Origin of the sequence: Metapseudomonas cellulosilytica, assembly GCF_049334135.1 — a bacterium.
Lineage (GTDB): Bacteria > Pseudomonadota > Gammaproteobacteria > Pseudomonadales > Pseudomonadaceae > Metapseudomonas.
The window spans coordinates 115,344-158,624 of the sequence record NZ_JBHZGN010000014.1; the positions used below are offsets into that span (position 1 = coordinate 115,344).

General features: G+C 66.8%; 42 protein-coding genes (1 of these 42 cut by a window edge). 14 read left to right on the forward strand and 28 right to left on the reverse strand.

All coding sequences use genetic code 11. The features are described 5' to 3' along the window. The 3 genes from radA to ACFW0H_RS18595 all read right to left on the reverse strand — a co-directional run. A protein-coding gene (radA, locus tag ACFW0H_RS18585; protein ID WP_422915339.1) for a DNA repair protein RadA crosses the window boundary here: on the reverse strand, positions 1-679 show its 5' end (the start). It extends 686 nt beyond the left edge of the window; the window shows 679 of its 1,365 coding nt (coding positions 1-679); the start codon lies at positions 677-679; its stop codon lies off the left edge, out of view. Between the two features lie 43 nt (positions 680-722). Further along, the gene (locus tag ACFW0H_RS18590; RefSeq protein ID WP_422915340.1) at positions 723-1,001 is read right to left on the reverse strand and encodes a hypothetical protein; all 279 of its coding nucleotides are present in this window, start codon (positions 999-1,001) and stop codon (positions 723-725) included. A gap of 78 nt (positions 1,002-1,079) precedes the next feature. Continuing rightward, positions 1,080-1,325, reverse strand: a complete 246-nt coding sequence (locus ACFW0H_RS18595) for a YdcH family protein (protein WP_422915341.1) — start codon at positions 1,323-1,325, stop codon at positions 1,080-1,082. 210 nt (positions 1,326-1,535) lie between these two features. On the opposite strand from ACFW0H_RS18595, the gene mscL reads away from it, so the two are divergent. After that, positions 1,536-1,946 (forward strand): large-conductance mechanosensitive channel protein MscL, encoded by a 411-nt coding sequence (gene mscL, locus ACFW0H_RS18600; RefSeq protein ID WP_422915342.1) that lies wholly within the window; start codon positions 1,536-1,538, stop codon positions 1,944-1,946. Positions 1,947-2,116: 170 nt separating this feature from the next. Here the strand turns inward: mscL and ACFW0H_RS18605 are convergent, their stop codons facing one another. From ACFW0H_RS18605 to ACFW0H_RS18615, 3 genes are all read right to left on the reverse strand, one after another. After that, a complete protein-coding gene (locus ACFW0H_RS18605; protein ID WP_422915343.1) occupies positions 2,117-3,670 on the reverse strand; it encodes a TerC family protein in 1,554 nt (517 codons plus the stop codon). Between the two features lie 275 nt (positions 3,671-3,945). Next, entirely contained in the window at positions 3,946-4,422 is a 477-nt protein-coding gene (locus tag ACFW0H_RS18610; RefSeq protein ID WP_422915344.1) for a DUF934 domain-containing protein, read from the reverse strand. Further along, on the reverse strand, positions 4,419-6,089 hold the full coding sequence (locus ACFW0H_RS18615; protein ID WP_422915345.1) for a nitrite/sulfite reductase: 1,671 nt from the start codon (positions 6,087-6,089) through the stop codon (positions 4,419-4,421). Before ACFW0H_RS18615 ends, ACFW0H_RS18610 begins: the two co-directional genes overlap by 4 nt. A 279-nt stretch (positions 6,090-6,368) precedes the next feature. Between ACFW0H_RS18615 and ccoN the strand changes: the two genes are divergently transcribed. Together ccoN and ACFW0H_RS18625 are read left to right on the forward strand one after the other, a co-directional pair. Continuing rightward, positions 6,369-7,805: a cytochrome-c oxidase, cbb3-type subunit I gene (gene ccoN, locus ACFW0H_RS18620; protein WP_422915346.1), complete on the forward strand. Its 1,437-nt coding sequence runs from the start codon at positions 6,369-6,371 to the stop codon at positions 7,803-7,805. Then, positions 7,798-8,043: a cbb3-type cytochrome c oxidase subunit 3 gene (locus ACFW0H_RS18625; RefSeq protein ID WP_422915347.1), complete on the forward strand. Its 246-nt coding sequence runs from the start codon at positions 7,798-7,800 to the stop codon at positions 8,041-8,043. Before ccoN ends, ACFW0H_RS18625 begins: the two co-directional genes overlap by 8 nt. A gap of 124 nt (positions 8,044-8,167) precedes the next feature. Here ACFW0H_RS18625 and ACFW0H_RS18630 read toward each other — a convergent pair whose 3' ends face one another. After that, on the reverse strand, positions 8,168-8,944 hold the full coding sequence (locus tag ACFW0H_RS18630) for a ferredoxin--NADP reductase (RefSeq protein WP_422915348.1): 777 nt from the start codon (positions 8,942-8,944) through the stop codon (positions 8,168-8,170). 83 nt (positions 8,945-9,027) lie between these two features. On the opposite strand from ACFW0H_RS18630, the gene ACFW0H_RS18635 reads away from it, so the two are divergent. Next, entirely contained in the window at positions 9,028-10,152 is a 1,125-nt protein-coding gene (locus ACFW0H_RS18635) for a methyltransferase (RefSeq protein WP_422915349.1), read from the forward strand. A 91-nt stretch (positions 10,153-10,243) separates the two neighbouring features. Here the strand turns inward: ACFW0H_RS18635 and ACFW0H_RS18640 are convergent, their stop codons facing one another. The 8 genes from ACFW0H_RS18640 to ACFW0H_RS18675 form a co-directional block, all read right to left on the reverse strand. Then, entirely contained in the window at positions 10,244-10,384 is a 141-nt protein-coding gene (locus ACFW0H_RS18640; protein WP_422915350.1) for a DUF2474 domain-containing protein, read from the reverse strand. A gap of 10 nt (positions 10,385-10,394) precedes the next feature. Further along, the gene (cydB, locus tag ACFW0H_RS18645; protein WP_422915351.1) at positions 10,395-11,402 is read right to left on the reverse strand and encodes a cytochrome d ubiquinol oxidase subunit II; all 1,008 of its coding nucleotides are present in this window, start codon (positions 11,400-11,402) and stop codon (positions 10,395-10,397) included. Between the two features lie 3 nt (positions 11,403-11,405). Next, positions 11,406-12,845 (reverse strand): cytochrome ubiquinol oxidase subunit I, encoded by a 1,440-nt coding sequence (locus tag ACFW0H_RS18650; protein ID WP_422915352.1) that lies wholly within the window; start codon positions 12,843-12,845, stop codon positions 11,406-11,408. A gap of 372 nt (positions 12,846-13,217) precedes the next feature. Beyond that, entirely contained in the window at positions 13,218-13,799 is a 582-nt protein-coding gene (locus ACFW0H_RS18655; protein WP_422915353.1) for a nucleotidyltransferase family protein, read from the reverse strand. 135 nt (positions 13,800-13,934) lie between these two features. After that, complete coding sequence (locus tag ACFW0H_RS18660; RefSeq protein WP_422915354.1) at positions 13,935-14,906, reverse strand: XdhC family protein; 972 nt, start codon at positions 14,904-14,906, stop codon at positions 13,935-13,937. A 13-nt stretch (positions 14,907-14,919) separates the two neighbouring features. Continuing rightward, complete coding sequence (locus ACFW0H_RS18665; protein WP_422915381.1) at positions 14,920-16,128, reverse strand: cytochrome c; 1,209 nt, start codon at positions 16,126-16,128, stop codon at positions 14,920-14,922. 2 nt (positions 16,129-16,130) lie between these two features. Then, the gene (locus ACFW0H_RS18670; protein WP_422915355.1) at positions 16,131-16,670 is read right to left on the reverse strand and encodes a (2Fe-2S)-binding protein; all 540 of its coding nucleotides are present in this window, start codon (positions 16,668-16,670) and stop codon (positions 16,131-16,133) included. After that, a complete protein-coding gene (locus tag ACFW0H_RS18675; protein ID WP_422915356.1) occupies positions 16,663-19,491 on the reverse strand; it encodes a xanthine dehydrogenase family protein molybdopterin-binding subunit in 2,829 nt (942 codons plus the stop codon). Before ACFW0H_RS18675 ends, ACFW0H_RS18670 begins: the two co-directional genes overlap by 8 nt. 289 nt (positions 19,492-19,780) lie before the next feature. Here ACFW0H_RS18675 and ACFW0H_RS18680 point away from each other — a divergent pair, with 289 nt between their 5' ends. Beyond that, positions 19,781-20,989 carry an MFS transporter gene (locus tag ACFW0H_RS18680; protein WP_422915357.1) on the forward strand — a complete coding sequence of 403 codons (1,209 nt, stop codon included), beginning with the start codon at positions 19,781-19,783 and terminating at the stop codon, positions 20,987-20,989. 137 nt (positions 20,990-21,126) lie between these two features. Here the strand turns inward: ACFW0H_RS18680 and ACFW0H_RS18685 are convergent, their stop codons facing one another. Continuing rightward, a complete protein-coding gene (locus ACFW0H_RS18685; RefSeq protein WP_422915358.1) occupies positions 21,127-21,693 on the reverse strand; it encodes a DJ-1 family glyoxalase III in 567 nt (188 codons plus the stop codon). Between the two features lie 195 nt (positions 21,694-21,888). Between ACFW0H_RS18685 and ACFW0H_RS18690 the strand changes: the two genes are divergently transcribed. Beyond that, entirely contained in the window at positions 21,889-23,181 is a 1,293-nt protein-coding gene (locus ACFW0H_RS18690) for an NCS2 family permease (RefSeq protein WP_422915359.1), read from the forward strand. After that, complete coding sequence (gene trmA / locus ACFW0H_RS18695; protein WP_422915360.1) at positions 23,181-24,275, forward strand: tRNA (uridine(54)-C5)-methyltransferase TrmA; 1,095 nt, start codon at positions 23,181-23,183, stop codon at positions 24,273-24,275. Before ACFW0H_RS18690 ends, trmA begins: the two co-directional genes overlap by 1 nt. 103 nt (positions 24,276-24,378) lie before the next feature. Here the strand turns inward: trmA and ACFW0H_RS18700 are convergent, their stop codons facing one another. Further along, positions 24,379-24,765 carry a DUF4345 domain-containing protein gene (locus tag ACFW0H_RS18700; RefSeq protein ID WP_422915361.1) on the reverse strand — a complete coding sequence of 129 codons (387 nt, stop codon included), beginning with the start codon at positions 24,763-24,765 and terminating at the stop codon, positions 24,379-24,381. A gap of 138 nt (positions 24,766-24,903) precedes the next feature. Here ACFW0H_RS18700 and ACFW0H_RS18705 point away from each other — a divergent pair, with 138 nt between their 5' ends. From ACFW0H_RS18705 to ypfJ, 3 genes are all read left to right on the forward strand, one after another. Beyond that, positions 24,904-25,338 carry a DUF411 domain-containing protein gene (locus ACFW0H_RS18705; RefSeq protein ID WP_422915362.1) on the forward strand — a complete coding sequence of 145 codons (435 nt, stop codon included), beginning with the start codon at positions 24,904-24,906 and terminating at the stop codon, positions 25,336-25,338. 58 nt (positions 25,339-25,396) lie between these two features. After that, positions 25,397-26,251, forward strand: coding sequence for a PhzF family phenazine biosynthesis protein (locus ACFW0H_RS18710; RefSeq protein ID WP_422915363.1), 855 nt, complete (start codon positions 25,397-25,399; stop codon positions 26,249-26,251). Between the two features lie 71 nt (positions 26,252-26,322). Further along, the gene (ypfJ, locus tag ACFW0H_RS18715; protein ID WP_422915364.1) at positions 26,323-27,186 is read left to right on the forward strand and encodes a KPN_02809 family neutral zinc metallopeptidase; all 864 of its coding nucleotides are present in this window, start codon (positions 26,323-26,325) and stop codon (positions 27,184-27,186) included. A 136-nt stretch (positions 27,187-27,322) separates the two neighbouring features. Here the strand turns inward: ypfJ and ACFW0H_RS18720 are convergent, their stop codons facing one another. The 5 genes from ACFW0H_RS18720 to ACFW0H_RS18740 form a co-directional block, all read right to left on the reverse strand. Further along, entirely contained in the window at positions 27,323-27,679 is a 357-nt protein-coding gene (locus tag ACFW0H_RS18720) for an endonuclease domain-containing protein (RefSeq protein ID WP_422915365.1), read from the reverse strand. Between the two features lie 112 nt (positions 27,680-27,791). Then, positions 27,792-28,394 carry an HAD family hydrolase gene (locus ACFW0H_RS18725; RefSeq protein WP_422915366.1) on the reverse strand — a complete coding sequence of 201 codons (603 nt, stop codon included), beginning with the start codon at positions 28,392-28,394 and terminating at the stop codon, positions 27,792-27,794. 2 nt (positions 28,395-28,396) lie between these two features. Next, positions 28,397-29,266 carry an acyl-CoA thioesterase II gene (gene tesB, locus ACFW0H_RS18730; protein WP_422915367.1) on the reverse strand — a complete coding sequence of 290 codons (870 nt, stop codon included), beginning with the start codon at positions 29,264-29,266 and terminating at the stop codon, positions 28,397-28,399. A 31-nt stretch (positions 29,267-29,297) separates the two neighbouring features. Beyond that, positions 29,298-30,902, reverse strand: coding sequence for a nitroreductase family protein (locus ACFW0H_RS18735; RefSeq protein WP_422915368.1), 1,605 nt, complete (start codon positions 30,900-30,902; stop codon positions 29,298-29,300). Further along, positions 30,899-31,453 (reverse strand): GNAT family N-acetyltransferase, encoded by a 555-nt coding sequence (locus ACFW0H_RS18740; RefSeq protein WP_422915369.1) that lies wholly within the window; start codon positions 31,451-31,453, stop codon positions 30,899-30,901. The genes ACFW0H_RS18735 and ACFW0H_RS18740 overlap by 4 nt, the downstream gene beginning before the upstream one ends. Positions 31,454-31,522: 69 nt before the next feature. Between ACFW0H_RS18740 and ACFW0H_RS18745 the strand changes: the two genes are divergently transcribed. The 4 genes from ACFW0H_RS18745 (at position 31,523) to ACFW0H_RS18760 (ending at position 35,625) form a co-directional block, all read left to right on the forward strand. Then, entirely contained in the window at positions 31,523-32,452 is a 930-nt protein-coding gene (locus ACFW0H_RS18745; RefSeq protein WP_422915370.1) for a histone deacetylase family protein, read from the forward strand. A gap of 337 nt (positions 32,453-32,789) precedes the next feature. Then, the gene (locus tag ACFW0H_RS18750; protein WP_422915371.1) at positions 32,790-34,043 is read left to right on the forward strand and encodes a TIGR03862 family flavoprotein; all 1,254 of its coding nucleotides are present in this window, start codon (positions 32,790-32,792) and stop codon (positions 34,041-34,043) included. A 142-nt stretch (positions 34,044-34,185) separates the two neighbouring features. Then, the gene (locus ACFW0H_RS18755) at positions 34,186-35,160 is read left to right on the forward strand and encodes a response regulator (protein ID WP_422915382.1); all 975 of its coding nucleotides are present in this window, start codon (positions 34,186-34,188) and stop codon (positions 35,158-35,160) included. Positions 35,161-35,163: 3 nt separating this feature from the next. Further along, positions 35,164-35,625, forward strand: coding sequence for a PAS domain-containing protein (locus ACFW0H_RS18760; RefSeq protein WP_422915372.1), 462 nt, complete (start codon positions 35,164-35,166; stop codon positions 35,623-35,625). Between the two features lie 105 nt (positions 35,626-35,730). On the opposite strand, the gene ACFW0H_RS18765 is transcribed toward ACFW0H_RS18760, so the two are convergent. The 6 genes from ACFW0H_RS18765 to ACFW0H_RS18790 all read right to left on the reverse strand — a co-directional run bounded on the left by ACFW0H_RS18765 (position 35,731) and on the right by ACFW0H_RS18790 (position 42,794). Further along, positions 35,731-37,200 carry an aldehyde dehydrogenase family protein gene (locus ACFW0H_RS18765; RefSeq protein ID WP_422915373.1) on the reverse strand — a complete coding sequence of 490 codons (1,470 nt, stop codon included), beginning with the start codon at positions 37,198-37,200 and terminating at the stop codon, positions 35,731-35,733. Between the two features lie 19 nt (positions 37,201-37,219). After that, positions 37,220-38,032 carry an ABC transporter permease gene (locus ACFW0H_RS18770; RefSeq protein ID WP_422915374.1) on the reverse strand — a complete coding sequence of 271 codons (813 nt, stop codon included), beginning with the start codon at positions 38,030-38,032 and terminating at the stop codon, positions 37,220-37,222. After that, the gene (locus ACFW0H_RS18775; RefSeq protein WP_422915375.1) at positions 38,032-38,943 is read right to left on the reverse strand and encodes an ABC transporter permease; all 912 of its coding nucleotides are present in this window, start codon (positions 38,941-38,943) and stop codon (positions 38,032-38,034) included. The genes ACFW0H_RS18770 and ACFW0H_RS18775 overlap by 1 nt, the downstream gene beginning before the upstream one ends. 88 nt (positions 38,944-39,031) lie before the next feature. Then, entirely contained in the window at positions 39,032-40,177 is a 1,146-nt protein-coding gene (locus tag ACFW0H_RS18780; RefSeq protein WP_422915376.1) for an ABC transporter substrate-binding protein, read from the reverse strand. A gap of 53 nt (positions 40,178-40,230) precedes the next feature. Continuing rightward, a complete protein-coding gene (locus tag ACFW0H_RS18785; RefSeq protein ID WP_422915377.1) occupies positions 40,231-41,349 on the reverse strand; it encodes an ABC transporter ATP-binding protein in 1,119 nt (372 codons plus the stop codon). Positions 41,350-41,969: 620 nt separating this feature from the next. Continuing rightward, positions 41,970-42,794 (reverse strand): response regulator transcription factor, encoded by an 825-nt coding sequence (locus ACFW0H_RS18790; RefSeq protein ID WP_422915378.1) that lies wholly within the window; start codon positions 42,792-42,794, stop codon positions 41,970-41,972. Positions 42,795-43,281: the final 487 nt, after the last annotated feature.

A 43,281-nucleotide genomic window follows, 5' to 3' on the forward strand; every position in this document is an offset into this window, starting at 1 on the left:
CGCGCGGGCCCGCCAGGGCGCCTTCCTTGGTCACGTGGCCGACGAGGAAGATCGCCGTGCCGCTCTGCTTGGCGAAGCGCACCAGCAGGGCCGCGCTCTCGCGCACCTGGGCGACGCCACCCGGGGCGGACTGCAGTTGCTCGGTGAAGATGGTCTGGATGGAGTCGATCACCATCACCTTGGGCTGCTCGACCCGGGCGGTGGCGATGATGCTTTCGATGCAGGTCTCGGTCATCACCTTGAGCTTGTCTTCCGGCAGGCCCAGGCGGCGGGCGCGCATGGCCACCTGCTGCTGGGACTCCTCACCGGTGACATAGAGCGCGGGGAAACGCGCGGCGATGTTGCAGAGGGTCTGCAGGAGGATGGTGGACTTGCCGATGCCGGGGTCACCGCCGATCAGCACCACCGAGCCGTCCACCAGGCCACCGCCTAGGACGCGGTCAAGTTCGGTGGACGCGGTGGAGAACCGCGGCATCTCCTCGACACTGACTTCGGCCAGGGTCTTGATCTGCGCCTGCTGGCCAGCCCAGCCGCCGCGCCCGCCGGACGACGCGGCGGCGCCCTCCAGCACGGTTTCCACCAGGGTGTTCCAGGCCCCGCAGTCGGCGCACTGGCCGGCCCATTTGGGGAAGGTGGCGCCGCACTCGGTGCAGCCGTACATGCGCTTGGCCTTGGCCATCAGCGGACTCCGTCGAGAAAACGAAAGCCCGCATGATAGCGGATCAGCCGCCGCAGCCGCCCCCGCAGTTGCAGCACTGACCGCTGGCGCGCCGGCGCTGGCGTTCCAGGTCCTGGCGCAGAGCATCCAGGCGCATCTGCAGGACGGTCAGGCTCGAGCCGTCTTCCGGCTCGCTGCCCTCCTCGACACGCGCAACGCGATCTTTCAGCAGGTCGTACTGCTGTTGCAGGCGCTCAAGGCGCTCGATGGCTTCCCGACGCTCAGGGATGGACGGCGACGCGGACGAAATGTCCGCGCCGGGCAACTGGGTGGTGGCAGGCATGGGGCGGTCTCCGGCTATTGGATGCCCCAGCCTATCGGGCCACCTCCCCGGCCCCGTTGATCCCGGTCAATGCCGAGCTCAGCCCCTGGCTTTCTTGAGCATTCGGGCGATTTCGTCCTTGAGGGCGACCCTCTGCACCTTCCAGTCGTGCAGGGTGTTGTCGTCGAGGGCCTGGTTGCCGTCCTCGACTTCGTAGATGCGCGAATCCAGATCCTGGTACTCCCCCGCCAACCGGGCAAAGTGCGCGTCGCTCTGCAGCAGCGAACGCATGGTGTCCTTGAACTCCGGGAATTCACGGTTGAGCGGGTGATGTTCTAATGGCATGGCAGCGACCCTCCTCTTGCAGCCTCCCTCTCAGGCTAGACCAGGCCCCGGGGCCGGGAAGCGCCGCCTGACGGAAACCTGGCCCGGGCTTGGCACTGTCCATGCAGGCCCCTAGCATGTGCACCCCGCACAAGGAGGTGGCCAGCGCTGGCAGCCTCTGTTCGCTGAATTACACTTCAGCCTTAAAACCAGAACCTCAGGGAGTGAAACATGAGCCTGCTCAGTGAATTCAAAGCCTTCGCCGTCAAGGGCAATGTGGTCGACATGGCCGTGGGCATCATCATCGGTGCCGCCTTCGGCAAGATCGTCTCGTCCTTCGTGGGCGATGTGATCATGCCGCCCATTGGCCTGCTGATCGGCGGGGTGGACTTCTCCGACCTGGCCATCACCCTCAAGGCCGCCGAGGGCGACATCCCCGCGGTTGTCCTGGCCTACGGCAAGTTCATTCAGACAGTGCTCGATTTCGTCATCGTCGCGTTCGCCATCTTCATGGGGGTCAAGGCGATAAACCAGCTCAAGCGCGAAGAGGCCGCCGCCCCCGAGGCTCCGCCGGCCCCGAGCAAGGAGCAGGAACTGCTGACCGAGATCCGCGACCTGTTGAAGGCGCAGCAGAACAAGTAGTCCTGCGGCGCATCGCGGAAAAGATGACGGCGCCTTATCGGCGCCGTTGTTGCTTTTACCTGTAGGGGCGAATTCATTCGCCATGGGTCGCGAAGCGGCCCCCTTGGATTTGCAGGGCGGACCTGCGGTCCGCTTGGCGAATGAATTCGCCCCTACAAGACCTTCCCGACCTACACCATCGGCGTCAGGAACAACCGATTCACCCGCCTTTCCTTCACCTCGATCACCTTGAGCCGCCAGCCCTCGACCTCCAGGGAGTCGCCGGTCGCCGGCAGGCGGTCCAGCAGGCTCATGGCCAGGCCCGCCAGGGTCTGGTAGTCCTCGCCAGGCTTGGCGGCAAAGCCGACGCGCTCGCCCAGCAGGCTCAGGTTCACCGCGCCGCTGACCTTCCAGCCGCCCTCGCAGGGCTCGATATCCATACCGTCCACTTCGCTGGCGTCAGGCAGCTCGCCGGCGATGGATTCGAGGATGTCGGTCATGGTCAGCAGGCCCTCGAAGCCGCCGAACTCGTTGACCACGAAGGCCACGTGGGTCGAGGCCTTGCGCATCCCTTCCAGGGCGCCCAGCACCGACGCGCTTTCCGGCAGGTTCGGCGGGACGCGCCGCAGTTGCTCGATATCCGGATCCTCGCCCTGCAGCAGCTCGCGCAGCAGCTCCTTCTTGTGCAGGTAGCCCAGGGGCTCATCGACGTTGCCGCCACGGATCACCACCAGGCGCGAGTGGGGCGAGCGCAACAGGGCGTCGCGGATGGCCTCGCGCGGTTCCTCCAGGTCGATGCGCTCCACCTCGCCGCGGTGGGTCATCAGCGTGCGGATCGGGCGCTCGGCCAGGCCCAGCACGCCACTGATCATGATCCGCTCGCGGCGGTCGAAGGGCACTTTGCCAACGTCGTTGCCGTCGAACAGATCGGCGATTTCCTCGCCCACCTCCTCGGCCTCCACGCCGCGCCCGCCCAGCAGGCGCAGCACGGCATGGGCGGTGCGCTCACGCACGCTACGGTCGCCCTGGAGCTGGCGTTTGCGGCGCCAGCGCACCAGCTGGTTGGCGGCCTCGATCAGCAGGGAGAAGCCGATGGCGGCGTACAGGTAGCCTTTCGGGATATGGAAGCCCAGGCCCTCGGCGGTCAGGCTGAAGCCGATCATCATCAGAAAGCCCAGGCACAGCATGATCACCGTCGGGTGGGCGTTGACGAAGGCGGTCAGCGGCTTGCTGGCGATGATCATCAGGCCGATTGAGACGACCACGGCGATCATCATCACTTCCAGGTGCTCGACCATCCCCACGGCGGTGATCACCGCGTCCAGGGAGAACACCGCGTCCAGCACCACGATCTGCGCCACCACCGGCCAGAACAGGGCGTAGGTACGACTGCCGGCCTGGCTGTGCACACGGCCCTCCAGGCGCTCGTGCAGCTCCATGGTGGCCTTGAACAGCAGGAACACACCACCGAACAGCATGATCAGGTCACGGCCGGAGAAGCTCTTGCCGAGCACCTCGAACAAGGGCGTGGTCAGGGTCACCAGCCAGGAGATGCTGGCCAGCAGGCCCAGTCGCATCACCAGCGCCAGGGACAGGCCGATCAATCGCGCGCGGTCGCGCTGATGGGGCGGCAACTTGTCAGCCAGGATGGCGATGAACACCAGGTTGTCGATACCCAGGACGATCTCGAGGACGATCAGGGTCAGCAGGCCCAGCCAGGCCGTGGGGTCAAGTATCCATTCCATGGCGGTCAGGCTCTCGGAGAAATATTACGGGCAGGCGCGGACCACGCCTGCTGGCGTTGCGTCGACATGCACGAAGAGTGGGCAGCAGGGCGCTGCGATTCGAATTGGCGCGCGGGGACGCCGTTGGGAAGGGGGGCCGCACCCTGGCGTGCAGGGGGCGGCTTACAACTGTCGCTGTCCATTGGTTTCCGGTTCGGATAAACGGACTGCGAATGCTAGGTCAGAAAATCGCCAGCTTTAAGCCGGAAATCTTTACCAATGATGTATGAAATCTCTTAACGCCTACGGAACAACGGTCTGGGCTCTATCACCGAACGTCCATAGAGCACGCTCACGCCTGCCAATCCCTTGAGCGCATCCTCGGCGGATTTGTCCTCGCGCACGGCAAAGGCATCGAAGCCGCATTGGCGCATATGGCTGAGCTGGTCGCGCAGCACGTCGCCCACCGCCCGCAGCTCGCCGCGCCAGCCCAGGCGGGTGCGCAGCAGGTAGGCCTGGCTGTAACCACGGCCGTCGCGGAAGCTGGGGAAATCGACAGCGATCAGGGGCACGCCGTCGAACAGGGGGGCCAGTGGCTCGACTTCGTCATCCGGAAGAAGCAACAGGCCGTCGCCGCCATCGCGCTCCTGCCAGAGCGACAGCGGCAGGATCAGCGGCCCGGCAGGCAAGGGCTCCTGCGCCTCGCGCACCAGGGTCCAGGGGTCGTCCACCAGGCGCGCCTGGCCGTCCAGCAACTTGATCAGGTTGTTCATGCCGGCACCTCCGCCTTGGCGTAGACCCGTTCCTTGAAGGGCTCCAGGCCGATGCGCCGCACCGTGTCGATGAAACGCTCCTCCGGCTCGCGGTAGGCGCGGAAGGTCTCCACCACCTTCTCGATCACATCCGGCACTTCCTCGGCACTGAAAGATGGGCCGATCACCTTGCCCAACTCGCTGTCCATGCCCTGGGCGCCGCCGAGGGTGATCTGGTACCACTCGCTGCCGCCCTTATCCACGCCGAGGATGCCGATATTGCCGATATGGTGGTGGCCGCAGGCGTTCATGCAGCCGGAGATGTTCAGGCTCAGCTCGCCCAGTTCCTGCAGCGCGGCTCCGTCAGGGAAACGCGCCTGGATCGCCTGGGCGATGGGGATGGACTTGGCATTGGCCAGGGAGCAGTAGTCCCCACCCGGACAGGCGATGATGTCGGTGAGCAGGCCGATATTGGCGGCCGCCAGGCCCTGCTCGCGGGCCAGCAGCCAGAGCGCGTGCAGGTCCGCCTTGCGCACATCGGGCAGCACCAGGTTCTGTTCGTGGGCGATGCGGATCTCGCCGAAGCCGAAGCGCTCGGCCCAGTCCGCCACCGCCTCCATCTGCACGGCGGTCACGTCGCCGGGCGGCACATCGGGCCCCGGCTTGGTGGACAGCACCACGGCGGCATAGCCCGGCACCTTGTGCGGCTGCAGGTTGCGCGCGCACCAGTGGGCGAACCCGGGGTCCTGCGCCAGGTGGCTGCCGAAGCCCAGGTCGGCATCGTCGAGACGCGCGTAGGACGGTGCGTCGAAGTTGGCGGCGACCCGCTGGTACTCGGCTTCTGTCAGTTCGGCGGGGCCGTCCTTCAGGTGCTGCCACTCGGCCTCCACCTCGCGGGCGAAGGCCTCGATGCCGAGCGCCTTGACCAGGATCTTGATCCGCGCCTTGTACTTGTTGTCGCGCCGACCGTGACGGTTGTAGACCCGCAGGATGGCCTCGACATAGGACAGCAGGTGGCGCCAGTGCAGGCCGTCGCGAATCTGCTGGCTGAGGATCGGTGTACGCCCGAGGCCGCCGCCCACCATCACCCGCAGGCGCATTTCGCCGGCATCGTCGCGGTAGAGGTAAAGGCCGATGTCGTGCATCTGCACGGCGGCGCGGTCTTGCTCGGCGGCGCACAGGGCGATCTTGAACTTGCGCGGCAGGAAGAGGAATTCGGGGTTGATGGTCGACCACTGGCGCAGGATCTCGGCCAGCGGGCGCGGGTCCAGCAGTTCGTCGGCGGCCACCCCGGCGAAGGCTTCGGTGGTGATGTTGCGCACGCAGTTGCCGGAGGTCTGGATGGCATGCATCTCCACCTCGGCCAGTTGCTGGAGGATGTCCGGCACTTCGGCCAGTTCGATCCAGTTGAACTGGATGTTCTGCCGGGTGGTGAAGTGGCCGTAGCCGCGGTCGTGCTCGCGGGCGATCCACGCCAGGCAGCGCAGCTGGTTCGACGACAGGGTGCCGTAGGGAATGGCGACCCGCAGCATGTAGGCGTGCTTCTGCATATAGAGGCCGTTCTGCAGGCGCAGCGGCAGGAACTCCTCTTCCGACAGCTCACCGTTGATGCGCCGCGCCACCTGGTCGCGGAATTGCGCCACGCGCTCCTGCACCAGGGCGCGGTCGTAGTCGTCGTAGTGGTACATCGAGGGCTCCAGCAAGGCGGGCGGAGGCGTCACTATCGCCAGCGGGGCCGTGAATAAACAGCGCCAGATCTGACGCAAAAAACCGTATCAGATCAGATTGCCGGGTAGCAGCGAGCTCTGCTCGCGAAGCAGCGTCATTCGCGAGCAGAGCTCGTTCCTACATGGGTGACATCCCGACCAATCTGAGCTCTAAAAAGCCCTACGATCTGAGTCTGTTTCCTTTGCAGCGACCTTTCTAGAGTGGCAACCGCTCAGTCTTCCCAACCGAAAGGCCCGCACATGAACACCGCACTCCCGGAACCGACCTACGACTACAAGGTGGTTCGCCAATTCGCCCTGATGACCATCGTCTGGGGCATCGTCGGCATGGGCATGGGCGTGTTCATCGCCGCCCAGCTCGTCTGGCCGGCGCTGAACCTCGACCTGCCCTGGACCAGCTTCGGCCGCCTGCGCCCGCTGCACACCAACCTGGTGATCTTCGCCTTCGGCGGCAGCGCGCTGTTCGCCACCAGCTACTACACGGTGCAGCGCACCTGCCAGGCGCGGCTCTATGGCGGCGGGCTTGCGGCCTTCACCTTCTGGGGCTGGCAGGCGCTGGTGGTGATACTGCTGGTCACCCTGCCCCAGGGCCTGACCACCACCAAGGAATACGCCGAGGTGGAGTTCACCGGTGCGGTGTGGATGGGCATCGTCTGGATCGCCTACGCGGTGGTGTTCTTCGGCACTGTGATGAAGCGCAAGACCAAGCACATCTACGTGGGCAACTGGTTCTTCGGCGCCTTCATCGTGGTGACCGCCATGCTCCACGTGGTCAATCACCTGGCCATCCCGGTGAGTTGGTTCAAGTCCTACTCGGTCTACTCCGGCGCCACCGACGCCATGGTGCAGTGGTGGTACGGCCACAACGCCGTGGGTTTCTTCCTCACCACTGGCTTCCTGGGGATGATGTACTACTTCATCCCGAAGCAGGCCGGGCGCCCGGTGTATTCCTACCGGTTGTCCATCGTGCACTTCTGGGCGCTGATCACCCTGTACATCTGGGCCGGCCCGCACCACCTGCACTACACCGCCCTGCCGGACTGGGCGCAGTCCCTCGGCATGGTGATGTCGATCATCCTGCTGGCACCGTCCTGGGGCGGGATGATCAACGGCATGATGACCCTCTCCGGGGCCTGGCATAAGCTGCGCGACGACCCGATCCTGCGCTTTCTGGTGGTGTCGCTCGCCTTCTACGGCATGAGCACCTTCGAAGGCCCGATGATGGCCATCAAGACCGTCAACGCCCTCTCCCACTACACCGACTGGACCATCGGCCACGTGCACGCCGGCGCCCTCGGTTGGGTGGCGATGATCACCATCGGCTCGCTCTACCACCTGATCCCGCGCCTCTGGGGGCGCGCGCAGATGCACAGCATCGGCCTGATCAACGCCCACTTCTGGCTGGCCACCATCGGCACCGTGCTGTACATCGCCTCCATGTGGGTCAACGGCATCACCCAAGGCCTGATGTGGCGCGCGGTGAACGAGGACGGCACCCTGACCTACTCCTTCGTTGAAGCCCTTGAGGCCAGCCACCCGGGCTTCGTGGTGCGCATGGTCGGCGGCATGTTCTTCGTCACCGGCATGCTGCTGATGGCCTGGAACACCTGGCGCACGGTGCGCGTGGGCGATGCCCGCACCACCGACGCCGTGCCGCAGGCGGTGGCCCATGGATAGCGAGAGCGCCTTCGCCCTGCTCGGCCTGGGCGCGGTGACATTCTTCTACCTCGCCACCCAGGCCAGCCTGGGTGGCAGGAGCCAGCGCCAGTTGGACGAAGCCACCATGCTGCCCTTCGCCGATGACGAACCCGTGGCCCGGCGCATGGAGCGCGCCACCGGCCGCAGCAGCACGGGGTGCAGATGTCCGGGAAGGTGTGATGGGGGTTGTGCGGGCCAAATCGACATGGAGGCTTGAACCTGTAGGGGCGAATTCATTCGCCAAGCAGGCCGAAGGTCTGCCCTTCAAGATTGCAGGGGGCAGCGTTGCTGCCCTTGGCGAATGAATTCGCCCCTACAACAGCTTCACCCTCCACACAGGCCTACCAATAATTCTCCACCGCCACCTGCCCCGGCCGGCGGCTCAGGCTCAGGTGCATGTCGCGGGCCTTCAGCACCGCACGGGTGTCGTCGATCATCTGCGGATTGCCGCAGAGCATCACACGGGAGTGTTCGGGGCTCAGTGCGAGGCCGGCGGCGCGTTCCAGTTCGCCGTTCTCGATCAGCGTGGTGATGCGCCCGTGCAGCGCGCCGGGCACCTCTTCGCGGGTGACCACCGGGATGTACAGCAGCTTGTCGGCCGCACCCTCGAGGTATTCCAGGTCTTTCAGCGAATGGATCAGCGGCTGGTAGGCCAGTTCGGCGGCGTGGCGGACGCTATAGACCAGGATGATGCGTTCGAAGCGCTCCCAGACTTCCAGGTCCTGGAGGATCGACAGGAAGGGCGCCAGGCCTGTGCCGGTGGCCAGCAACCAGAGGTCGCGGCCATCGGCGAAACGATCGAGGGTGAGGAAGCCGAAGGCCTGCCTGTCCACCATCAGGGTGTCGCCTTCCTCGAGGCGGGAAAGTTCGCTGGTGAATTCGCCGTCCGGCACGACGATGGAAAAGAACTCCAGGTGCTCGTCATAAGGCGCCGAGACCATGGAATAGGCGCGCCAGACCGTGCTGCCGTCGGCCTTGGTCACCCCCAGGCGGGCGAACTGCCCGGCACGGAAGCGGAAGCCCGCGTCGCGGGTGGTGCGCAGGGTGAACAGGCTGGGCGTCAGGGTCTGCACATCCAGCAGGGTCTGACGGGTGAACTTCTCTTCGCTGGCGGTCATACTCCGCTCCCACTCTTTTCCGATTCGTTCGAAGACCGTCCCAGTGTCTCGCAAAGCGGCCTTCAGAAACACCGCCGGTTCTTATGCCTATATTCGCTACGCCTTTCGCCCAGCTCGACCTGGTGCGCCATCCCGAACAGCAGGACGACCCGCTGCAGGCCTTCGATGCCGCCGACGAGTACCTGCTCAACCACCTGCATGAGCAAGGCATCACCGCCCAGACCCGCATCCTGGTGCTGAACGACAGCTTCGGCGCCCTGGCCACCAGCCTGGCGCGACACGCGCAGGTCACCAGCAGCGGCGATTCCCACCTGGGCCGGATCGCCCTGGAGCGCAACCTGGCGCGCAACGCCCTGGCGGATGCGCCACTGCGTTTCGTGCCGGCCAGCGAGGAGGCCGAGGGGCCGTTCGACCGGGTGCTGATCCGCGTGCCCAAGACCCTGGCCCTGCTGGAAGAACAGCTGATCCGCCTGCAGGGCCGGCTCGCCCCCGGCGCCACTGTGGTCGCCGCCGGCATGGTCAAGCACCTGCCCCACGCGGCCGGTGACCTGCTGGCCAAATACGTCGGCCCGATGCAGCCATCACTGGCGGTGAAGAAGGCGCGCCTGCTGATTGCCACGCCGGAGCAGAAACCGGCGGTGGCCTCGCCCTACCCCAGCCACTACCAATTGGACCAGCCGCGCCTGAGCCTGGTGAACCACGCCAACGTCTTCTGCCGCGAAGGCCTGGACATCGGCACCCGCGCTTTCCTGCCGCACCTGCCACGCAGCCTGGCGAATATCCGTGCGGCGGACCTGGGTTGCGGCAACGGCGTGCTGGGCATCGTCTACGCCCTGGCCAACCCGCAGGCGCGGATGACCCTGGTGGACGAGTCCTACATGGCGGTGCAGTCCGCGCGGGAAAACTGGCGCGCCGCCCTGGGCGAGCGCCCCGTGGATATCCGTGCAGGCGATGGCCTGGCCGAGCAGCCGGCGGACTCCCTGGATCTGGTGCTGTGCAACCCGCCCTTCCACCAGCAGCAGGTGGTGGGCGACTTCCTCGCCTGGCGCATGTTCGTGCAGGCGCGCAATGCGCTGGTGACCGGGGGCGAGCTGTGGATAGTGGGCAACCGCCACCTGGGCTACCACGCCAAGCTCAAGCGGCTGTTCCGGGGTGTTGAGCAGGTGGCGGCGACGCCGAAGTTCGTGGTGCTGAAGGCGAGCAAGTAGCTCTGCCGCACATCGCTCGGACTCACCTCCGGGCGACAAAACCCTGTAGGGGCGAATGAATTCGCCCCTACAGCCAATTCCGGGCGTACGCCTAGTGCGTACTCAACCCCGCCGCCGACATGAACATGCGCAGCACGTAGGCCACCACGCCAAGCGCCAGCACGCTGAGGGCCCAGATGCCCACCAGCCAGCCAAGGCGCTGCCACAGGGGTTTCTTCTCGGGTTCGCCCATGGCGACGCTCCTAGTGATAGCCATCTTCCACCCGCACCTTGCCGCGGAACACGTAGTAGCTCCAGGCGGTGTACATCAGGATGAAGGGGATGATGAACAGCGCGCCCACCAGCATGAAGCCCTGGCTCTGCGGCGGCGCCGCCGCGTCCCAGATAGAGATGGACGGCGGGATCACGTTGGGCCACAGGCTGATGCCCAGGCCGCTGTAGCCGAGGAAAATCAGCACCAGGGTCAGTACGAAGGGCGCATGGTGGGCATTGTTGGCCACTGCCCGCAGCAGCGCCCAGGTGCACACCAGCACCAGGATCGGCACCGGCATGAACCAGAACAGGTTGGGCAGGCTGAACCAGCGCTGGGCAATCTCGGCGTGGGCCAGCGGGGTCCAGATGCTGACGATGCCGGTGATGCCCAGCAGCACCAGCACCAGCGGACGCGCCAGGTCATGCATCTGCTGCTGCAGGCGGCCTTCGGTCTTCATGATCAGCCAGGTGCAGCCGAGCAGCGCGTAGGCGGCGATCAGGCCCAGGCCGCAGAACAGCGGGAAGGGCGCCAGCCAGTCCAGGGAGCCGCCGGCGTAGGCGCGGTTCACCACCGGGATGCCCTCGATGTAGGCGCCCAGGGCCACACCCTGGAAGAAGGTGGCGGCGATGGAACCGCCGATGAAGGCCTTGTCCCAGAGGTGACGCTTGGCCGGCTTGGCCTTGAAGCGGAACTCGAAGGCCACGCCACGGAAGATCAGCCCCAGCAGCATGAAGATCAGCGGCAGGTACAGCGCCGAGAGCACCGTCGAATAGGCCAGCGGGAAGGCGCCGAACAGGCCCGCGCCGCCCAGGATCAGCCAGGTCTCGTTGCCGTCCCAGACCGGCGCCACGGTGTTCATCATCACGTCGCGCTCGCCGTCATCCTTGACGAAGGGGAAGAGGATGCCGATTCCGAGGTCGAAACCGTCCATCACCACGTACATCATCACGCCGAAGATGATAATGATGGCCCAGATCAGTGAAAGGTCGACGCCCATGGTTCAGTTCCTCGGCAGGGTTGCAGCGTTGTCTTCATCGTCCATGCCCTCTTCGGTCGCCGAGAGCGGGCGCGCAGGGGTGCGGTGCTGGCCGGGGCCGCCGGTACCCAGTTCCTTGCCTTCGTCGGTGACCGGGCCCTTGCGCACCAGGCGCATCATGTAGCCGAGGCCCGCCCCGAAGAGCACGAAGTACACCACCACGAAGCTCACCAGGGTCAGGCTCATCTGGGCCACGCTGTGGTTGGACACCGCCTCGCTGGTGCGCATCAGCCCGTAGACCACCCAGGGCTGGCGGCCCATCTCGGTGGTGAACCAGCCGGCGAGCAGGGCGATCAGCCCCGAAGGCCCCATCCACAGGCAGAGCAGGAGGAAGGGCCGCGAGCGGAACAGCCCGCCGCGCCAGCGCAGCCACAGGCTCCAGACGCCGACCAGGATCATCAGCATGCCCAGCGCGACCATGATGCGGAACGACCAGAAGACCACGGTGGAATTGGGGCGGTCCTCCTTGGGGAACTCCTTCAGCGCCGGCACCTGCTTGTCCAGGCTATGGGTCAGGATGATGCTGCCCAGGTAGGGAATCTCCACCTTGAAGCGGGTTTCCTCACGTTCCATGTCCGGCCAGCCGAAGAGGATCAGCGGGGTGGCCTCGCCATGGCTGTTGTCCCAGTGACCTTCCATGGCGGCGATCTTCACCGGCTGGTGCTTGAGGGTGTTGAGGCCGTGCAGGTCGCCGATGAAGGCTTGCACCGGGGCGACGACCAGGGCCATCCACATGGCCATGGAGAGCATCTTGCGGATCGCCGGGTTGTCGCGACCGCGCAGCAGGTGCCAGGCCGCCGAGGCGCCGACGAAGAAGGCGGTGGCGAGAAAGGCGGCGGTGGCCATGTGCAGCAGGCGGTAGGGGAAGGACGGGTTGAACACCACCGCCAGCCAGTCCACCGGTACCACGCGGCCATCGATGATTTCAAAGCCCTGCGGGGTCTGCATCCAGCTGTTGGAGGCGAGGATCCAGAAGGTGGAAATGATGGTGCCGATGGCCACCATGACCGTGGAGAAGAAGTGCAGGCTCGGTCCCACGCGGTTCCAGCCGAACAGCATGACGCCGAGGAAGCCTGCTTCGAGGAAGAAGGCGGTGAGCACCTCGTAGGTCAGGAGCGGCCCGGTGACCGAGCCTGCGAAGTCGGAGAAAGCACTCCAGTTGGTGCCGAACTGATAGGCCATCACCAGGCCGGAAACCACGCCCATGCCGAAGTTGACGGCGAAGATCTTCGACCAGAAGTGATAGAGGTCGCGGTAGACCTCCTGCCCGGTCTTCAGCCACAGGCCTTCCAGCACGGCGAGGTAGCTCGCCAGGCCGATGGTGATGGCCGGGAAGATGATGTGGAAGGACACGGTGAAGGCGAACTGCATTCGGGCGAGATCGAGAGCCTCCAATCCGAACATGGCGAATCCTCTAATCAGGTTGATACGGGCACACGCCCCGCTCGACTCCATTGGATGGAGGAGACAGGCCGAGCGCAATTGTTCTTTTAGGTCGGGGGCTGCTACAGGTGGATGAAGAGCCAGGTTGGCCCTTCACAGATCCGCACCGGAGGTTTTGACGCGGATCAAGCAATGCCTAGAGATTAGCCGGTTCGTGCGCGAGGGAATCTGTGGTTCGTTGCCGCGCGACAGGTTGCCGCAACCCTCACCCCCGGCCCCTCTCCCTGAAGAGGAGAGGGGTGACTCGCGCCTGATATCGCGGTGCTCGCCGTCAGACCAGACCCGATCAGAGCATGAAGGCTACAAGCGGCACGGACTAACTCCCCTCTCCCTTCAGGGAGAGGGGCTGGGGGTGAGGGCCTCTGGGCTGTCCACATCGCGCAGCACACCCGGATCATCCACCCCCACCGCCACCCAGGCCGAGGCATGGGCGCGCAGGACCCGGCGGGCGCCTTCGTCGCCGGTGAGCTGCTGCAGCTCGGCCCAGAATTGCCGCCCGAACAGCACCGGGTGGCCACGTTCGCCCTGATGGACCGGGAACACGATGCGCGCGGCATCGGCCCTGGCCAGCAGCGCGTGCAGGCTGGATTCGGCGATCCAGGGCATATCCCCCAACAGCACCGCGATGGCATCGGCCCGGCCTGTGGATAACGCCCGCACCCCGGCCGCCAGGCTGTGGCCCATGCCTTGCCCGGCGTCCGCGCAAAGGATGATGCTGCAATCGTCCGGCAGCCCAAGCGCCACCGGGTCATCCTCCGGGCGCAGCACCAGGTGCACCTCGCCGAACACCCGCCGTGCGCCCTCCAGGCTGGCAGCCAGCAGGGTGCGGCCGTCAGCCAGGGTGGCGCGGCGCTTGTCGCTGCCGAAGCGGCTGCCGAAGCCGGCGGCGAGGATCAGGGCGGGGACGGTGGGCATTCAGCGACTCCGAGGTGATGAATCTGTAGGGGCGAATTCATTCGCCAAGGGCAGCGCAGCTGCCACCTGGACCTTGTTGGGCAGACCTTCGGCCTGCTTGGCGAATGAATTCGCCCCTACAAGGTATCAACCGCCTTACACCCGCTCCCGCGCAATCCCATTGCGCACCCGCAGGATATCCGCCAACACCGCCAGGGCGATCTCCGAAGGCGTCTTGCTGCCCAGGTTGAGACCGATGGGGGCGATGATGCGGGCGATTTCCGCATCGTTCAGGCCGCCGACCCGGCGCAGGCGCTCCAGGCGCTTGGTACTGGTGGCCATGGAGCCCATCACGCCGATGTAGAAGGCCTCGGTGCGTACCGCCTCGATCATGGCGAGGTCGTCGATCTTCGGGTCGTGGGTCAGGGCGACCACGGCGGTATCGGCATGGCAGCCGCCCAGGCGGATGAACTCCGAGGGCAGCTCGCGGCGGATTTCCACTCCAGGCAGCTCGACGCCCTGCAGCGCCTCGTCGCGGGGGTCGCAGAGCACCACCTCGAAGCCCAGGCTCTGGCCGAACTCCGCGCACACCTGGGCCACCGTGGAATAGCCCGCCAGCAGCAGACGCTGGGCAGCGCCGACGCGCAGGTGCAACAGGTCGCCGTCGCGTTCCACCCTGGGCCCGTGCTCACGGTCCGGCAGCAAGCGGCGCGCACCGTCAGGCAACGAGACTTCGCGGATCAGCCGGCGCTGGCCGGCCAGGGCGCTTTCCAGTTCGCGCAGGTGGGCCTGGACGTCGCAGTCCGATGGCAGGTTTTCCACCAGCACGTCGAGAATGCCGCCACAGGGCAGGCGGATCGACGATTGGCTGTCGCTGCCGTCGCCGTAGCGCACCAGTTGCACCGGCTCGGGGAAAGCCCCGGCGGCCAGGCGTTCGAGGAAGTCATCCTCCACGCAGCCGCCGGACAGCGAGCCGATCCAGTGCCCGGATGCATTGGCCGCCAGCAGCGAGCCCGGTGCGCGGGGCGCCGAGCCGTAGGTGGCCAGGACGGTGCAGAGCCACACGCGCTGGCCGGACGTGGACCATTCCAGGGCCTTGCGCACTACCAGCAGGTCAAGGTGTTGCATCGGGATATCGCCTTCAATGGGACTGGACTTCGCCGCGCAGCTCCGCGACCTGCGCCGGAGCCACCTCGTCCTCGAGGCCTCCCCAGGACTGGCGCAGGTAATTGAGCAGGTCGCGCATCTGGCCGTCGTCGAGTTTATCCCTGAAGCCGGGCATTGGCTGCATGCGCTCGAAGCCGGTGAAATGCTGTTCGCGGATGCCGTCGTCGATCACCCGCACCAGGTTGCGCGAGTCCGCCAGGCGCAGGGTGGTATTGCCGTTCATCGCCACCGCCACGTGGGGCACTCCCTCACCCGCCGCACCGTGGCAGCCAGCACAGACATTGAGGTAGTGCTGGCGCCCGCGCTGGGCGCTCTCGCGCAGCTGGTCTTCGGCCACGGCGGCGATCTCGCGCGGTGCCGGTGGCTGCTCGCCGAGCAGGTAGGTGGCCATGGCGCGGTGGTCATCCTGGGGCAGGAACTGGGTGCTGTGGTGCAGGACCGGGTACATCTCGTTGAACACCGAGCCCTGCTCGCTGATGCCGTGCTTGAGGAAAGTGGTGAGGTCGTCCGTGGTCCAGCCGCGTTCGGCCAGGTCCTTGGCCAGCAGGCTGGGCGCCTCGTAGCCGAGGATGACACCGCCGCTCATGCGCAGGTCCTGCTGCAAGGCGCCAACCGCATTGCGCGGGGTGTGGCACTCGCCGCAGTGGCCGAGCACTTCCACCAGGTACTGGCCGCGCTGCCACGCTTCGCCCTTGCCGTCGGCCGGTGCCAACTGCACGCGGTTCTTGTAGAGCATGTTCCAGAAGGTCATGCCGAAACGGACGTTGAAGGGGAAGGCCAGGTCGGTCTTGGGGCTCGGCTTGGCGACGGGCTCCAGGCTCATCAGGTAGGCGTAGATGGCGTCGGAGTCTTCGCGCTTGAGCAGGTGGTAGGAGGTGTAGGGCATGGCCGGGTAGAGCTTGCTGCCATCCCTGCGTTCGCCCTGGGTCACCGCCTTGTAGAACTCGTCGGCGCTGTAGTGGCCGATGCCGTGCTCCTTGTCCGGGGTGATGTTGGTGCCGTAGATGGTGCCGAACGGCGATACCAGCGGCAGGCCGCCGGCGTATTCGGCGCCGCCCTCGACGCTGTGGCAGGCCACGCAGTCGGCGGCGCGGGCCAGGTACTTGCCGCGCTCGATCTGGGCCTGTTCCGCCGCCTGGGCGGCCAGGGGCAGCAGCAGGGCCACGAGGAAAATCCCACGCATCATCAACCCTCCTTGACCAGGCCGAGGCCTTCCACCACTTCGCGCGCGGCGTTGTAGTAGCGGACGTAGCCGGTGCAGCGGCAGATGTGCTTGCCCAGGGCGTTCTCGATCTCCCCTTCCAGTTCGCTGCGCTTGACCGGCTGGCGCTGGAGCTTTTCCACCAGCACGGTGGCGGCGTTGACGTAGCCGGGGGTGCAGTAGCTGCACTGGAAGGCGAACTGGTCGATGAACTTCTGCTGGACGGGGTTCAGCTCGGTCACCTCGCCCTTGGCGTCACGCTTGGCGTGGCCTTCGATGGTGCGCACCTGCTTGCCGTCGAAGAAGTGCGCGCCGGTGATGCAGGTGCGGATTTCCTCGCTGGTGCCGTCCGGCTTGTCGAGGATCGCCACGCAGGCGTGGCAGACGCCCTGGCCGCAGCCCAGGCGCGAGCCGGTGAGGTTCAGGTGTTCGTGGAGGAATTCGATCATCATCAGGTCGTCGTCCACGGTGAAGGGACCGACGGCCTGGCCGTTGAGAGTCATGCTGAGGGCGCGCTTAGCCATGGAGGGCCTCCTTGATGCGGGCCGGAGTCAGGGGAAGGTCGCGCAGGCGCTTGCCGGTGGCGTGGGCCACGGCGTTCACGATGGCGCCGACCACGGGGATCATCACCACTTCGGCGATGCCCTTGGCCGGGTCGCTGGGCGACAGCGGCGGCAGGATTTCGGCGGTCTGGGTCCAGACGGCGCAGTCCTTGGCGCGGGGCAGCTGGTAACGGTTGAAGTTCCAGGTGCCCTCGCCGGGGCCGCCCTCGTACTTCGGCATCTCTTCCAGCAGCGCATGGCCGATGCCCATGGCGATGCCACCTTCCAGCTGGCCGCGCACCAGTTCGGGCACGATTACGCGGCCGCACTCCAGCCAGGAGTGGTGGTTGATTACCCGCGCATCAAAGCTGCCCTTGTTCACCTTCACTTCCACCAGCGTGGCCACCGGGCTGTAGTAGGTGACCATGGCGTTGTTCAGCTGGGTCGGCGGGTAGTTGATGGAGGCCCGGTCCAGCAGGTGGAAGCCGTGGCTGGTCATCTTCGCCTTTTTCGCCTCGGCGGCACCGTCGCCGTACTTCACTGCCACGGCGTCCAGGGGGAAGGTGTCGCGACGGCCGTCGATCTCGAATTCGCCCGCGGCCCAGGACCAGCGGTTGAAGCCGTGGACGCTGACACCGGTGACCAGGCCCAGCTCATGGGCCTTGTGCGCCAGCAGCTCGAACGGAATCGGCGGCAGGCCGTTGGCGGTCAGCTTGCCTTCCACCCAGTTGGCATCCTCGCGGCGCACCACGTAGGGGTTGGCCAGGCCGCCGTACTCGCCGCGGCCCCAGATGGCCAGGGCCGCTGGCCACAGGCCGTGGTTGAAGAGGATGCGCGCCGCCTCGCGGGTGCCGTGGCCGGTGTAGTAAGCCGAGTTGGTGGCCGAGGACGGCGAGGCCAGCTTGCCGACCCAGCGCGGGTTCTTCAGCGCGGTGTCCTGCTCGGCCTGGCTGATCAGGTAGGGGTTGCCGCTGGTGGTCAGCGCCAGCTCCGCCCACTCGGTCTCGCCGGTGCGGATCTCGTCGGCCGGGCGGCCCAGGTAGTCGGCCACCAGCAGGGCCTGGGAGGTGGCCATGCCGGTGCCCATGTCGATGGCGATCTGGCGCAGCTTCACGCGGCCATCGGCGGTGAACTCCAGGCTCGCCATGGGCGCCTCGGAGCCGGTGCCGAAGTCCTTCTGGCAGATGGCGAAGCCCACGCCGTACCAGTTGTCCGGGTCCTTGGCCTCTTCGGCGCGCTTGCGCGCGTCGCGGTTCTTCCAGATCTCGTGCTGCGACGCCTTGTCGAGAATCTCGTCCAGGCGCAGCGCACCGGCGGGAATGGCGCCCTGGGTGTTCTTCATGCCGGACTTGAAGACGTTCTTCTTGCGCAGCTCGATGGCGTCCACACCCAGGCGGCCGGCCACTTCGTCCACCATCATCTCGGTGGCGGCCATGGTCTGCAGGGTGCCGTAGCCACGCATGGAGCCGGCCTCGACACCGCGGGAATGGTAGGCGGTGGCGGCCAGGTCGCTCTGCGGCAGGTAGTAGATGGACTGCGCGGCGGTAGCGCCGACCGCGGCCACCGAGGGGCTGTAGTTGATGCGGCCGCCACCGTCGACGTCCATATGGGCGCGGAAGATCTGGAACGACAGGTCGTCCTTCTTCACCGCCAGTTGGTAGTGCATGTCGAAGGGGTGGCGCTTGATGCCGCTCTGGAACTGCTCGTAGCGGTCATTGGCCAGGCGTACCGGCACGCCGTCGCCGTACATGGCGGCCAGGGCGGCGTAGAAGACGAAGATGTTGTTGTCCTTGGAGCCGTAACCCACGGTGTAGCCGGGATGCATGTTCAGCTTCTGCACCTTGAAGCGCGACGGTGCCAGCATGTGGGCGGTCTGCTCGGCCGCTTCGAAGGGGCACTGGGTGGCCACCACGAAATGCAGGGTGCCGGTGGCGGCGTCGTACCAGCCGTTACCGTTGTCCGCTTCCAGGGCGGCGGGCTCGATGGACTGCGTGGTGAAGCGCTCGTCGAAAACCATCCAGCCTTCCGGCGGGCTGGCCAGCGTCGCTTGCATCTGCTCGGCGTGGTAGATGCCCTGGGCGGTCAGGTCACCGGCGGGGTTGCCGGCGCCCCAGGTGGGTTTGCGCTCGCGGATCAGCGGGAACAGCATGCTGTCCTTCAGGCTGGAGAAGGTGTCTGGCTCGAAGGGCGTGGCGCCGCCGACGCGGACGAAGCGGAAGCTGCCGTAGGGGTCGCGCTGGAACAGCGGGGCCTGGGCGCCGTAGCGCACCACCTTCTCGTTGAACTTGAGGATGTTCTTCGCCCGGCGGAAGCGGTCGAAGTCCTTCCAGATCAGCAGCGCCACCGGGTGGCCGATGAACATCGGCACCTGTCCTTCCGGCAGGAAGGGATCGGGGCTGTGGCCTTCGGGGAAGGCGATGCCGTCCTTTGCCAGGTCGGCGGCGGTCACCACACGGTCGGGCTTCAGTTCGTCGCCCAGCATAGACAGGTCGATGCCCTGGTACAGGTGGTCGGCACGGGTCGCCTTGAGCAGCAGCGCATGGCCCTGCTGCTGCGGCCAGCCGGGCATGTCCTTGGCGCGGATATCGCGGGCGAACACCTTGCCGCCGCAGACCTTGCTGACGCCATCGATCCGCCCACGGGCCTGGCCGCCGGCGGTGTACCAGGGCTCGGGGGTGATCGTGACCTGGTCCTCGAACAACGCGGCGAAGGCCTTGCTGCCGAGCGGCGCGAGGGAGATGCCGATACCGGCGACGACGCTGCCCTGCAGGAAGGCGCGACGGGATAGTGCGGGAGTGGACATGCCCGTTTCTCCGGGGCCAGGCGGGGCCGGACCCAAATTTTGTGCAATAAACGGTAGCCGGCCCTTCCGGGGGGAAGGGCCGTAACAAGAATAGTCTGGGGGATGAACCTGACTTGAAGGTCAAATTCTAACGAAATCACCGACAGACACAAAGAGGAAATCTGTCTCTTTAGTCAGAAAATCCCTTCGGGCGACTCGCTGATCGAACGCTTTGTCCGGCAAATGCAACCGCATGTTTCATCTGGCGTGCTAGGCTGCGGCACCGATAGCAACCTAAGCATTTTCGGATATGTCCCAGCCCACTCTCCTACGCCATCACCGCCCCTTCCTGGCTTTCTGGTTCGCGCGCGTCTGTACGGCAAGCGGCTTCCAGATGATCACGGTCGCCATTGGCTGGCATATCTACGAACTCACCGGCAACGTCCTCGACCTGGGCCTGGTGGGCCTGGTCGAGTTCCTGCCCCGGGTGATCTTCATGCTCCACACCGGGCATGTCGCCGACCGCTTCGACCGCCGCCGTGTCGCCGCGCTCTGCCAGGTGCTGCAGGCCCTGGTGGCCGGGGTACTGGTGTTCGCCAGTGCCACCGGCAGCGCCAGCCGCGAGCTGATCTTCCTCATGGCCTTTGTCCTCGGTGCCGCCCGCGCCTTCGAGATGCCCGCCACCCAGGCGCTGCTGCCCAACGTGGTGCCCAAGGAGCTGTTCCCGCGCGCGGTGGCCGCCTCGGCCTCGGCCATGCAGGCCGCCACCATAGTCGCGCCGGCCCTCGGCGGCCTGCTCTACGCCTTCGGCAGCCTGTGGGTCTACGGCCCGACCGCGGTGATCTACCTCGCCGCCTGTGCCCTGATGCTCGGCCTGTCGAGCAACCAGCAGCAGGCCAGCAAGGCACCGGCCAACCTGGAGAACCTGCTGGCCGGCATCCGCTTCATCCGCAGCCGCCCCGACATTCTCGGCGCCATTTCCCTGGACCTGTTCGCCGTGCTGCTCGGTGGCGCCACCGCCCTGCTCCCGGTGTTCGCCAAGGACATCCTGCTCACCGGCCCCTGGGGCCTCGGCCTGCTGCGCTCGGCGCCGGCGGTGGGCGCGCTGCTGATGTCCTTCTGGCTGGCGCGCTTCCCCATCGAGCGCAACGTGGGCCGCATCATGTTCACCTCGGTGGGGGTGTTCGGCGTGGCCACCATCGCCTTCGGCCTGTCCACATCCTTCTGGTTCTCCCTGGCGGTGCTGGCTGTGCTCGGCGCCGCCGACATGATCAGCATGGTGATCCGCGGCGCCTTCGTGCAGTTGCACACCCCGGATGAGATGCGCGGCCGGGTCAGCGCGGTGAACGGCCTGTTCATCGGCGCCTCCAATCAGCTCGGCGAGTTCGAGTCCGGCGTCACCGCTGCCTGGTTCGGCACCGTACCGGCGGTGGTGATGGGCGGCGTGGGCACCCTGCTGGTGACCGGGCTGTGGATCAGGCTGTTCCCGAGCCTGGCGCAGCGGGACAGGTTGCACTGAATCCGCCCTGGGCGTGAATCCTTGTAGGGGCGAATTCATTCGCCAAGCAGGCCGAAGGGCTGCCCTGCAATACAGCGGGGGGCGGCGGTGCCGCCCTTGGCGAATGAATTCGCCCCTACAGATGGAGCCCGCTCCGATCAGGGCACCAGCATCGCCTTGGCGATTTCATTGCGCTTGGCCTTGCCGCACAGCTGCTCCACCAGGGTCAGGGCGAAGGCCAGGGCGGTGCCGGGTCCCTGGCTGGTGATGCAGTTGCCGTCCACCACCACCGGCTGGTCGACGAAGGTGCAGCCGGACAGGCGGTCGCTGAAGCTCGGGTAGCAGGTCATGCGCCGCTGGCGCAGCACGCCGTAGGGCTGCAGCGCCATGGCCGGGGAGGCGCAGATGGCGGCGAAGAGGCGGCCGGCCTTGGCCTGCTCGCGGACCTTCTCGGCCAGCGGCTCGTGCTCGCCCAGGCGCTGGGCGCCGGGCATGCCACCGGGCAGGACGATCAGGTCATAGTCCTGGGCCAGCACATCCAGCAGCATGGTGTCGGCGGTCAGGCGGGTGCCACGGGCCAGGGTGATCATGCGGCGGGTCTCGATGCTGCCCACCACCGTCTTCACCTCGGCGCGCCGCAGCACGTCGATGAGGGTCACCGTTTCCAGGTCTTCCACGCCTTCGGCGACGGCGATCAGGGCCTGGAGATGAGGTTGTGTATGCATGGCGTTCTCCTTTTCCTGGAAACCGAAGCTGTCCGTCCGGTCATAAATTCACCGCTTCTGGGCGAGCTGGTATGATGCGCGCCTTTTTCCAGACTGGCAGAGAAAAGTCCGTGGCGCCCGCGCGCGCCGTGCAATTGTGCTTTGCTTTTCGCCAGCTGAATGACAACGACGCGGTGCGTCACGGGGAGCCCACACATGCTGGAGAAGCTGTTCCAACTCAAGGCGCACGATACCAACGTGCGCACCGAGATCCTGGCCGGTCTGACGACCTTCCTGACGATGGCCTACATCCTGTTCGTCAACCCGGCCATCCTCGGTGAGACCGGCATGGACAAGGGCGCGATCTTCGTCGCCACCTGCCTGGCCGCCGCCATCGGCTCGGCCACCATGGCGCTGATCGCCAACTACCCCATTGCCCTGGCTCCCGGCATGGGCCTGAATGCCTTCTTCACCTACAGCGTTGTGCTGCAGATGGGCCACACCTGGCAGGTGGCACTGGGTGCGGTATTCCTCTCCGCCTGCATGTTCTTCGTGCTCTCGGTGTTCAAGATCCGCGAGTGGATCATCAACAGCATCCCGCTGGAGCTGCGCTCGGCCATCGCCGCCGGCATCGGCCTGTTCCTCGGCCTGATCGCCCTGCAGAAGGCCGGCATCGTCACTGCCCACCCGGTGACCATGCTGACCGTCGGCGACCTGACCAAGCCCGAGCCGATCCTCGCGGTACTCGGCTTCTTCCTCATCGTCGCCCTCGAAGCGCGCAAGGTGACCGGCGCCGTGCTGATCGGCATCCTCGCCGTGACCATCGCCGGCATCGCCCTGGGCGTGTCGCAGTTCGGCGGCGTCTTCTCCATGCCGCCGTCGCTGGCGCCCACCTTCCTCCAGCTGGATATCAAGGGGGCCCTGGAAATCGGCCTGGTGAGCGTGATCTTCGCCTTCCTCTTCGTCGACCTGTTCGACAACTCCGGCACCCTCATCGCCGTGGCCAAGAAGGCCGGGCTGATGCGCGCCGACGGCTACATGCCGAAGATGGGCCGCGCCCTGATCGCCGACTCCACCGCCGCCATGGGCGGCTCGCTGCTGGGCACCTCCACCACCACCAGCTACATCGAGTCCGCCGCGGGCGTCAGCGCCGGCGGCCGCACCGGCCTCACCGCCATGGTGGTGGCGATCCTGTTCCTGCTGGCCCTGTTCCTCTCGCCCCTGGCGGGCAGCGTACCGGCCTTCGCCACCGCCCCGGCGCTGTTCTTCGTCGCTGTGCTGATGGCCTCCGGCCTGGCCGAGATCGACTGGCATGACCTGACCACCGCCGCCCCGGTGCTGATCACCACCCTGGCCATGCCCTTCACCTATTCCATCGCCGACGGCATCGCCTTCGGCTTCATCGCCTGGGCCGCGATCAAGACCCTGGCCGGCCGCTACAAGGAACTCAGCCCGGCCCTGGTGATCCTGGCCGTGCTCTTCGTTATCAAGATGGGTTACTTCCACTGATGAGTCGTCCCCAGTTCGACCCGGCGGCCTATGCCGCCCAGCTCACCGAGAAGACCGCACGCCTGAAGGCGCTGCTGGCGCCTTTCAGCGCGCCGGAGCCGGAAGTCTTCGAATCCCCCCGCGAGCATTACCGCCTGCGCGCCGAGTTCCGACTGTGGCGCGAGACCGGCAGCGAAAACCGCCACTACGCGATGTTCGAAGCCGGTGACAAGTTCACCCCGGTGCTGATCGAGGACTTCCCCATCGCCAGCCGCCGCATCAACGAGCTGATGCCGCGCCTGAAAGCCGGCTGGCAGGCTAGCCGGGTGCTGTCGTTCAAGCTGTTCCAGGTGGAATTCCTCACCACCCTGGCCGGCGATGCGCTGATTACCCTCTGCTACCACCGCCCGCTGGACGAAACCTGGCAGGCCGAGGCCGAGAAGCTCGCCACCGAGCTGGGCGTTTCCCTGGTGGGCCGCTCCAAGGGCAAGCGCATCGTCATCGGCCGCGACTATGTCGAGGAAGAACTGACCGTCGCCGGCCGCCTGTTCCGCTACCGCCAGCCGGAAGGCGCCTTCACCCAGCCCAATGGCGAGGTGAACCAGAAGATGCTGGGCTGGGCCTTCGATGTGCTGGGCGAGCGCCAGGACGACCTGCTGGAGCTCTACTGCGGTAACGGCAACTTCACCCTGCCGCTGGCCACCCGCGTGCGCCAGGTGCTGGCCACCGAGATCAGCAAGACCTCGGTCAACGCCGCCCTGGCCAACCTGGCCGACAACGCCGTGGAAAACGTCACCCTGGTGCGCCTCTCCGCCGAGGAACTGACCGAGGCGCTGAACGAGGTCCGCCCGTTCCGCCGCCTGGCCGGCATCGATCTCAAGGGCTACGCGTTCGGCAGCGTCTTCGTCGACCCGCCGCGCGCCGGCATGGACCCGGACACCTGCGAACTGACCCGCCGCTTCGACCGCATCCTCTATATCTCCTGCAATCCGGAGACCCTGGCGGCGAATATCCAGCAGTTGAGCGATACCCATAAGGTCACGCGCTGCGCCCTGTTCGACCAGTTCCCCTATACCCACCACATGGAGTCGGGCGTGCTGCTGGAGCGGCGCTGACACCCTCTCCCCCGGCCCCTCTCCCTGAAGAGGAGAGGGGTGACGCTCGGCCCAACTTCGGAGCCAGACGGTGAATGCAGGGCACGGGGCAGGATGCTCCCCTCTACGCGCCATCCAGCTTGCGCAGCGCCGCGAAGGCCAGCCCCGCCGAGACCACCTCGAACAGCAGCGCGTAGAGGTTGAACGTCTGCTCCAGGCCGCCATCCAGCCAGAGGCCACTGATCCGCCCCAGGGCCATGGCAATATAAATCAGCACCAGCAGATCCAGCGCCGCCCGAGCCAGTTGCAGGCGCAACTGGCTCAGCAACAGGAAAGCGGCGATACCCAGCGGCAGGCAGCCGTAATAGGCGCGCACGTCGGTGACCGCTGACGGGTCCATCAGCAGCGTGCCGCTGAGGCTGGCCATCTGCTCCGGACGGATGAAGTAGGCCAGCCCGACGACGGTGAGGATCAGTGCCTGCAGGCCCAGCAGGATGCGGGTGAAGAGCATCGCCTGGTCTCGCAATGGGTGCAGGAAATCAGCATAGACCCCACAACAGTCTGAAACAGACTGTCACTTGGGACCTGGCCGGCACGGGGCTATGCTGCCCCTCTTTTTCTCCAACCTGCATGGCGCAAGGAGCCTCACATGCGATCCCTCCTCCTGTTGACCACCCTGTTCGCCGGCATCGCCCAGGCCGCCGAGCCCGTGACCATGGACGTCTACCGCGACCCCAACTGCGGCTGCTGCAAGGCCTGGATCAGCCACCTGCGTGATAACGGCATCCAGGTCCGCGACCACGAGGAAACCAATATGACCGCGGTGAAGATGCGCGTCGGCGTGCCCTACCAGCTCGGCTCGTGCCACACCGGCTTGGTGGACGGAAAGTTCGTCGAAGGTCACGTGCCCGCCAGCGACGTGCTGAAGCTGCGTGAGCGCCCGGACCTGCTGGGTGCAGCCGTACCCGGCATGCCCATCGGCTCTCCGGGCATGGAGATGGGTGATCGCGTCGAGGCCTACCAGGTGATAGGCGTGGCCCAGGGTGGCAAGCTGAGCGTGCTGAGCGAGTATCCTGCACGCTGAGCGATCCCTCTCCACCGACGGCCGCCTGATGCGGCCGTCCTTCCTTCTGGAGCCTGAAATGGACTATTGGCAAGTCGATGTTTTCGCCGAGCGGGTCCTGGCCGGCAACGGCCTGGCCGTGTTCCCCGATTGCCGCGGCCTTTCCGCTGCCGCCATGCAGGAACTGACCCGCGAGCTGCGGCAGTTCGAATCGATTTTCCTGACGCCGCTGGACAGCGCCGACGCCTTCGCCGCACGGGTATTCACCGTTGAAGAGGAGCTGCCGTTCGCCGGCCACCCGATCCTCGGCGCCGCCGCGCTGCTGCACCACCTGCACGGCGGCGACGCCGAAGCCAGCTGGCGACTGCAGCTGCCGGAGAAGCAGGTGCGCATCGCCACCCGCCGCCAGGGCAAGGGCTTCTATGCCGAGATGGACCAGGGCCGCGCCGAGTTCGGCCAGGTTCTGGACGACGCCGGCGCCGATGCCTTCGCCGCCGCCTTCGGCAGCGAACGCGATCGCCGCTACCCCGCCCAGGTGGTCAGCACCGGCCTGCCCTACCTGCTGCTGCCGGTGACCGCCGCGGGCCTGGCCACGGCGAAGCAACGCGAGTTGCTGGATGACGCCCTGGCCGGCATCGGCGCGGCGTTCGTCTTCCTGATGGACGTGGACGCCCGCGAAGGGCGCACCTGGGACCCGCTGGGCGTGGTGGAGGACATCGCCACCGGCAGCGCCGCCGGCCCCGTGGCCGCCTGGCGCGTGGCCCAGGGGCTGGACCTGCCGCGCAAGTCGTTCGCCCTGGCCCAGGGCCGCTTCCTCGGCCGGCCGAGCCGGCTGGATGTGCACGTCGACGAAGCCGGCAACGTGCTGGTGGGCGGCGCCGTGCAACTACTGGCACAAGCCCGCCTGTTGCCGGCCCTGGCGGAGCTGGGCTGACGACCGGGCTGGCGGCATGGGCCAGCAGCGTCAACACTGAACAATTCTCAGCAAGAAGAGAGAGAGTGATCATGCGCTGGCAACGTGCGCGTCGCAGCGACAACGTCGAGGACGCCGGCGGCAGCGGCATGCGCCTGGGTGGCGGCAAGGGGCTGGGCCTGGGCGGTATCGCGATAGTGGTGGTGGTGGCGCTGCTGATGGGCGAGGACCCGCTGCAGATCCTCGGCCAGATGGCCCAGCAGAACGCCTCGGTCAATCCCCAGCAGCAGTCGGCCATGCCCAGCGGCGCACCGGAGGAGCGCGAGTTCGTTCGCGCCATCCTCGGCGATACCGAAGATACCTGGCGCGCCATCTTCCAGGCCGCCGGCCGCCAGTACCAGGATCCGACCCTGGTGCTGTTCAACGGCGGCGTGCAATCGGCCTGCGGCTTCGCCTCCTCCGCCGTCGGCCCCTTCTATTGTCCGGGCGATCGCAAGGTCTACCTGGACCTGGACTTCTTCGAGGAATTGGCCGATCGCTTCGAGGCAGCCGGCGACTTCGCCCAGGCCTATGTGATCGCCCATGAGGTGGGCCACCACGTGCAGACGCTGCTGGGCGTCTCCGCCAAGGTCAACGCCGCCCGCCAGCGTGGCGAACAAGTGGAAGGCGACAACGGCCTGCTGGTGCGCCAGGAACTCCAGGCCGACTGCCTCGCCGGAGTCTGGGCCTATCACGCGCAGAAACGCCTGGAGTGGCTGGAGCCAGGGGACCTCGACGAGGCCCTCAACGCCGCCAACGCCATCGGCGACGACCGCCTGCAACGCCAGGCTCGCGGCCAGGTGGTGCCGGACTCCTTCACCCACGGGACTTCGGCGCAGCGGGTGCGCTGGTTCAAGATGGGGTACGAGCGAGGGGAAGTGGGGCGGTGCGATACGTTTGCGACGGCGAGGCTTTGAAGGGATGGTCCGAGCGCGCTGACACTTCCCTCACCCCAACCCTCTCCCGGAGGGAGAAGGGGCTGTCCGTGCCGATGGTGGGTCTTGAGTCACCCCTCTCCCCTTGGGAGAGGGGCCGGGGGTGAGGGAAGCCGGGCTACCGCTCGGACGCCACCAGCAGAATCCGCTCCAGCACCGCATCAGTCTCCACCATCGCCTCCCGCGCACTGAAGCGCAGAACGAGAATCCCCTGCCCGGCCAACCACTGGTCCCGAACCTCATCCCTGTGGTTGTCCTCATAGTGCTGTCCACCATCGATCTCGACGGCCAGCCGCTTCTCTGAACAGAAGAAATCCAGGACATAAGGTCCTGCAGGATGCTGCCTACGAAACTTCAGACCTGCCAATTGCCGTCCGCGCAGCCGGCGCCAGACCAGGTTCTCGGCATTGGTGGACGAGCGCCTGAGCTCCCGGGCGAACTCCAGACGCTCTTCGTCGAGCGGTAATTTGTGCATGGGTCATCCCTCCGTGGATAACTGATGCTTCCCTCACCCCAGCCCTCTCCCAGAGGGAGAGGGAGCAGTCCGTGCCATGGAGACGCTCTGCGCTTGGGGCGCCCCCGCCAGCTCACCCCCTCACCATCCCCAACAACTCCCCACAATCGCGCGCAAACCAGTCCGCCAGCTCCGGCCAGGGGTTCTCCGGCAGGTTCACCAGCACGGTGCCGGCGCCCGCCGCGCGGCCGCAGTCGAGGTCGAAGCGGTAGTCTCCGACCATCACCAATTGCTGCGGCGCGACCCGCCAGCGCTCGGCCAGGTGCAGCAGGCCGCCGGGGTGGGGTTTGGGCGGTGCTTCGCCGCGACCGAGGATGTCGTCGGTGGCGAAGCAGTCGCCGAGGCCGATGGCTTCGAGCGTGAGCAGCGCCAGTTCGTGGGCGTTGCGGGTGAGGATGCCGAGCTGGCAGCAGCGCTCGTGGAGTTCGCTCACCAGTTCGATGGCGCCAGCGGCGGGTCGGGCGTTCAGGGCCAGTTCCCGTTCGTGTTCCAGCAGCCAGGCGTGCTTGGCGGCGGCTTCGTCCTCGGGGAGGGTGGCCAGGTGGTGGAGGATGTCGTCCTCCGGGGGGATGTCCAGGGCCACGCGGATGGCGGCGAAGTCGTGCACGGCGAGGGTCAGGGTGCCGTCCATGTCGAACACCCAGTGGCGGTACTGCGCCAGTTCGTTAGTGGGCATCGTCACTTCCAGTCCTCGCGCTGGCGGATCAACCCTTCCTGGGCCACCGAGGCCACCAGTTGGCCGGCGCGATTGAAAATGCTGCCACGGGAGAAGCCACGGGCGTTGCCGGCCCAGGGGCTGTCCATGGAATACAGCAGCCAGTCGTCGGCGCGCAGGTCGCGATGGAACCACAGGGCGTGGTCGAGGCTGGCCACCTGCATGAACTTCTGCCACACCGATACGCCGTGGGGGAGCATGGAGGTGGTCAGCAACCCGAAGTCGGAGGCGTAGGCCAGCATGTACTTGTGCAGGGCGCGGACATCGGGAAGGGTGCCATCGGCGCGGAACCAGAGATGCTTGATCGGCTCGCCGGGCTTGGGGTCGTAGGGGTTGTCGGCGGTGACCGGGCGAATCTCGATGGGCTTGGCGCAGAGGAACTTGTCGCGCACCCGCTCGGACAACAGGTGGGCGTTCTGCCGGGCGAGCTCCAGTTCGCTGGGCAGGTTCTCCGGGCCCGGCACCTCGGGCATCGCCAGCTGGTGCTCGAAGCCTTCTTCGTCCTGCTGGAAGGAGGCGCTGCAGGTGAAGATCTGCTGGCCCTTCTGCACTGCGGTGACGCGGCGGGTGCTGAAGCTGCCGCCGTCGCGCACCCGCTCCACCGAATAGACCACCGGCAGGGTGGCGTCGCCCGGACGCAGGAAGTAGCCGTGGAGCGAATGCACGTGGCGCTCGGGCTCCACCGTCTGGCTCGCGGCCGAAAGGGCCTGGCCCAGCACCTGGCCGCCGAACAGTTGCCGGAACCCCAGGTCCTGGCTGACGCCACGGAACAGGTTCTCTTCGATGGATTCGAGGCTCAGCAGCGCGACCAGCTCGTCGAGCACCTGGGTCATGGGGATCTCCTCTGCAAGGCTGCCACTCCGGTCATGGCCGGGGCGGTCTTCGTAGTTCGGGATAGGCCGGCAGCGTTGTCAGGCGCTCGTCCCACAGGGCGCGGCCGATGGTGAAATGGTAAAGGCTTTGCCAGCGGCTGTCGGCAATCTCCAGCAATTCATGTACCGCATCGTCGAAATAGCAGCCGATGCCGGTACCGGAGAGCCCGGCCGCCTCGGCTTCGAGGTAGAGCAGCTGGCCGATCTGCCCACATTCCCAGTACAGCCTTGGATAACGCCAGGCGCCCTGTTCCAGTGCGGCATCGAAGCGCGCGAGCATGGCCAGTGCGACGCAACCGTCGGCGGCGATGTCCTGGCCGCAGGAGAGGAAGCCCGCCAGGCCGCGGGCGTCGCCTTCCAGCAGGCGGTACAGCGGCAGCTCGTCGTCGGCGCGTTGCCAGAGGAAATCCTTCCGCAGGCCCTGGGCCAGCTCGGCTTCGGGCGCGGCGCCGCGCGCCAGCCAATAGAGGCCGGGTGCCATGCCCTGGACGCGATGGACGAACAGCAGCAGGTCCACCTGCGCAGCGCCCAGGCCGGCGAAGGGTATTGGCGAATGCTGCGGCAGCAGGCGCCGCAGCCAGGCCAGCAGCAATTCGGCCTGGATGCCGCTGCGGCCGTCCAGGGCCTGGGCGCTGCGCCGCCGGTGCAGCAGCGGGCGCAAGGGCAGGCCGGGGTTATCCACAGAGGCGGCAGCAACCGGCGCGCGCCAGTCGGCCGGGAGCAGACGCGGTGCGCGGCACAGCCCGTGGATGCGTTCCAGCTCCGGCCAGTGGCGCTGCTCGCGGGAGAGACGATTGGGCGTCCCCTGCAGCTCCAGCGCGGCCAGGCCGTCCAGCAGGGGCTGGCCGAGGGTGAATTCCTGCCCCTGCGGCGGCCCGATCCAGAGCAGGACATCGGCCCACTCACGCTCGATAAAGCCGGCGCGGTCCAGCCCCAGCAGGCCGTCCAGCCGCTCTTCGGCGACGCCGCCCAGCACACGCACCTGCCAGCCCAGGGCGCTGGCGGCAATGGCCAGGGCCGCCAGGGCGTGGCCCAGGTCGTGTTGGCAATAGCGGTAGGCGCGTTCGCCGTACTTCCAGGCCTCGCGCCAGGGGATGCTGGCCAGGCCGACGAGGAAGCCCCCCGCAGGCAGATCCGCCGCCAGCAGCGCGGCCAGGGGTGCCGGCAGCTCGGCGCGGATTTCCAGGGCATGCGCGTCCGGCGCGTAATGGGCCAGCAGACCGACCTCCTCCACCGCGCCGGGCGGCAGCAGCAGATAGGCCTCGGTGGGGTGCAGGTTCCCCGAGGACGGATTGACCCGCAGCGCCCAGCGGCTGCCGCCGGCCTCCTTCCAGGCGGAGATCGCCAGGCTGTCGTAGAGCAGCTGGGACAGGCTTTCGCGGCTGAGCGGCGCCGGCGTGCCGATGGGACCGGCGAACACCGCGTCGTAGGGCGGGGTTTCTTCCAGCGGCCGCTGCCAGAGCTCCAGCAGCCGCGCCCCGGCGTAGCGGCGGAAGGGTGCCGGCTGGGTCGCCCAGTCCAGTTGACCGGGTCCCGGGGCGAAACGGTCCGGGCGGTGCTTGCTGAGCTCGTGGTAGGCGCGCACGGCGTCATTCATCGGAGCGCCTCCCATTCCGCACGGCCCAGGCGGTAGAGCACATGGGGGCGCAGCGGATGGCCTGCGGGCAGGCGCGGGTGGTCGAAGTTGCCGTCCGTGTCGCACTGCATGCCGATGCGCTCCATCACCGCCCGCGAGCGCCGGTTGGCCGGTACGGTGAACGCGACCACCTCCGCCAGTTGCAGGGGCTCGAAGGCGAAGGCCAGCACCGCCTGCGCGGCCTCGCTGGCCAGTCCCCGGCCCCAATGATCGCGGGCCAGGCGCCAACCGATCTCCACCGCAGGGGTGAACGGCGCCTCGAAGCCCACCTGGAGCAGGCCGGTGAAGCCGACGAAGGCGCCCTCGTGTTCCAGCGCCCAAAGGCCGAAGCCATGTTCGTGGAAATGGGTACGGATGCGCGCGGCCAGGGCGTCGCTTTCCGCCCGGCCCAGACAGGCGGGGAAATGGCGCATCACCTCCGGGTCGGCGTTCAGCGCGGCGAAGGCGGGCAGGTCCTCGTCGCGCCAGGCACGCAGGCGCAGGCGCGGGGTGTGGAGTTCGATCGGTGGCACGGGTCGGTCTCTTGAGCACGGCGCGAGGGTCCCATCATACTGCCGACGAACCATGCCGAGTGCCCATCGATGTTCCTGCCGCTGGTCTACCACGACGACTACAGCCCGCCCTTTCCGGCGGAGCACCGCTTCCCCATGGACAAGTTCCGCTTGCTGCGGGACCACCTCGTGGACAGCGGCCTGACCACGGACGAACGCCTGCACCGCCCGGAGATCTGCCCGCCCGAGGTGCTGGCCCTGGCCCATTGCCCGGACTACATCCAGCGCTTTCTCGACGGCGAACTGGGCCGCGAGGAACAGCGCCGCCTCGGCCTTCCCTGGAGTCCGCCCCTGGCGCGACGCACCGTGCGCGCGGTGGGCGGTTCGCTGCTGGCCGCCGAACTGGCCCTGGAGCACGGGCTGGCCTGCCACCTGGCGGGCGGCACCCACCATGCCCACTTCGACCATGCGGCGGGCTTCTGCATCTTCAACGACCTGGCGGTGGCCAGCCGCTACCTGCTGGAGGCCGGCCGGGTGCAGCGGGTGCTGATCTTCGACTGCGACGTGCACCAGGGCGATGGCACCGCGCGGCTGCTGGCGGACACGCCGGAGGCGATCACCGTCTCCCTGCACTGCGAGAAGAACTTCCCCGCGCGCAAGGCCGAGAGCGACTGGGACATCCCACTGCCCATGGGCATGGGCGATGCCGACTACCTGCAGGTGGTGGACGACGCCCTCAACTATCTGCTGCCCCTCTACCAGCCGGACCTGGTGCTCTACGACGCCGGCGTCGACGTGCACAAGGACGATGCCCTGGGCTACCTGCAACTCACTGATGCCGGCGTGGCCGAGCGCGACGAGCGGGTGATCCGCCACTGCCTGGGCCGCGACATCCCGCTGGCAGGCCTGATCGGCGGCGGTTACGACAAGGACCGCGCGGCGCTGGCCCGCCGCCATGGCATCCTCCATCACAGTGCGGACAGGGTCTGGCGGGGGATGAGCTTGGGGTCTGAAGGCTAGCCTTCGAGCCCCAGCCATTCCGGCTTCCCTCACCCCAACCCCGCTCTGCGCCCCGGCCTGATCGCTTCGCGCTCAGGCGCTCATAGGCGCCGGAAGCGGTGCTTCCAAAAGCGCGCCTGTTCGCCCCGAAGGGAGAGGGGGCAGTCCGCGCGAAACCGAGACTCCGTGCTTTTCCTGTGGGGGCGATTTCAATCGCCAAGCGGGCCGCAGGTCCGCCCTACTGCATCCGTCGGGGCAGCTTCGCCGCCCTTGGCGAATGAATTCGCCCCTACAAATGCTTCACCTCCGGACCTGCAGTAGAATGCGCCCTCCTTCACTCCTGCCCCGACCTGCCTCCATGAAAGACTCCACCCCCTTCGTCGCCGTCATCGGCGGCGGCCCTGCCGGCTTGATGGCCGCCGAAGTCCTGGCCGAGGGCGGTGCGCGGGTGGAACTGTTCGATGCCATGCCTTCGGTGGGGCGCAAGTTCCTCCTGGCCGGCGTCGGCGGGATGAACATCACCCACTCCGAAGCCAAGGCGCCCTTCATTGGCCGCTACGGCACGCGCAGCCAGGAGGTGGCGGCCCTGCTGCAGGACTTCGGCGCCGAGGAACTGCGCGAGTGGATCCATGGCCTGGGCATCGACACCTTCGTCGGCAGCTCGGGCCGGGTCTTCCCCACCGACATGAAGGCGGCACCGCTGCTGCGTGCCTGGCTCAAGCGCCTGCGCGAGCAGGGCGTGGTGATCCATACCCGCAGCCGCTGGCTCGGCTGGAACACGGATGGCGCCCTGCGCATCGCCACCCCGGCAGGTGAAACCCTGGTAAAGGCCGATGCCTGCCTGCTGGCCCTGGGCGGCGGCAGCTGGGCGCGGCTGGGCTCGGACGGCGCCTGGGTGCCGTTGCTGGAGGCGCACGGTATCTCCATCGCGCCGCTGCAACCCAGCAACTGTGGTTTCGAGGTGGAAGGCTGGAGCCCGCTGCTCAAGGAGAAATTCGCCGGTGCGCCGATCAAGTCGACAACCATTCGCCTGGGTGACGGAACGCCGCGTCAGGGCGAGTTCGTACTCACCGCGACCGGTGTCGAAGGCAGCCTGATCTACGCCCTCTCCGCCACCATCCGCGAGCAGATCAACGCCACGGGCAGCGCCACGCTGACGCTGGACCTGCTGCCCAGCCAGCCTGTGGACAAGGTCATCAAGGCCCTGTCGCGGCCACGCGGGTCGCGCTCCATGGCCAAGCACCTGCACAGCCAGCTGGGGATCGACGGTGCCCGCGCCGGCCTGCTGCGGGAACTGTCGGCCAAGGATGACTTCCTCGACCCGCAGCGTCTGGCCGTCGCCATCAAGAACCTGCCCCTGACCGTGGTGCGGGCGCGTCCTCTGGACGAAGCCATCAGCTCGGCCGGCGGCGTGCCATTCGAGGATCTGGATGAAGGGTTGATGCTCGAGCAGCTGCCGGGCGTGTTCTGCGCCGGCGAGATGCTCGACTGGGAAGCCCCCACCGGCGGCTACCTGCTCACCGCCTGCTTCGCCAGCGGCCGCATTGCTGCACAGGGCGTGCTGCGCTGGCTGTCGGCGTCGCGCGCCCGGTACGAACATCCAGGCATCTGATCGGCCGCGGACCGCAGCTGATCGGAAGCTCGCCAGGCGGTGCGGGCTGGCACGCTGCCAGCGTCTATGCTTGCCAAAAGCCCAGCTTTTTTCGTGCGGTGCCCCCAAGGTGATCCCCCTCCTCGTCTGCGACGACTCGATGATGGCGCGCAAGCAACTGATCCGCGCGCTGCCGCTGGACTGGCCGGTGCACATCACCCAGGCCAGCCAGGGTGAAGAGGCCCTGGAGGCCATTCGCCGGGGGCACGGCCAGGTGGTCCTGCTCGATCTCACCATGCCGGTCATGGACGGCTACCAGGTGCTCAGCCACCTCCGCGCCGAGGGCTTGAAGGCCAAGGTGGTGGTGGTTTCCGGGGACATCCAGGAAGAGGCCCAGCGCCGCGTCCACGAACTCGGCGCACTGGCCTTCATCCGCAAGCCTGCCGATCCCGACGAGCTGCGGGAGACCCTGATCAGGCTCGGGTTGTTGCGCCCGGCGCCCTCCACCAGCCCGGTCACCGGCATACCCGGCCGCGCCGACCCGGACCTGCGGGTGAACTTCCGCGATGCCCTGCGCGAGGTGAGCAACGTCGCCATGGGACGCGCCGCTGCGTTACTGGCGCGGGTGCTCGGCGTCTTCGTGCGGCTGCCGGTGCCCAACGTCAACCTCTTCGAAGTCAGCGAACTGCACATGGCCCTGGCCGATTCCCAGCGCGGCCAGAGGCTGTCGGCGGTGTGCCAGGGCTTCATCGGCGAATCCATCGCCGGCGAGGCGTTGTTGCTGTTCCATGACGCCGAGAGCGCCGAGATCGCCCGCCTGCTCGGCTGGCAGCCCCAGGACGACACCGCGCGGGCCGAGATGCTGCTGGACCTGGCGAGCATCCTGATCGGCGCCTGCCTGGCCGGCATCGCCGAGCAGATCGACGTGCGCTTCTCCCAGGGCCACCCGCAGTTGCTCGGCCTGCACAGCAGCCTCGAGCGGCTGTTCCAGCTCAACAACCGGCGCTGGCGCAAGACCCTGGCGGTGGAGATCAGCTACGCCGTCGAAGACCACGACCTGCACTTCGACCTGCTGCTGCTCTTCACCGAAACCTCCATCGCGCGTCTGACCCAGAAGATCCACTACCTGATGGACTGACCCATGCCGGCTTCGAACGATTTCAAGGAACTCCACTGGCTGCTCGATATCATCCAGTGCCTCGACGTCGGCGTGGTGGTGATCGACCGCCAGTACCGCATCGAGGTATGGAACAGCTTCATGGAGAATCACTCGGGCCTGTCCCCCGACCGGGTGCGCGGCAAGAACCTCTTCGAGCTGTTCCCGGAAATCGACCGCCACTGGCTCAGGCGCAAGGTGGACACCGTGCTGCAACTGGGCACCCGCGCCTTCAGCCTGTGGGAACAGCGGCCGTACCTGATCCGCTTCGAAAACTACCGGCCGATCACCGGCGAAGAGGACTTCATGTACCAGAACCTCACCCTCATTCCCCTGGCCGCGCACGGCGGGCCGGTGGAGCGGGTGTGCCTGGTGATCACCGACATGACCGAGGTGGCGCGGTTGAAGCGGCGGTTGGCGGCGGCAGGTGGAGCGAGCTCCTTGTAGGGGCGAATTCATTCGCCAAGGGCTGCGCAGCAGCCCCGGGAGGTCCGCCGGGCAGCCCTGCGGCCTGCTTGGCGATTGAAATCGCCCCTACAGTGAGCCTCCGGCTCACTTGATGTACCACCCCCACTTCTCCTGGCTGCGGTACTCGGTCACCTGCTTGACCTCCAGGTAGTTGTCCAGGCCCCAGCGGCCCAGCTCGCGGCCGATGCCGCTCTGTTTCATGCCACCCCAGGGCGCCTGGGTAAAGGTGGGCTGCGAGCAGTTGACCCAGACGATGCCGGCGCGCAGGCCGTTGGCCACCCGCGCGGCGCGCTCCAGGTCGGCGCTCATCACCGCGGCGGCCAGGCCGAAGCGGCTGTCGTTGGCCTGGCGCAGGGCCTCAGCCTCGGTCTTGAAGCGCTTCACGCAGAGCACCGGCCCGAAGATTTCCTCGCGCCAGATGCGGCTGTTCTCCGCCGGCTCGTCGAACACCGCCGGCTCGACGAAGTAGCCGTGGGACAGGTGCGCCGGGCGCTTGCCGCCAGTGAGCAGATTGGCCTCCTGGCGGCCCTGCTCGATCATGCCCGTCACCTTCTGGTACTGCCCGGCGCTCACCAGGGGGCCCAGCAGCACGCCGCGTTCCAGCCCCGGGCCGATACTGATGCGCCGGGTCTCGTCCACCAGGCGTTCGATCAACCGCGGGGCGATGCCGTCCTGCACCAGCAGGCGCGAGGTGGCGCTGCACACCTGGCCCTGGTTCCAGAAGATGCCGAACATGATCCACTCCACGGCCGCCTCGATATCCGCATCGTCGAAGACGATGAAGGCCGACTTGCCGCCCAGCTCCAGGCTGATGTTCTTGATGTCGGCCGCCGCCGCCGACATGATCTTCGACCCCGTCGGCACGCTGCCGGTGAAGGCCAGCTTGTCCACCCCCGGATGCTGGCTCAGCGGTCCACCCGCTTCACTGCCCAGGCCCGTAACCACGTTCAGCACGCCGGAGGGCAAGCCGACACGCTCGGCGGCGCTGGCCAGTTCCAGGGCGGTCAGGGGCGTCAGCTCGGAGGGCTTGAGCACGCAGGTGGCCCCCGCCGCCAATGCGGGCGCCACCTTCCAGGCCGCCATCAGCAGCGGGTAGTTCCAGGGGATGATCTGCCCCGCCACGCCCACCGGCTCGTAACGGACGCGGCAGGAAAAACGCGCATCCGGCAGCGCCAGCAACTGGTCCTGGCGACTGTCCAGTTCCCGCGCCAGCTCGGCGTAGTAGCGGAAGCAGCCAATGGCGTCGGCTATGTCCCACTGCGCCTCGGGAAGCGGCTTGCCGTTGTCGCGCACTTCCAGCACCGCCAGGGCGTCCTGGCGGCCTTCCAGTTCGGTGGCCAGGGCCTCCAGCCAGACGGCGCGCTCGGTCCCGCTACTTTGTCCCCAGCCACGGTTGAAGGCCTGGCGGGCGGCGTGCACGGCGTGGTCGACGTCCTCTTCGGTGGCCGCCGGCACGCGCTGGATCAGGTCGCCATTGCTGGGGTCCAGCACTTCGAAATAGCCGCCCAGGTCGGGGCGGACCCATTGCCCGTTGATGTACAGCTGGTCACGCATGGCTTTGCTCCATGGGCGCTCAGGCGCCGCTGCGGCGGTTCTGCAGATGGCGGGAGGTGAACAGCAGCGCCAGGGAGACGCAGATGATCACCGTGGAGATGGCGTTGATTTCCGGGGTGATACCCCGGCGGATCGACGAGAAGATGTAGATCGGCAGGGTGGTTTCCGAGCCGGCGACGAAGAAGGCGATGATGAAATCGTCGAAGCTGAAGGTGAACGCCAGCAGGAAGCCGGCGAGGATCGCCGGAGCGATCTGCGGCAGGGTCACCCGGCGGAAGGTTTCCAGGGGAGGCGCGTAGAGGTCGGCGGAGGCTTCCAGCAGGGCCTGGTCCAGCGCCTCGACGCGGGTGCGGACGATCACCATCACCAGCGCCATGGTGAACAGCGAATGGGCCGCGATCACCGTGGACAATCCCATGCGCAGGCGCGGCAGGCCCGCGCCCAGCAGCAGGTCGAGCAGTGGATTGACTGCTTCGAACAGGCTGATGAAGGCGATCAGGGTGGCGATGCCGATCACGATGCCGGGAATGATGATGGCGCAGTAGGTCATGGCATCGAAGAACAGCCGTACCCGCCTGCCCGCCCGCTGCAAGCCGAACACCGCCAAGGTGCCGAACAGGGTGGCGATCACCGCCGAGCTGAAGGCGATCAATGCGCTGGTACCCAGGGCCTCCATGATGAAGGGGTTGCCGAAGGCGCGGCCGAACCACTGCGTCGAGCAGCATTCGAAGGACAGCCCGCTGCGTCCGGCGTTGAACGAGAACAGCACGATCAGCGCGATGGGCGCGTAGAGGAACAGGTAGAGCGAGGTGGAATAGCTGCGCAGCCACATCAGAGCATCCCCTCCGTGCCGCGCTTGCCGTAGCGCGCCACCAGCTTCAGGTACAGGGCGATGATGGCCAGCATCATCGCCACCAGGGTCATGGCCACGGCACTGCCGAAGGGCCAGTTGCGCGACTGCAGGAACAGGTCCACCAGGGCGTTGCCGACGAAGAACACCTTGCCGCCGCCGAGGATGGCCGGGATCAGGAACTCGCCCATGAGCAGGATGAACACCAGCATGGCGCCGGTGATCACGCCGGGCGCCGAGAGCGGCAGGGTCACCCGGCGAAAGGTCTCGAAGGCGCTGGCGCCGAGATCGGACGAGGCCTCCAGCAGGCGCTTGTCGAGCTTCTCCAGGCTCACGTAGATGGGGAACACCATCAGCGGCAGGTAGCCGTAGACGATGCCGATCAGCACCGCGGTCGGCGTGTTGATCAGGCGCACGTCGTCCAGCCCGACCATGGCCAGCAGCGCCGGGATGCCCTTGCCGCCGAGGATGAAGATCCAGGCGTAGGTGCGGATCAGGAAGCTGGTCCAGAACGGCACGATCACCAGGGTCAGCAACAGGGAGCGGCTGCGCTGCACCTTCACCGCCAGGAAGTAGGCCAGCGGGTAGGCCGCCACCAGGCACACCAGGGTGCCCAGCGGCGCCAGCAGCAGGGTGTTGTAGAACGCCTTGGCGCGCGAGCCGAGGTTGAGGTAGTTCTCCAGGGTCAGCGCCGCACTGTAGCCCCCCACCGGGCTGCGCTCACCCAGGCTGAAGACCAGGATGATCACCAGCGGCAGCAGGAGCAGCAGCAGGAACCAGAGGGTGGACGGCAACAGCAGGAGCAGCGTGACGCGCCGGCCGAGGCTGCGGCTTTCTGCCGGCACGGCCTGGCCCGCATCGGCCAGCGCCGGGGCGCTGAGGGCGATGTTCATGGAGGATTCCTTCGTTCGCACGGATCGAAATTCCCCCTCTCCCTTCAGGGAGAGGGCCGGGGAGAGGGTGCCCCCCTCCCCGTGCCGATCAGGCCGCCTTGAAGCGCGCCATCAGCTCAGCTCGCGCCGGGCTGGTGAGCGTGGCCGCCGCGCCAAACTCCAGGGCGCTGAGCAGGTCCGCCGCCGGGTACATGATCGGGTCATCGAGCATGGACTTGGGCAACAGGGCGTCCACCCGCTTGTCACCGCTGGGGTAGCCGTGGGCTTCCACCTCGCGCTTGTTCACCTGCGGGTCGAGCAGGAAGTTGATCAGCGCATAGGCCGCATCCGGCCGCTCGGCGCTCTTCGGAATGGCGAAGAAGTCGCTCCAGATCTCGCCCCCCTCGCGGCCCAGCACGTACTGCATCTGCGGCATGTCGCGGTGCAGCTGCGACGCATCGCCGGTCCAGCACATGGCCATCCAGGCATCGCCGTTGCGCATCGACGGCTGGTAGTCGGAGTTGATGGCGAACAGGTGCGGCTTGACCTCCAGCAGCAGTTTCTCGGCATCGGCCAGTTCCTTCGGGTCGATGGAGTTGAAGCTGTAGCCGTAGGATTTGAGGGCGTTGCCAATCACCGTCAGTTGGTAGTCATGCACCATCACCCGGCCTGTGGCCTCGCCTTGGGCCAGTTCCCAGAATTCCTTCCAGGTGGTGGGTTTGGCCTTGAGCTTCTTGCTGTCGTAGACGAAGCCGGTGGTGCCCCAGTCCTTGGGTACGGCGTAGGTCTTGCCGTTGATCACGCCCTGTTCCATGAAGCGTTTTTCATAGGAGGCCGGGTCGAAGTTGGGAATGCGCGACAGGTCCAGCGGTTCGATCAGGCCCAACTCGGCATAGGTGCTGATGGTGTAGTTGGTGGGCACGAAGACGTCCCAGCCACTGCCGCCGGCCTGGAGCTTGGCGAGCATCTCTTCGTTGGAGCCGAACACGTTCATCTGCACCTGGGCACCGGTCTGCTCGGCGAAGGCGGCAAAATTCTCGGCGTTGTGGTAGTTCGGCCAGGTGGCCAGCACCACGCGGTCGCCGATCGAGCCCTTCTCGGCGGCGAAGGCGCGGTTGCCGGTGAGCAGGCCCGGCATGTTGGCGGCCATCACCGCCATGGCCAGGCCGAGGCCGGTACGACCGAGGAACTCGCGACGGCTGATGGAACCGTTCTGCCAACTGCGCAGTTGCTTGATGAAGTCTTTCCGATCCATTGCGTGTTACCCCGCCTGTGGAGTGTTGGTGATTTCCGTTCCGTACTGCGTCTCTACAACGTCATCGCAAGGCCGCTGGCCTGGTCCCAGCCGATGCGCACCGGCGAGCCATGTTCGAACGCCGAGCGCTCGTGCTGACCGTGGCGCGGCACCCGCACGCAGACGATGCCGAAGGGCTCGGTGCGCACCCGGTACTCGGTGAGGTTGCCCAGGTAGATGCGGTCCACCACCTCGCCGGGCAAGCTGATTTCGCGGGGCAGCGACGCTTCGCCGGCACCGATGGCGATCAGTTCCGGACGCACCGCGATGCAGCCCGGCTCCGAGGCCTTGAGGGCCGGACCGGTGGGCGTCTGCGGGCTGCTCAGCTTGAGACCGTGGGTGGTTTCCAGCAGCACGCGGCCATCCTCGATGCGCCGCACCGTGCCGTCGAACAGGTTGGATTCGCCGATGAAGTCAGCCACATAGCGGCTCGCCGGGGTTTCGTAGAGCTGCTCGGGGCTGGCGCTCTGGAGGATCTGGCCGTCCTGCATGACGCTGATGCTGTCGCTCATCGACAGCGCCTCTTCCTGGTCATGGGTGACCAGCACGAAGGTGATGCCCACCTCACGCTGCAGGCGCAGCAGTTCGGACTGCATCTCCTTGCGCAGCTTGCGGTCCAGCGCCGCCAGGGGTTCGTCCAGCAGTAGCACCGTGGGCTTGTTGACCAGGGCGCGGGCCAGGGCCACCCGCTGCTGTTGGCCGCCGGAGAGTTCATGGGGCTTGCGCTGGCCGAAGCCGGAGAGGCGCACCATGTCCAGCGCTCCGTCCGCCAGGCGGCGCTGCTCGGCGCGATCCGGGCGCGACGGGTGGTAGCGCAAGCCGTAGGCGATGTTCTCCGCCACCGTCAGGTGCGGGAACAGTGCATAACTCTGGAACACCATGTTCACCGGCCGCTGATGGGCAGGCACCCCGGCCACGGCGCGTCCGGCCAGGAGCACCTCGCCGGCGCTGGGTTGCTCGAAGCCGGCGATCATTCTCAGGGTCGTGGTCTTGCCGCAGCCGGAACTGCCGAGGAAGGAATGGAATGAACCGCGCCGCACCCTGAAGTTCAGGCCGTTGACCGCCGTTATCGCGCCATAGCGCTTGACCACATTGCGGAACTCGATATCGAAGAACTCGCTTGCGTCGTCCACGGCCGGCCCCTTTTCGCAGGTGTTCTAGGCATGTGGCAACAGGCTAGCGATGGCGGTTTTCGGCTGTATATATCCCTCCGGGGATAGGCGCGCCCTCCACAGAAACTGTGGAATCCATTGTGGATAAGTTATGGATGATGGGCTGCAGGCCATATGCGCCGGTGGGTTGGGGTAGGTGGTTGGATTTTGAGCAGGAGAGATGGTCGTGGGCGCACAAGCCATGTGGGGGCGGTTTCGCCACTACCCACAAAATCTGTGGGAGCAATTGTGGATAACTCGTGGATGACCGGCTGCGAGGCTCGGGGCGCAAGGGCTGGAAGCAACTGCTTGGTTTTTGAGCAGCGGCCGACCTGCATGGCACGTTCCCTTGTAGGGGCGAATTCATTCGCCAAGCAGACCGCAGGTCTGCCCTGCAAGATCGGTCGGGGCAGCTGCGCCGCCCTTGGCGAATGAATTCGCCCCTACAGTAAGGCGCTTCGCCCAGGACCACTGCCCACAAATTCTGTGCAAATCACTGTGGATAAGTCGTGGGCACCCACGCCGAAAGCCCATGGCGGCTCGTCCGGTCAAGGCTGTACGGTTATTGACCAGCGTCCTGTTAATCGCCAAAGGCGATAAGGCTAGACCGCCGTGCGCAAGGGCTCCGGCTCGTCGCGCTGGCCCGCCAGGTCCCGCACGAACAGGCCCAGCAGCTCCGACTGGCTGCCGATGCCGAGCTTGGCGTAGATGTTCTTGCGGTGGATCTTCACGGTGCCGGGACTGATGGCCAGGTGCTCGGCCACCGAGGCGCTGGAATGGCCGCGCAGGAGCATCTGCACCACTTCCTGCTCACGGGCCGTCAGCACATGGGCGCCGAACTGGTCGAAGGCTTCGCGAATCTTGTAGTCCAGGTCCTGCACCGGACGCGGAGCGTGGGCGCGGCAAAGTTCCCAGGCTTCATTCACCACCTGGTTCACCACAGGTTGGGCGCAGTCCAGCATTTGCATCTCGTCGCGGCTGTAGGCCGGATTGGAGGTGCCACGCATCAGCGAGAGCACCGCCTTGGCGCCGTCGACCAGGTCGATGAAGAAGGCTATTTCCTCGGTCAGGCCGGTCTGCTGGTAGTAGGTGACGTAGTACTCGCCCAGGTAGAAGTGGTCCGGGGCGAACTGGCGCAGGCGCCAGAGGCCGGGAGCCTGGTTGCGGGTGCAGGCGAGGTAGAAGGGGTCGAGCAGGTAGGGGCCGACCTGGTAGTCCTCGACGTAGACATGGCGCTTGTCCGGCGGGAAGGTGTCGAACAGGGCCAGCGGCCGATGGTTGCCTTCGTAGACGAAGACCACGAAGTGATCGACGGGGCAGATCTGCTGCAGCCACTGACTGAGGCCGAGCAGACGAGCCCGCCCGGCCGGCTGGGCAAGCAGATGGGCAACACCGGAGGTCCAGTGCTTGAGTTCCTTGTGGCGCATGTGGGAAATGCCTGAGGTTGGGCTGCGCTTCAATCACTATAGGCGTTCAGCAATTCGCACAGAAATGCAGAAAGTGCGCCAATATCCTGAGAGCCCAGCCGTCCGCTCTGGCATGGGGGTGCCTACTGGCTACCCTCCCCTGCCTGGGTAGACGCTGACTCGGAAAGCGTCACCCAATGCCACAAAGAGGGTCCGTTCGGATTACCGGAGAACATGAACGCATAGCGGATTGGCAAGCTAGCTCGAATTCCCTTGATCGGCTCCGTGCGGTCGGATGCATCCCTCACCCCCGGCCCCTCTCCCGGAGGGAGAGGGGTGACTCGCGCCGGCGAGGACCAAACAAGCCTGAAGCCCAGTCGGGTCTTGAACCTCAAAGAGCATGGTGGGGCGGCGAACCCGCCCCGTCAGGAGGCCGAGCGGAATCGTGGCGCAGGGGGACGAGCGGCATGGATGCCGCGAGAGGCGTGCGGGGCCATGGATGGCCCCG

What these genes read in the sequence shown, in the direction of transcription:
- ACFW0H_RS18590 (WP_422915340.1), bottom strand. Translation starts at nt 1,001, where the DNA reads ATGCCTGCCACCACCCAGTTGCCCGGCGCGGACATTTCGTCCGCGTCG.
- ACFW0H_RS18595 (WP_422915341.1), bottom strand. Translation starts at nt 1,325, where the DNA reads ATGCCATTAGAACATCACCCGCTCAACCGTGAATTCCCGGAGTTCAAG.
- mscL (WP_422915342.1), top strand. Translation starts at nt 1,536, where the DNA reads ATGAGCCTGCTCAGTGAATTCAAAGCCTTCGCCGTCAAGGGCAATGTG.
- ACFW0H_RS18605 (WP_422915343.1), bottom strand. Translation starts at nt 3,670, where the DNA reads ATGGAATGGATACTTGACCCCACGGCCTGGCTGGGCCTGCTGACCCTG.
- ACFW0H_RS18610 (WP_422915344.1), bottom strand. Translation starts at nt 4,422, where the DNA reads ATGAACAACCTGATCAAGTTGCTGGACGGCCAGGCGCGCCTGGTGGAC.
- ACFW0H_RS18615 (WP_422915345.1), bottom strand. Translation starts at nt 6,089, where the DNA reads ATGTACCACTACGACGACTACGACCGCGCCCTGGTGCAGGAGCGCGTG.
- ccoN (WP_422915346.1), top strand. Translation starts at nt 6,369, where the DNA reads ATGAACACCGCACTCCCGGAACCGACCTACGACTACAAGGTGGTTCGC.
- ACFW0H_RS18625 (WP_422915347.1), top strand. Translation starts at nt 7,798, where the DNA reads ATGGATAGCGAGAGCGCCTTCGCCCTGCTCGGCCTGGGCGCGGTGACA.
- ACFW0H_RS18630 (WP_422915348.1), bottom strand. Translation starts at nt 8,944, where the DNA reads ATGACCGCCAGCGAAGAGAAGTTCACCCGTCAGACCCTGCTGGATGTG.
- ACFW0H_RS18635 (WP_422915349.1), top strand. Translation starts at nt 9,028, where the DNA reads ATGCCTATATTCGCTACGCCTTTCGCCCAGCTCGACCTGGTGCGCCAT.
- ACFW0H_RS18640 (WP_422915350.1), bottom strand. Translation starts at nt 10,384, where the DNA reads ATGGGCGAACCCGAGAAGAAACCCCTGTGGCAGCGCCTTGGCTGGCTG.
- cydB (WP_422915351.1), bottom strand. Translation starts at nt 11,402, where the DNA reads ATGGGCGTCGACCTTTCACTGATCTGGGCCATCATTATCATCTTCGGC.
- ACFW0H_RS18650 (WP_422915352.1), bottom strand. Translation starts at nt 12,845, where the DNA reads ATGTTCGGATTGGAGGCTCTCGATCTCGCCCGAATGCAGTTCGCCTTC.
- ACFW0H_RS18655 (WP_422915353.1), bottom strand. Translation starts at nt 13,799, where the DNA reads ATGCCCACCGTCCCCGCCCTGATCCTCGCCGCCGGCTTCGGCAGCCGC.
- ACFW0H_RS18660 (WP_422915354.1), bottom strand. Translation starts at nt 14,906, where the DNA reads ATGCAACACCTTGACCTGCTGGTAGTGCGCAAGGCCCTGGAATGGTCC.
- ACFW0H_RS18665 (WP_422915381.1), bottom strand. Translation starts at nt 16,128, where the DNA reads ATGCGTGGGATTTTCCTCGTGGCCCTGCTGCTGCCCCTGGCCGCCCAG.
- ACFW0H_RS18670 (WP_422915355.1), bottom strand. Translation starts at nt 16,670, where the DNA reads ATGGCTAAGCGCGCCCTCAGCATGACTCTCAACGGCCAGGCCGTCGGT.
- ACFW0H_RS18675 (WP_422915356.1), bottom strand. Translation starts at nt 19,491, where the DNA reads ATGTCCACTCCCGCACTATCCCGTCGCGCCTTCCTGCAGGGCAGCGTC.
- ACFW0H_RS18680 (WP_422915357.1), top strand. Translation starts at nt 19,781, where the DNA reads ATGTCCCAGCCCACTCTCCTACGCCATCACCGCCCCTTCCTGGCTTTC.
- ACFW0H_RS18685 (WP_422915358.1), bottom strand. Translation starts at nt 21,693, where the DNA reads ATGCATACACAACCTCATCTCCAGGCCCTGATCGCCGTCGCCGAAGGC.
- ACFW0H_RS18690 (WP_422915359.1), top strand. Translation starts at nt 21,889, where the DNA reads ATGCTGGAGAAGCTGTTCCAACTCAAGGCGCACGATACCAACGTGCGC.
- trmA (WP_422915360.1), top strand. Translation starts at nt 23,181, where the DNA reads ATGAGTCGTCCCCAGTTCGACCCGGCGGCCTATGCCGCCCAGCTCACC.
- ACFW0H_RS18700 (WP_422915361.1), bottom strand. Translation starts at nt 24,765, where the DNA reads ATGCTCTTCACCCGCATCCTGCTGGGCCTGCAGGCACTGATCCTCACC.
- ACFW0H_RS18705 (WP_422915362.1), top strand. Translation starts at nt 24,904, where the DNA reads ATGCGATCCCTCCTCCTGTTGACCACCCTGTTCGCCGGCATCGCCCAG.
- ACFW0H_RS18710 (WP_422915363.1), top strand. Translation starts at nt 25,397, where the DNA reads ATGGACTATTGGCAAGTCGATGTTTTCGCCGAGCGGGTCCTGGCCGGC.
- ypfJ (WP_422915364.1), top strand. Translation starts at nt 26,323, where the DNA reads ATGCGCTGGCAACGTGCGCGTCGCAGCGACAACGTCGAGGACGCCGGC.
- ACFW0H_RS18720 (WP_422915365.1), bottom strand. Translation starts at nt 27,679, where the DNA reads ATGCACAAATTACCGCTCGACGAAGAGCGTCTGGAGTTCGCCCGGGAG.
- ACFW0H_RS18725 (WP_422915366.1), bottom strand. Translation starts at nt 28,394, where the DNA reads ATGCCCACTAACGAACTGGCGCAGTACCGCCACTGGGTGTTCGACATG.
- tesB (WP_422915367.1), bottom strand. Translation starts at nt 29,266, where the DNA reads ATGACCCAGGTGCTCGACGAGCTGGTCGCGCTGCTGAGCCTCGAATCC.
- ACFW0H_RS18735 (WP_422915368.1), bottom strand. Translation starts at nt 30,902, where the DNA reads ATGAATGACGCCGTGCGCGCCTACCACGAGCTCAGCAAGCACCGCCCG.
- ACFW0H_RS18745 (WP_422915370.1), top strand. Translation starts at nt 31,523, where the DNA reads ATGTTCCTGCCGCTGGTCTACCACGACGACTACAGCCCGCCCTTTCCG.
- ACFW0H_RS18750 (WP_422915371.1), top strand. Translation starts at nt 32,790, where the DNA reads ATGAAAGACTCCACCCCCTTCGTCGCCGTCATCGGCGGCGGCCCTGCC.
- ACFW0H_RS18755 (WP_422915382.1), top strand. Translation starts at nt 34,186, where the DNA reads ATGGCGCGCAAGCAACTGATCCGCGCGCTGCCGCTGGACTGGCCGGTG.
- ACFW0H_RS18760 (WP_422915372.1), top strand. Translation starts at nt 35,164, where the DNA reads ATGCCGGCTTCGAACGATTTCAAGGAACTCCACTGGCTGCTCGATATC.
- ACFW0H_RS18765 (WP_422915373.1), bottom strand. Translation starts at nt 37,200, where the DNA reads ATGCGTGACCAGCTGTACATCAACGGGCAATGGGTCCGCCCCGACCTG.
- ACFW0H_RS18770 (WP_422915374.1), bottom strand. Translation starts at nt 38,032, where the DNA reads ATGTGGCTGCGCAGCTATTCCACCTCGCTCTACCTGTTCCTCTACGCG.
- ACFW0H_RS18775 (WP_422915375.1), bottom strand. Translation starts at nt 38,943, where the DNA reads ATGAACATCGCCCTCAGCGCCCCGGCGCTGGCCGATGCGGGCCAGGCC.
- ACFW0H_RS18780 (WP_422915376.1), bottom strand. Translation starts at nt 40,177, where the DNA reads ATGGATCGGAAAGACTTCATCAAGCAACTGCGCAGTTGGCAGAACGGT.
- ACFW0H_RS18790 (WP_422915378.1), bottom strand. Translation starts at nt 42,794, where the DNA reads ATGCGCCACAAGGAACTCAAGCACTGGACCTCCGGTGTTGCCCATCTG.